Source organism: Curtobacterium sp. MCBD17_021 (genome assembly GCF_003234525.1).
Classification (GTDB): Bacteria; Actinomycetota; Actinomycetes; order Actinomycetales; family Microbacteriaceae; genus Curtobacterium.
Map to the genome: position 1 here is coordinate 1 of NZ_QKTS01000019.1, position 46225 is coordinate 46225.

45 protein-coding genes and 1 pseudogene are annotated in these 46225 nt (G+C 71.9%); 35 read left to right on the plus strand and 11 right to left on the minus strand.

Going from position 1 to position 46225, the window contains the following annotated elements; all coding sequences use genetic code 11:
* Nucleotides 1–56 precede the first annotated feature (56 nt).
* Entirely contained in the window at nt 57–2093 is a 2037-nt protein-coding gene (locus DEI83_RS14195) for an Ig-like domain-containing protein (RefSeq protein ID WP_146243356.1), read from the minus strand.
* A 175-nt stretch (nt 2094–2268) separates the two neighbouring features.
* On the opposite strand from DEI83_RS14195, the gene DEI83_RS15760 reads away from it, so the two are divergent.
* The 6 genes from DEI83_RS15760 (at nt 2269) to DEI83_RS14225 (ending at nt 8823) form a co-directional block, all read left to right on the plus strand.
* Nucleotides 2269–2787 (plus strand): hypothetical protein, encoded by a 519-nt coding sequence (locus DEI83_RS15760; protein ID WP_146243357.1) that lies wholly within the window; start codon nt 2269–2271, stop codon nt 2785–2787.
* 243 nt (nt 2788–3030) lie between these two features.
* Nucleotides 3031–4905, plus strand: coding sequence for a molecular chaperone DnaK (dnaK, locus tag DEI83_RS14205; protein WP_111082599.1), 1875 nt, complete (start codon nt 3031–3033; stop codon nt 4903–4905).
* A gap of 5 nt (nt 4906–4910) precedes the next feature.
* Complete coding sequence (locus DEI83_RS14210; protein ID WP_111082600.1) at nt 4911–5702, plus strand: nucleotide exchange factor GrpE; 792 nt, start codon at nt 4911–4913, stop codon at nt 5700–5702.
* Between the two features lie 30 nt (nt 5703–5732).
* Nucleotides 5733–6734: a DnaJ C-terminal domain-containing protein gene (locus tag DEI83_RS14215; protein ID WP_111082601.1), complete on the plus strand. Its 1002-nt coding sequence runs from the start codon at nt 5733–5735 to the stop codon at nt 6732–6734.
* A 96-nt stretch (nt 6735–6830) separates the two neighbouring features.
* Nucleotides 6831–7241 (plus strand): heat shock protein transcriptional repressor HspR, encoded by a 411-nt coding sequence (locus DEI83_RS14220; protein WP_111082632.1) that lies wholly within the window; start codon nt 6831–6833, stop codon nt 7239–7241.
* A gap of 85 nt (nt 7242–7326) precedes the next feature.
* Entirely contained in the window at nt 7327–8823 is a 1497-nt protein-coding gene (locus tag DEI83_RS14225; protein ID WP_111082602.1) for a hypothetical protein, read from the plus strand.
* 93 nt (nt 8824–8916) lie between these two features.
* Here the strand turns inward: DEI83_RS14225 and DEI83_RS16055 are convergent, their stop codons facing one another.
* Nucleotides 8917–9069, minus strand: a complete 153-nt coding sequence (locus tag DEI83_RS16055) for a hypothetical protein (protein WP_181431245.1) — start codon at nt 9067–9069, stop codon at nt 8917–8919.
* Between the two features lies 1 nt (nt 9070).
* The gene (locus DEI83_RS15765) at nt 9071–9724 is read right to left on the minus strand and encodes a GntR family transcriptional regulator (protein ID WP_220036809.1); all 654 of its coding nucleotides are present in this window, start codon (nt 9722–9724) and stop codon (nt 9071–9073) included.
* 142 nt (nt 9725–9866) lie between these two features.
* On the opposite strand from DEI83_RS15765, the gene DEI83_RS14235 reads away from it, so the two are divergent.
* The gene (locus tag DEI83_RS14235) at nt 9867–11018 is read left to right on the plus strand and encodes a class I SAM-dependent methyltransferase (RefSeq protein ID WP_258371235.1); all 1152 of its coding nucleotides are present in this window, start codon (nt 9867–9869) and stop codon (nt 11016–11018) included.
* Between the two features lie 77 nt (nt 11019–11095).
* Here the strand turns inward: DEI83_RS14235 and DEI83_RS14240 are convergent, their stop codons facing one another.
* Nucleotides 11096–11926: an aldo/keto reductase gene (locus DEI83_RS14240; RefSeq protein WP_111082604.1), complete on the minus strand. Its 831-nt coding sequence runs from the start codon at nt 11924–11926 to the stop codon at nt 11096–11098.
* A 59-nt stretch (nt 11927–11985) separates the two neighbouring features.
* On the minus strand, nt 11986–12408 hold the full coding sequence (locus DEI83_RS14245) for a pilus assembly protein CpaE (RefSeq protein ID WP_111082633.1): 423 nt from the start codon (nt 12406–12408) through the stop codon (nt 11986–11988).
* A 297-nt stretch (nt 12409–12705) separates the two neighbouring features.
* Between DEI83_RS14245 and DEI83_RS14250 the strand changes: the two genes are divergently transcribed.
* The 17 genes from DEI83_RS14250 to DEI83_RS14335 all read left to right on the plus strand — a co-directional run bounded on the left by DEI83_RS14250 (nt 12706) and on the right by DEI83_RS14335 (nt 33148).
* The gene (locus DEI83_RS14250) at nt 12706–15333 is read left to right on the plus strand and encodes a glycoside hydrolase family 2 protein (protein ID WP_111082605.1); all 2628 of its coding nucleotides are present in this window, start codon (nt 12706–12708) and stop codon (nt 15331–15333) included.
* Nucleotides 15334–15557: 224 nt separating this feature from the next.
* Entirely contained in the window at nt 15558–16973 is a 1416-nt protein-coding gene (locus DEI83_RS14260) for a sugar transferase (protein WP_111082606.1), read from the plus strand.
* A 158-nt stretch (nt 16974–17131) separates the two neighbouring features.
* Nucleotides 17132–17413 carry a twin-arginine translocase TatA/TatE family subunit gene (gene tatA / locus DEI83_RS14265; protein WP_111082607.1) on the plus strand — a complete coding sequence of 94 codons (282 nt, stop codon included), beginning with the start codon at nt 17132–17134 and terminating at the stop codon, nt 17411–17413.
* Nucleotides 17414–17555: 142 nt separating this feature from the next.
* Nucleotides 17556–18992, plus strand: a complete 1437-nt coding sequence (locus DEI83_RS14270) for an MFS transporter (RefSeq protein ID WP_111082608.1) — start codon at nt 17556–17558, stop codon at nt 18990–18992.
* Nucleotides 18993–19067: 75 nt separating this feature from the next.
* On the plus strand, nt 19068–21236 hold the full coding sequence (locus DEI83_RS14275; RefSeq protein ID WP_111082609.1) for an ATP-dependent Clp protease ATP-binding subunit: 2169 nt from the start codon (nt 19068–19070) through the stop codon (nt 21234–21236).
* 264 nt (nt 21237–21500) lie between these two features.
* The gene (locus tag DEI83_RS14280) at nt 21501–22061 is read left to right on the plus strand and encodes a DUF2231 domain-containing protein (protein WP_111082610.1); all 561 of its coding nucleotides are present in this window, start codon (nt 21501–21503) and stop codon (nt 22059–22061) included.
* A 134-nt stretch (nt 22062–22195) separates the two neighbouring features.
* Nucleotides 22196–22849 carry a response regulator transcription factor gene (locus tag DEI83_RS14285; protein ID WP_220036810.1) on the plus strand — a complete coding sequence of 218 codons (654 nt, stop codon included), beginning with the start codon at nt 22196–22198 and terminating at the stop codon, nt 22847–22849.
* Nucleotides 22846–24027, plus strand: a complete 1182-nt coding sequence (locus DEI83_RS14290) for a HAMP domain-containing sensor histidine kinase (protein WP_111082612.1) — start codon at nt 22846–22848, stop codon at nt 24025–24027. Before DEI83_RS14285 ends, DEI83_RS14290 begins: the two co-directional genes overlap by 4 nt.
* 97 nt (nt 24028–24124) lie before the next feature.
* The gene (locus DEI83_RS14295) at nt 24125–24646 is read left to right on the plus strand and encodes a hypothetical protein (protein ID WP_146243359.1); all 522 of its coding nucleotides are present in this window, start codon (nt 24125–24127) and stop codon (nt 24644–24646) included.
* Nucleotides 24647–24720: 74 nt separating this feature from the next.
* Nucleotides 24721–25266 (plus strand): hypothetical protein, encoded by a 546-nt coding sequence (locus tag DEI83_RS14300; RefSeq protein WP_111082614.1) that lies wholly within the window; start codon nt 24721–24723, stop codon nt 25264–25266.
* Complete coding sequence (locus tag DEI83_RS14305; RefSeq protein WP_111082615.1) at nt 25263–26297, plus strand: efflux RND transporter periplasmic adaptor subunit; 1035 nt, start codon at nt 25263–25265, stop codon at nt 26295–26297. The genes DEI83_RS14300 and DEI83_RS14305 overlap by 4 nt, the downstream gene beginning before the upstream one ends.
* Nucleotides 26294–27010 carry an ABC transporter ATP-binding protein gene (locus tag DEI83_RS14310; RefSeq protein WP_220036811.1) on the plus strand — a complete coding sequence of 239 codons (717 nt, stop codon included), beginning with the start codon at nt 26294–26296 and terminating at the stop codon, nt 27008–27010. Before DEI83_RS14305 ends, DEI83_RS14310 begins: the two co-directional genes overlap by 4 nt.
* Nucleotides 27007–28182, plus strand: a complete 1176-nt coding sequence (locus DEI83_RS14315) for an ABC transporter permease (protein ID WP_220036812.1) — start codon at nt 27007–27009, stop codon at nt 28180–28182. Before DEI83_RS14310 ends, DEI83_RS14315 begins: the two co-directional genes overlap by 4 nt.
* A 150-nt stretch (nt 28183–28332) precedes the next feature.
* On the plus strand, nt 28333–29121 hold the full coding sequence (locus DEI83_RS14320) for a DeoR/GlpR family DNA-binding transcription regulator (RefSeq protein ID WP_111082616.1): 789 nt from the start codon (nt 28333–28335) through the stop codon (nt 29119–29121).
* Entirely contained in the window at nt 29118–30137 is a 1020-nt protein-coding gene (locus DEI83_RS14325; RefSeq protein WP_111082617.1) for a 1-phosphofructokinase family hexose kinase, read from the plus strand. Before DEI83_RS14320 ends, DEI83_RS14325 begins: the two co-directional genes overlap by 4 nt.
* Before the next feature lie 62 nt (nt 30138–30199).
* Nucleotides 30200–32356: a fructose-specific PTS transporter subunit EIIC gene (locus tag DEI83_RS14330; protein ID WP_111082618.1), complete on the plus strand. Its 2157-nt coding sequence runs from the start codon at nt 30200–30202 to the stop codon at nt 32354–32356.
* A 90-nt stretch (nt 32357–32446) separates the two neighbouring features.
* On the plus strand, nt 32447–33148 hold the full coding sequence (locus DEI83_RS14335) for a DedA family protein (RefSeq protein WP_111082619.1): 702 nt from the start codon (nt 32447–32449) through the stop codon (nt 33146–33148).
* A 77-nt stretch (nt 33149–33225) separates the two neighbouring features.
* Here the strand turns inward: DEI83_RS14335 and DEI83_RS14340 are convergent, their stop codons facing one another.
* Nucleotides 33226–33423 (minus strand): DUF2945 domain-containing protein, encoded by a 198-nt coding sequence (locus DEI83_RS14340; RefSeq protein ID WP_110891495.1) that lies wholly within the window; start codon nt 33421–33423, stop codon nt 33226–33228.
* A gap of 214 nt (nt 33424–33637) precedes the next feature.
* On the opposite strand from DEI83_RS14340, the gene DEI83_RS14345 reads away from it, so the two are divergent.
* Both DEI83_RS14345 and DEI83_RS14350 read left to right on the plus strand, forming a co-directional pair.
* A complete protein-coding gene (locus DEI83_RS14345; protein ID WP_111209406.1) occupies nt 33638–34693 on the plus strand; it encodes a serine/threonine-protein kinase in 1056 nt (351 codons plus the stop codon).
* A gap of 86 nt (nt 34694–34779) precedes the next feature.
* Nucleotides 34780–35403: a phosphoribosylanthranilate isomerase gene (locus tag DEI83_RS14350; RefSeq protein ID WP_111082621.1), complete on the plus strand. Its 624-nt coding sequence runs from the start codon at nt 34780–34782 to the stop codon at nt 35401–35403.
* 58 nt (nt 35404–35461) lie between these two features.
* On the opposite strand, the gene DEI83_RS14355 is transcribed toward DEI83_RS14350, so the two are convergent.
* Nucleotides 35462–36226 carry an HAD-IIB family hydrolase gene (locus DEI83_RS14355; protein ID WP_111082636.1) on the minus strand — a complete coding sequence of 255 codons (765 nt, stop codon included), beginning with the start codon at nt 36224–36226 and terminating at the stop codon, nt 35462–35464.
* Nucleotides 36227–36303: 77 nt separating this feature from the next.
* Nucleotides 36304–36891 (minus strand): nitroreductase family protein, encoded by a 588-nt coding sequence (locus tag DEI83_RS14360; protein WP_111082622.1) that lies wholly within the window; start codon nt 36889–36891, stop codon nt 36304–36306.
* A gap of 61 nt (nt 36892–36952) precedes the next feature.
* On the opposite strand from DEI83_RS14360, the gene DEI83_RS14365 reads away from it, so the two are divergent.
* Entirely contained in the window at nt 36953–37876 is a 924-nt protein-coding gene (locus tag DEI83_RS14365) for an AEC family transporter (protein ID WP_111082623.1), read from the plus strand.
* Between the two features lie 67 nt (nt 37877–37943).
* Here the strand turns inward: DEI83_RS14365 and DEI83_RS14370 are convergent, their stop codons facing one another.
* The gene (locus DEI83_RS14370) at nt 37944–38780 is read right to left on the minus strand and encodes an exodeoxyribonuclease III (protein WP_111082624.1); all 837 of its coding nucleotides are present in this window, start codon (nt 38778–38780) and stop codon (nt 37944–37946) included.
* 153 nt (nt 38781–38933) lie between these two features.
* Here DEI83_RS14370 and DEI83_RS14375 point away from each other — a divergent pair, with 153 nt between their 5' ends.
* From DEI83_RS14375 to DEI83_RS14400, 6 genes are read left to right on the plus strand one after another with little or no spacing between them, the layout of a single operon-like run.
* Nucleotides 38934–39380: an Asp23/Gls24 family envelope stress response protein gene (locus DEI83_RS14375; protein WP_111082625.1), complete on the plus strand. Its 447-nt coding sequence runs from the start codon at nt 38934–38936 to the stop codon at nt 39378–39380.
* A complete protein-coding gene (locus DEI83_RS14380; protein WP_111082626.1) occupies nt 39377–39568 on the plus strand; it encodes a DUF2273 domain-containing protein in 192 nt (63 codons plus the stop codon). The genes DEI83_RS14375 and DEI83_RS14380 overlap by 4 nt, the downstream gene beginning before the upstream one ends.
* Nucleotides 39565–39906 (plus strand): hypothetical protein, encoded by a 342-nt coding sequence (locus tag DEI83_RS14385; protein ID WP_146243360.1) that lies wholly within the window; start codon nt 39565–39567, stop codon nt 39904–39906. Before DEI83_RS14380 ends, DEI83_RS14385 begins: the two co-directional genes overlap by 4 nt.
* A complete protein-coding gene (locus tag DEI83_RS14390) occupies nt 39903–40517 on the plus strand; it encodes a hypothetical protein (RefSeq protein ID WP_111082628.1) in 615 nt (204 codons plus the stop codon). Before DEI83_RS14385 ends, DEI83_RS14390 begins: the two co-directional genes overlap by 4 nt.
* Nucleotides 40514–41104, plus strand: a complete 591-nt coding sequence (locus DEI83_RS14395; RefSeq protein ID WP_111082629.1) for a hypothetical protein — start codon at nt 40514–40516, stop codon at nt 41102–41104. Before DEI83_RS14390 ends, DEI83_RS14395 begins: the two co-directional genes overlap by 4 nt.
* Nucleotides 41105–41107: 3 nt before the next feature.
* A complete protein-coding gene (locus DEI83_RS14400) occupies nt 41108–41950 on the plus strand; it encodes an aminoglycoside 3'-phosphotransferase (RefSeq protein WP_258371236.1) in 843 nt (280 codons plus the stop codon).
* A gap of 45 nt (nt 41951–41995) precedes the next feature.
* On the opposite strand, the gene DEI83_RS14405 is transcribed toward DEI83_RS14400, so the two are convergent.
* The gene (locus DEI83_RS14405; RefSeq protein WP_111082630.1) at nt 41996–43351 is read right to left on the minus strand and encodes a M23 family metallopeptidase; all 1356 of its coding nucleotides are present in this window, start codon (nt 43349–43351) and stop codon (nt 41996–41998) included.
* Between the two features lie 101 nt (nt 43352–43452).
* Nucleotides 43453–45138 (minus strand): hypothetical protein, encoded by a 1686-nt coding sequence (locus tag DEI83_RS14410; protein WP_111082631.1) that lies wholly within the window; start codon nt 45136–45138, stop codon nt 43453–43455.
* Between the two features lie 89 nt (nt 45139–45227).
* Here DEI83_RS14410 and pyrE point away from each other — a divergent pair, with 89 nt between their 5' ends.
* Nucleotides 45228–45779 (plus strand): orotate phosphoribosyltransferase, encoded by a 552-nt coding sequence (gene pyrE, locus DEI83_RS14415; RefSeq protein WP_111082638.1) that lies wholly within the window; start codon nt 45228–45230, stop codon nt 45777–45779.
* A pseudogene (locus DEI83_RS14420) lies at nt 45776–46225 on the plus strand (hypothetical protein); the annotation flags it as partial. The gene pyrE and the pseudogene DEI83_RS14420, both read left to right, overlap by 4 nt.

The following is a 46225-nucleotide window of genomic DNA, read 5'->3' on the forward strand; positions in this document are numbered from 1 at the left end:
GCGGGGAAGCGTGGGCGGGGCCGGTCGGACAGGGCGTCCGCCGGCCCCGCGGGGTGTCACTGCTCGGCGGTGAGGGGCAGGTAGACGGTGTCGACCTTGGCGCCCGCGTTCTCCTGGACGATCTTGATGTTGTAGTTCGTCGGAGGGGTGTTGAGGATGCGGTGGATGGTCCACTTGCCGCGTGCGTCGGCGATGCCCGTCGCCGGGTTGATGGGGTTGTCGCCCCAGGCGTAGAGGGTGACCGTCGTGCCGGGTGTCGCGGTCCCGGTGAACGTCTGGTTCCCGGGGGTGAAGGCGCCGCCCGCGTGGCTGGTGACCGTCAGGTCGGCCGGGGCGCCGACCCAGCCGTAGGGTGCGACGCGGATGTCGTCGATCTGGTTGACCTTGCCCTCGGCGGCGGGCTCCTGACGGATGCCGATCCGGTCGTAGTTGGTGTTCGCCAGACCGCGGCGGATGGTCCAGTCACCGGTCTTGCTGTCCGCCTTGGTCGTGATGTCGTACTGCTCGACGGCGGGGTTGTCGAGGCCGAACGGGTTGAACACGATCGTCGCGCCCGGAGTCGCCTTGCCCGCGAAGGTCTGGTCACCGGGGTTGAAGAAATCGCCGTCCTTGAAGTTGGTCAGCTGCAGGTCGCCCGGTGCACCGATGCCGTCGTAAGGGCGGAGGTTCCAGTTCAGGAGCTCGTTGGTGACACCGGCCTGTGGGGTCTGCTTCACCGAGAACAGTGGGTAGGTGGTGTTCGCCAGGCCCCGCTTGATGCTCCACTCACCGAACTGGTCGACCGTGGTCGTCAGGTCCTGCGCAGCGGTCGCGGGGGAGAAGCCGTGGACGTTCAACGTGACCGTCGCGCCGACGGTGCCACGGCCGGTGAAGAGCTGCTCGCCGGGCATGAACGTGCCGTTCTTGACATGCGAGCTGATCTGGATCGACTCCGCTGTGATCGGCGCGGTCGAGCTGGCTGTGGTGGTGGTCGTCAGGGCGCCCTTCGACTTCGCGGTCGCCTGCAGCTCGATCTTGCCCGCACCGAGGCCGGTGAGGTCCCGGGAGAAGGAACCGTCGGCATTCGTCACCGTGAACGAGTCGACCTGCTTGCCGCCGGTCGTGATCGTGACCTGCGCACCCTTCGAGGACTTCCCGGTGACGGTCGTCTTCCCGCCGGTGAACGTGGTCGGAGCGTCCAGCGACACCGCGGCACCGTAGTCGATCTCGGTCGTGGTGGTCTGTGCGCCCTCGATGCCGGTCTGCTCGACCGTCAGCTCGTGCTTGCCCGGACCGATCGGGTCGATGGCGAGCGACCAGTTGCCCTCGTCGTCGACAGTGGTGTCACCGAGGCGCTTGCCGTCCTCGTCCTCGACCTCGATCGTCGCGTCGGCGACACCCGTACCCGAGACGACGGCCTTCTTCGTGATGTCATCCGGGAACTCCACCGACGCGGTCGGGTTCGCGACCGAGGACTTGCCCGGGTTCACCGTGACCGCAGCCGACGTGATGTTCGCTCCCTTGGTCATGCCGCTGACGAGGAGCTTGTACTCCCGGTCTTCGAGATCGTCGATCCAGAGGCGGAACCTGTCGTCTGTGCCGGCACGAACCGACCCGAGGACGTTCTGGGGAGAACTCGTCTCGTATGCCTTGATCTGGGTTCCGGAGGGAGCGGTGCCGGTGACGAGCAACGACTCTCCTGCCGCGACCTCGGGCTCCGAGTCGGACGTGACGGTGACGCCGTCCCCGTAGTCGACCGGGAGTTCGAGTTCTCCGTTGTGGCGATCGCTCCGGATCGTCTGGCTCACCGTGATGTCCCAGACCCCGGCTCGGTTCGGCGGGTTCAGCGGAGTCTGCCAGTCACCGTTCTCGTCGGACTCGGCGGTGAAGGGCAGTTTCTGCTGACCGAACCAGAAGTTGACAGTGGTGTTCGGCTGGGCCTTGCCCGCCAGCTGTGCCACGGTCGCCACGTCCGAGTCGAAGCTGGCGGACGCGCTGACCCTCCGGACCTCGAGTGCCACTTCCACCTCGAGTTCCGCGACGGACTCGCCGCCGTCGAAGGCCTCGATCGAGACCTTCGTGCTCCCGATGGGCAGGCCTGTGAGCTGTGCCATGAAGGAGGGAGATGCGAGAGCCTTGCGGACGTGTTTGTTGCTCCCCTCTTCATCGACCCAAGAGATGTCCACCTCCGTGGTCCGTTCGGGGAGGTACCCGCTGAGGACTGCGGTTCCTGCATTGACATCGATGTCCGACACTTCGGCATCGATCAGCTTCAGGTTCGAGTAAACGGTGGTGTTGGCGCCCTCACGGTTCTCGCCGGAGACCTTCCAGGTCGAACCCATCTTCCAGGTGCTGAGGTACTTGGTCGAGCCCTTGGCGCGTAGGCCGTCACCCTTTCCCGCGTACGGATTCTCGACGGTCGTCCACTCGAACTGCTGCGAATCGGATCCGTCGCAAGGTCTTGCAAGCCAGGCGGCGCGGAGGTCCCCGGCGGTGACGCAGAGATCCGTACCGAAGGGCTTGACCGGTCCTGTCGTCCCCTTCGCAGGGAACGTCCAGATGGTCGCCCTCTCGAGGGCGCCTGCCTCGCTTCCCGACGGTGTCGCGCTGATCTCGCTTCCTGAGGAGGGCTTCTCCCAGGAGAACCACTGGTTCGACAGGTTCCTCTGCACGAGCGGGCCGGTCAGGCGGTCGACCGCTGTCGCTGCTGTCGCCGCTGCCGTCGCGGGGCCGGACGAGAGTCCGGCTGCGAGAGTGGCTGCGGCGACGCCGGTCGCGGCCGCAGCTCGAAGGAATGACTTCATGTGAAGAGGTGTCTTTCGGGGTAGGGCCGCACAGGAGCGCGGCGAATTGCTGGAGTAAGAAATGTCACATGCGATCGCTGTGGGGATGCCGAGTGCAATGTGTACCGCGCAACCTTGCGTCCACCTGGCGCAACTTCTCCCCCCTGGACTTGACGCGCCATTCGTCGCGAGTAAACTTGAGCCCAGCGGACGCAAGTCCGCGTAGACTTCAGCAAGACCACGCACCCGATCGAAGGAGCACCAACACATGGGACGTGCAGTAGGCATCGACCTCGGAACCACCAACTCCGTCGTCTCTGTTCTCGAGGGCGGCGAGCCCACCGTCATCGCCAACGCCGAGGGGCTCCGCACGACGCCCTCGATCGTGGCGTTCACGAAGGACGGCGAGGTCCTGGTCGGCGAGACCGCCAAGCGCCAGGCCGTCACGAACGTCGACCGCACCATCGCGAGCGTCAAGCGCCACATCGGTACCGACTGGAAGGTCGACATCGACGGCAAGAGCTACACGCCGCAGGAGATCTCGGCCCGTACGCTCGGCAAGCTCAAGCGCGACGCCGAGCAGTACCTCGGCGAGGACGTCACCGACGCGGTCATCACCGTCCCGGCGTACTTCAACGACGCCGAGCGTCAGGCCACCAAGGACGCCGGTGAGATCGCCGGCCTCAACGTCCTCCGCATCATCAACGAGCCGACCGCTGCGGCACTCGCGTACGGCCTCGACAAGGGCAAGGAAGACGAGCTCATCCTGGTCTTCGACCTCGGTGGCGGCACGTTCGACGTCTCCCTGCTCGAGGTGGGCAAGGACGAGGACTTCTCCACGATCCAGGTCCGCGCGACCTCCGGCGACAACCGCCTCGGCGGCGACGACTGGGACCAGCGCATCGTCGACCACCTCGTCAAGAAGTTCAAGGACGAGCACGGTGTCGACCTGTCGACCGACAAGATCGCGAAGCAGCGCCTCAAGGAAGCTGCTGAGCAGGCGAAGAAGGAGCTGTCGAGCCAGCTCAGCGCGAGCATCCAGCTCCCGTACCTGACCCTGACGGCCGAGGGCCCGCTCAACCTCGACGAGACCATCTCGCGCGCCCAGTTCGAGCAGATGACCTCCGACCTGCTCGACCGCACGAAGAAGCCGTTCAACGACGTCATCAAGGAGGCGGGTGTCAGCGTCAACGACATCGCGCACGTCGTCCTCGTCGGCGGATCGACCCGCATGCCCGCCGTGGCCGAGGTCGTCAAGTCGCTGACCGGTGGCAAGTCGCCGAACCAGGGTGTCAACCCGGACGAGGTCGTCGCCGTCGGCGCCGCGCTGCAGGCCGGTGTCCTCAAGGGCGAGCGCAAGGACGTCCTCCTCATCGACGTCACGCCGCTCTCGCTCGGCATCGAGACCAAGGGCGGCCTGATGACGAAGCTCATCGACCGCAACACCGCGATCCCGACCAAGCGCAGCGAGACCTTCACGACCGCAGACTCGAACCAGCCGTCGGTCGCGATCCAGGTCTTCCAGGGCGAGCGCGAGTTCACCCGTGACAACAAGCCGCTCGGCACCTTCGAGCTCACCGGCATCGCGCCGGCACCCGCGGGCATCCCGCAGATCGAGGTCACGTTCGACATCGACGCCAACGGCATCGTGCACGTGTCCGCGAAGGACAAGGGCACCGGCAAGGAGCAGTCGATGGTCATCTCCGGCGGCTCGTCGCTGCCGAAGGAGGACATCGAGCGCATGGTCCGCGAGGCCGAGGAGCACGCGGCCGAGGACAAGGCCCGCCGCGAGGCGAGCGAGCGTCGCAACCAGGCCGAGCAGCTCGTCTACTCGATCGAGAAGCTCATCAAGGAGAACGACGACAAGCTCCCCGCGGACGTCAAGTCCGAGGTCCAGGGTGACGTCGACGGCCTCAAGTCCGCACTCGCGGGCGACGACGACGAGGCCGTGAAGACCGCGTTCGACAAGCTCAACGAGTCGCAGGGCAAGCTCGGACAGGCGATCTACGCGCAGAGCCAGGCAGCTGACGCCGCCGGCGATGCGGGTGCGGGCACCGGTGCCGAGGGTCAGACCACCGGTGACGACGAGGACATCGTCGACGCCGAGGTCGTGGACGACGACAACGACAACGACAAGAAGTAGGACACATGACCACCAGCAACGAGAACCCGCAGGACCCGCAGCACGACGGCGCCGACCTGCCCGGAGGCTCGGCTGACGGTGGGCAGACCGGTTCGGGCCCGGCGGACGCTTCCGCCGGGCCCGCCGGGTCCGCTCCCCAGGGTGGGCAGGCACAGGGCGGCCAGGCACAGGGCGGCCAGGCGCCGGGCAACCCGGTCGAGGGCTCCGAGGACGGTGCGACGGCTGACGTCGACGGCACCGAGGACCTCATCGAGGCCGAGGGTCCGGACGTCGAGGTGTCGACGGACGCCCCGCCGGCGAACGACCTCAGCCCCGAGGACGAGGCGCTCCTGGCGGACGCAGCGACCGGCATCGCCGAGGACCGGCTCTCGCCGTCCGACCGCGACCTCGTCGGTGAGATGCGGACGGACATGCTCCGCGCCCAGGCCGAGCTCGTGAACTTCCGGAAGCGCGTCGAGCGTGACCGGGACGCCAACCGCGAGGCCGTCATCGCCGAGGTGGTGCGTGCACTGCTCCCCGCCCTCGACGACCTGAACCGGGCCGAGTCGCACGGCGACCTCGCCGAGGGGCCGATGCAGGTCATCGCCCAGAAGCTCCGCAGCGGGTTCGACAGGTTCAAGCTCGTGCAGATCGGCGAGAAGGGCGAGACCTTCGACCCGAACGTGCACGAGGCGATCGTCCAGCTGCCCACGCCGGGTGCGACCGGCCAGACCGTGGCGGACGTCGTCGAGCCGGGCTACAAGCTCGGTGACCGCGTGCTCCGTGCGGCCAAGGTCGCCGTGGCGGTGCCGGCCTGAGGGTCGGCGACGGTGGAAGGGAGGTGAGCCGTGGCCAGTCAGGACTGGTTCGACAAGGACTTCTACGCAGTGCTCGGGGTGTCGAAGGACGCCTCCGAGGCTGATCTGAAGAAGACGTACCGCAAGCTCGCGCGGCAGTACCACCCGGACTCCAACCCGGGTGACGCTGCTGCAGAGTCGAAGTTCAAGGAGATCAGCGAGGCGTACTCGGTGCTCTCCGACAAGGAGCAGCGCAAGGAGTACGACCAGGTCCGTGCGATGGGCTCCGGCGCTCGGTTCACCTCGGGTGGGCCGGGCGGCCAGGGCGGCTTCGAGGACGTCTTCGGCGGCATGTTCGGTGGAGGCGGCGGCGGACAGCGCGTGCGCTTCGGCCAGGGCGGCGCCGGCGGTGCCGGCGGGTTCGAGGACATCCTCGGCGGCATGTTCGGCGGGGGCGGCTTCGGCCAGAACTCCGGCGGCTTCCGGGGCTTCGGGGGACCGACGAAGGGGCGCGACGTCACCGCGACGACGACGCTCGACTTCGCCACCGCGATCGCCGGCGACACGGTGAAGCTGGCGCAGGGCAACGGCCGGCCGGTGAACGTCCGCATCCCCGCGGGCGTCGCCGACGGGCAGAAGATCCGGCTGCGAGGTCGGGGTGAACAGAGCCCCGACGGCGGCGAGGCCGGCGACCTGGTGGTCACCGTCTCCGTCCGCAAGCACCCGGTGTTCGAGCGCGACGGGCAGAACCTCCGCGTGGACGTCCCCGTGACGTTCGTCGAGGCGGCGCTCGGTGCCACGATCCAGGTGCCCACGCTCGGTGGTGAACCCGTCAAACTGCGGGTCGCGCCGGGCACGCCCTCGGGCCGGGTCCTCCGCGTCAAGGGCCGGGGCGTCCCGGGCAAAAACGGCACCGGTGACCTGCTCGCCACCGTCCAGGTCGCCGTCCCGTCCCACCTGTCCGACAAGGCACGCGCAGCGCTCGACGCCCTCGCGGACGCCCTGCCGGACGAGGACCCCCGCGAGGACCTCCTCGCCAGGGCGCGCGAGTAGCGCGCACCACACCCAGCTGGGAGGCCCGGTGTGGCTCCGTCAGGGAACCGCACCGGGCCTCCAGTCGATCCGGCAAGGAGCGCTCTGATGGCCGACATGGACGAGAACTCGCCCGTCTTCGCGATCGCGGTCGCGGCCGAGCTCGCCGAGATGCACCCGCAGACCCTGCGGCAGTACGACCGGCTCGGCCTCGTCGTGCCCGGGCGTACCCGTGGCGGCTCGCGCCGGTACTCGATGCGCGACATCACGCAGCTCAGGGAGATCGCGCGGCTCGGGTCCGAGGGCGTGTCCCTCGAGGGGATCCGCCGGGTGCTGGACCTCGAGAACGAGAACGCCCTGCTGCGGACGCGCGTCCGCGAGCTCGAGACCGCGCTCGCCGACCAGCTCATCAACCGGCCGGGCGCACGCGTCTTCGCAGCGACGACCACCGGAGCGGCGGTCTCACTCCGAGCCGGCATGCGACCGCAGCGCAACAACGCCGTGGTGCTCTACCGCCCACCGCGCTGATTCCTTCTCCGGTGACATGTGACATACCCCTTCGGTAGCTTCGAGGTGGCTCGTTCGAGTCACCCATCGACACCGAGGAGGAACCATGCGATCCCGACCACCCGTCATCGCGGCCGTGACGGCAGCGCTCATCGCCATCAGCACACTCGTCAGTCCGGTCTCCGGTGCCACCGCTGCGGAACTCCCGCAGCACGAGTCCGCCGAGCAGCGCGGTGCGCCTGAGGGGCCGTCGACGAGGACGATCCCGCTTGTGCCGATCGGCGTCCGCGTCGAGACGAGCACCGAGGGCTTCACGGTGTACGCGACACCGCAGTGCACCCTCGCGACCTACTGCAAGTCGTGGGTCCGCGTCCTCAGCGCCCAGGTCGACAAGTGGCAGGTGAACACCCGGAACGGGTACTTCGTCCGTTGGCCGTCGAACTGGGCCGAGGGGACGTCGCGCTCCGACGGCGTCGTGCTGAGCGAGGCCTGTGACCTCATCAACTGCTACTACAACCTCGGTCGGAGCGCCTCCGTGGGCACCATCACGCGCCCGTACGCCCCGCGAGCGCTGAACGTGTCGGTGGCGAGCAAGGACGACGTCGCCCGCACCGCTCGCGTCCAAGGGTCCGCCACTCCCGGTGCATCGATCCGCCTGAACGGTGACGAGGTCGCGAAGGCGGACTCGTCCGGCACCTGGTCGCACACCCTGACCGGCCTCAGCGTCGGGACGAACACACGCACGTACCAGCAGTACGTCGACGGCACCTACCGCGACCAGAAGTCCGTGTCGGTCACCATCGCCGACCAGGCGCTCACGGCGACCGCGTCGCACGTCGACCCGGTCGCGCGGACGGCGACGGTCTCCGGGAAGGCACCGAACCGCGCGACGAGCATCGACGTCGTCTGGACCCGGAACGGCGTGGAGGAGAAGCGGATCGTCCGGCCGTCGAACGGCTCGTGGACGCTCGACGTCGACGGGTTGGTGTTCGGGCAGAACGCCGTGCGGGTCGAGGCGTTCGCCGGCGCGCAGTCGATCGGCACAGCCTCGGTCGTGGTCGACGTCCCCGCGCCGGCGTTCAGCGCAACGGCATCCTTCCCCGACGACGTGACGAAGCCGGTGACCGTGGGCGGGAACGGTGCTCCCGGGGCCACGGTCGTCGTGCGCGACGGCGACGATGAGCTCGCGCACGCGACGGTCGACCCCGCGGGGGCGTGGTCGGTGACGCTGGCCGCACCCGACCGCGGTGGCGTGCGGCGGGTCGAGGTCGAACAGTCGGGCGCCGGCGTCCCGGCCGCGCGTGCGTCGGTCGACATCGACTACGGTCCCGGGGTCCGGATCACGTCGCCCGGCAACGGGTTCGTCATCCCGCCGGCGTTCCCCGAGGTCCGCATCGTCGGCACCGCGGCCCCGCATGCCGTCGTCCGGCTCAGCGAGCAGGGCGTGGCGGGGAGCGACCTCGGCACCGTGACCGCGAACGACGCCGGTCGTTGGGCGATCACGACACCGGCGCTCGAGGTGCGGAACCAGGCGCTCCTCGCGACGGCGAAGTCCCGCGGTGCCAACACGACGACGGACACCGTGTCCTTGCGCGTCCAGTGATGCCCGGGCTCGGGCCTGCAAGCTCGGCGTGCAGGCCCGGGCCCGCTCTCGTCCTCGCGTGCGTGATCACCTCCGATGCCGGCGATCGTCCCGTCACGGCAGCGGGTCGTCGAAGAGCGCGTCGAAGTCCGCGTCCGCGGACGCACAGCGCCGGTTCGCCTCCTGGAGGGTTCCCGGGTCGAGCGGCGCACCGGGCCGGGCGGACCGCACGTGTGCGATGACGGCGCGGATGCACGACGAGCACATGTCAGCGGTCCGCCGCGTCCGGGTCGGGCAGCAGGTGCGCCGCCCACGTCGCCCGCTCTGCCAGTCGGCCGTCGCGGCAGTCCACGGCCACGCGGAGGGCGACGACGCTGTTCCGGATGTCCGGCCACGGCAGCACGGCGTCGAGCTCCTCGTGCCGTAGCCGGAACGTCAGGCCGTCGAGTGACCCGTGCAGCGTCGCCGTGAGCATCGGGTTCCGGCACTCCTGGATGAAGGTCCGGTAGATCGGGGTCGCGGCGTCCGCCGACGAGCGCCACGACGGTGTCTCCAGGCAGTCGAGCAGAACGCCGAGGCGCCGGAAGAGCACGGCTCGGCTCCGGTCGCCGAGTCGTGGCACCGCGATACGGACGACGCCGCCGAAGAGCAGACCGAGCGCTTGGAGCGCCGGCACGACGTCCTCACGCGCGGGCACGGCGACCCGTGTGTACCGGTTCGCCCGCAGCTCGACCAGGCCGAGGTGCGCCAAGTCGGCCAGGGCCTCGCGCACCGGCGTCCGGGAGCATCCGAGTCGGACCGCGAGGTCCTCGTCGTCGAGGCGGTCGCCGGGGCACAGGGACCCGCGCATGATCTCGACCCGGAGGCGCTCCCGGGCGAGGTCACGCAGCAACGGCCTGGTGTCGGATCGCGGTGCGAACATCGGCCCCTCTCGCCCCTCGGCTGAAGCCCGGTCGGTCCGGACGATCCCGAGCGTAGGGTCCCGTCCAGCCTCCGTCACGTGTGATATACCGCGACTGTCCATCCGGCGGTGCTCGACAGCTCGCGACCACTACCCTCGGACCGTGCCGTCCTTCGACTTCGCCGACCACTTCCGGCGCGACTCCCGGGAACACGGCCCGGACCTCATCGCGATCGACGGGACGGACCGCTTCCTGCTCGACGAGGTACCGCACCTCCACGGCGACGCCCTGCGGCACCCCGGCGCGGTCACGGTCGTCGACGACCGGTACGGCGTGCTCACGCTCGGCGTCCTCGCCCTGCACGGCGCCTCCGACGTGCGGGTCGTCCAGGATTCGCTCGTGGGGGAGCGTGCGCTCGAGGCCAGCGCCGGGACGTTCGGCCGGCGCGGGTTCCACCACCCCGAGGGCTTCGAGGAGGCGTTCCGGGACGCTCGGCTCGTGCTCCTGCGGCTGACGAAGGGGCATGACCGCCTCGACGAGGTCGCCCGGGCCGTCGCACGCTGGGCCGCCCCCGACGTCGTGCTCGTGTGCGGCGGCCGGACGAAGTACATGACGCTCTCGCAGAACGACCTGCTGCGGCGCTGGTTCGGCGAGGTCACCGCGAGCCGTGGCCGGGGGAAGTCCCGGTTGCTCATCGCGTCGGACCCTCGGCTGGACGCCGCCGCGGAGGCCGACCGTGCCGACCCGTGGCCGCGCCGGGTCCACCAGGACGACCTCGACGTGACGATCACCGCGCACGGCGGCGTCTTCGCGGGGACGTCGCTCGACCTCGGCACCCGGGTGCTCCTCGAGGCTGCAGAGGCTGCGGTCCCCGCCGCCAGGGACGTCGTCGACCTCGGGTGTGGCAACGGCGTCGTCGCGACCGTCCTCGCTCGCCGCCGCGCGCACGTCCGCGTCGTGGCGACCGATGTGTCGGCGGCGGCGATCGCCTCAGCGCGGTCGACTGCCGACGCCAACGGCGTCGGCGAACGTGTCCGGACGATCCGCAGTGACGCCGGCGACGAGCTCGACGCGGACACCGCCGACCTGGTGCTGTGCAACCCGCCGTTCCACGCCGACACCACGGTGACCACGGACGCGGCCGAGGCGATGTTCCGGAACGCGGCCGCGATCCTCCGACCGGGCGGTGAGCTGTGGACGGTCTGGAACTCGCACCTGCGCTACCGCCCGGTGCTCGAGCGCACGGTCGGACCGACCCGTCAGGTCGCGCGGACGGCCAAGTACACGGTGACCGCCTCGGTCGCTCGGCACTGAAGCCCTTCCGGACAGCGAACGGCCCCGCCCCGTCGTGTGACGGGCGCGGGGCCGGCGCGGTCGGCGAGCCGGGAGGCTCAGGCCGGGACGTAGTCGAACGTGTCCGGGTCCGGGCCGGTGCGGTGACCCTTGTCGAGGGTCGTGATGTCCGTCATGTCCTCGTCGGAGAGTTCGAAGTCGAAGATCGCGAAGTTCTCCTCGACGCGGGAGCGGGTGACCGACTTCGGGAAGACGATGTCGCCACGCTGGATGTGCCAGCGGAGGACGACCTGTGCCGGGGTCTTGCCCGTGGCTCCGGCGATGCGGACGATGGTCTCGTCGTCGAGGACGAGGCCCTGCGCGATCGGGGACCAGGCCTCGGTCGCGATGCCGTGCTCGCGACCGTAGGCGCGGAGCTCGTCCTGCACGAGGTACGGGTGCACCTCGATCTGGTTGACGGCCGGGGTGACCGTCGTCTCGGCAGCGAGGCGGTTGAGGTGGTGCGCCTGGAAGTTGCTGACGCCGATCGAACGCGCCGTACCGGCGTGGTAGAGCTCCTCGAGCGCCTTCCACGTCGGGACGAAGTCACTCACCGTCGGGAGCGGCCAGTGGATGAGGAACAGGTCGGTGTAGCCGCCGAGCAGGTCGGCCGACTTCTTGCCGTTCTCGGCGGCGAGCTGCGGGTCGTGGAAGCCGTTGTTGAGCTTCGACGTGACGAAGATCTCCGAGCGGTCGATGCCGGACTCCGCGATGGCCTCGCCGACCTCCTTCTCGTTGCCGTACATCTCGGCGGTGTCGATGTGGCGGTAGCCGACCTCGAGCGCGGCCAGGGTGGCGGCCTTCGTCTCGGAGGGGTCGATCTGGAAGACGCCGAAGCCGAGCTGGGGGATCGTGCGTCCGTCGTTGAGCGTGATGTTCGGAACGGTCATGTCCCCAGACAACACCCGCGCGGCTCACAGACGTTGCGGGAAGACCCAGGGCCCGGTGGCTACTCGAGCGCCGCGGTGATGTAGGCCACCAGGGCCTCGCCGTACGCGATCGCCGGGTCCGTCGCGGCGAACGTCCGGTCGGCGCCGCCGATCGTCGCCGACACCGTGTGCAGGGCGCCTCCGGCCGGCGTGACGGTCCGGGTCAGTCCGACGAACGCGGGCCCCAGGAGGTCGCGCAGCTGGTCCTCGCGGGGGAGCCAGAGCGACTCGTCCGCCGTCACCGAGTCGAGCGCCCACTCCGTCGTGCCGTTGAAGCCCAGGATCGTACCGGTCGGGTGGTCGTGCCGTTCGACGGTCATCTCGGACACGGTGTAGACGTCCTCGTCGACGCCCGGCTTGTCGATGACGAAGCGGTCGCCGGTGTCCGGGTGCCAGCGGAGGCCGGCGTCACGCAGGGAGCGGGCGAGTTCGACGCTGATCATGCGCTCCACCCTGGCACTCGGGGGTGCGGTCCGGCCGGGAGGCCCGTGGCAGGTGACCGTGGAGGTCGCGGCCGGTGGACCGCACGTTCCGCACCTCGGACCACGATGCCGGGTAGCCGTACTAGCATCACCGAGCATCCTCACGTGCGACCGCCCGCCGGTCCGCGTGCGCGACGCGACGACGCCCGGGCGACCGGTGCCGTGCCTCCCGGCCGTGGCCGACGAGGTGCCGGAGTGTCGGACGACGTCCCGGACCGTGCTCGATGCGGACCGATCCGCCAGCAGAGAAGGACCCGCATGACCCTCGAACGCGAGGAACTCCGCGACGACTGGACCGTGTCCGCGGCGGAGGAGGACGCACGCGCCGACCTCCCGCAGGCGGTGCGCGGCCGGGCCCTCCCGGCGACGGTGCCCGGCCAGGTGCACATCGACCTCGAGCGTGAGGGGCTGCTGCCGGACCCCGCGTTCGACCGCAACGAGTCGTCGACCGCGTGGGTCGGACAGACCGACTGGGTCTACCGACGGACCGTCGACGTGGACCCGCGCGGGTTCGAACGCGTCGACCTGGTCTGTGACGGTCTCGACACCGTCGCCACCCTGACGCTCGACGGCGTGCAGGTGGGGACCACCCGGAACATGCACCGTCGCTACCGCTTCGACCTGCTCGACCTGACCGACGGGACGAACGCGAGCACCGACCGCGAGCTCGAGGTCCTGTTCGAGTCACCGTACCGCGAGGCCGAGCGGGTCGCCGCCCGCGCGGGAACGATGCCCGGCCCGTACGACGAGCCGTTCCCGTACGTGCGGAAGCAGGCGTCGAACTTCGGCTGGGACTGGGGTCTGACGGCGGTGACGAGCGGCCCGTGGCGTCCGGTCGCCATCGAGCGCTGGTCCACCGCACGACTGCGCGACGTCCGGCCGCTGGTCGACGTCGAAGCGGGGGAAGGTGTCCTCGACGCCCACATCGCGTTCGAGCGCTCCGGCATGAACGACCTGGACCAGGACGGGGAGGACGACGACCTGGTGCTCGTCGTCACGGTGTCCGGTCACGGCACGAAGCAGCGCTCGCGGGTGAACGTGACGCCGAAGGAGGACGAGGCCGTCGTGACGGTCCGGATCCCCGAGGCCGAACTCTGGTGGCCGCGCGGGTACGGCCCCCAGCCGCTCTACGACGTCGAGGTGCACCTGCAGACCGTGGACGGGGACGTCCTCGACCGCTCGTCCTTCCGGACGGGCTTCCGCTCGGTGCACGTGGACACGGCCGAGGACTCGGTCGGCCGTCCCTTCGCGATCCGGGTGAACAGCACCCTGATCGACGTCCGTGGCGTGAACTGGATCCCGGACGACGTGATCGTCTCCCGGGTGACGAAGGAGCGGTACGCCGAGCGGCTCGACGCGGCCGTGATGCTCAACGCGAACCTGGTGCGGGTGTGGGGCGGCGGCGTCTACGAGTCGCACGACTTCTACGAGCGCTGCGACGAACTCGGGCTGCTGGTGTGGCAGGACTTCCTGTTCGCCTGCGCCTCGTACCCCGAGATCGAACCGATCCGCAGCGAGGTCATCGCGGAGGCGCGGGACAACGTCGGCCGCCTGGCCCGGCACCCGTCCCTCGTGGTCTGGAACGGCAACAACGAGAACATCTGGTTGCACGACGCCGACGGGTGGGGCGAGGAGCTCGGCGACCGCGGCTGGGGGCTCGACTACTACCTCGACCTGCTGCCGACGATCGTCGACGCCGTGGACCCGTCGCGGTTCTACACGGTGGCGTCGCCCTGGTCCGGTGACGAGGCGTTGGCTCCGAACGACGTGGACCACGAGACGCACCACTCGTGGGACGTCTGGAACCGGGTGTCGGACGAGCACTACCGCGACTCGGTGCCGCGCTTCGTGTCCGAGTTCGGTTGGCAGGCGCCGCCCGCGTGGCGGACCCTCCGCGAGGCCGTCACGGACGACCCGATGACCCCGACCTCTCCCGGGGTCGTGCACCACCAGAAGGCCGACGACGGCATGGGCAAGCTCGCCCGCGGCCTGGAGCCCCGGTTCGGCGGAGGTCGGGACACCGACTTCGACCGCTGGCACTGGCTCACCCAGCTGCAGCAGGCACGCGCGATCGCGACCGGTGTCGAGCACTGGCGGACGCACTGGCCGCGAACCACCGGCGTCGTCGTCTGGCAGCTCAACGACCTGTGGCCGGTGTCGTCGTGGTCGGCGATCGACTCGGCGGGGCGCCGCAAGCCGCTCGCGCACGAGCTGCGTCGCCTGTACGACGACGTCCTGCTGACGATCCGTCCGGTCTCGACCGTGGTCACCACGATCACGCCGCTCGCGCCGGGCTCGGAGCGCGAGGACCGGACGGGAGGCGCGCACCCGCCGACCGCGCAGCTGCCGGTTCCCGACGCCGACGGCTCCCCGGTCGAGGTCGCCGTCCGGTCCGCGCGGAACGGCATCGACTCGGTGGTCCGCGTGCGGCGCATCGACCTGGCCGGGCAGATCCTGGCCGAGGAGTACCTGCCGGTGCTCCTGAACGGCCCCGGAGTCGCCGTGGTGCGGCTGCCGGCCTCGGTCGGCGTCGTGGCGGACCCGCGCGGTGAGTTGATCGTGGCGGACATGGACTGGCGTCGAGCGGTGTGGACGCCGGCGCCCGACCAGGACATGCGCTGGCAGCCGGCCCACTACCGGGTGACCATGGCGGACGAGCCGGACCGCTCCGGCGTCCGGATGGTCGTCGAGGCGGAGTCGCTCGTGCGGGACCTGCTCGTGCAGCCGGACCGGGTGTCCCCGACCGGCACCGTGGACCGGGGGTTCATGACGCTGTTGCCCGGCGAACGGGTGGAGTACCGCGTCGCGGGCGTCACGGAGGCGGACGCTGCGGCCCTGACCGCGGCGCCGGTGCTCTGGACACTCGACCGCGTGCTCGCAGACTGACCGTCTGCCTGCATGTGATATTCAAAGGCCGTATACTGGTCGTCTGAGCGTCGGTCGGTCCGTCGCCGACGGCGGCTGCAGTTGCGGGTCGCCCGAGATCAGGAGGCCCGTTGTCCCAGACCCTTCCCCGGTCGACCCGGTCGACCCGGTCGACCCGGTCGACCCGGTCGACCCGACCGACCCCATCGTCCCGGTCGACCCCTGAGACCTGCTCCCGGGCGCAGGTGTCCACATCGAAGCGTCTCGTCTCCGTCCCGTTCGTCATGGCCGTGACGGACGTGGCGGCACTGCTCATCGCGTTCGCCGCTGCGCACATCGTCAGGTTCCCGGACGGTTCGCTCGTGCGTCCCCCCGTCAGCGTCGACTGGCTCGCGGGTCTGGTGACCATCGGGTTCTGGGCAGTCCTGCTCGCGACGATGCGGACTCGTGACCCGCGCGTCGTCGGGGTCGGCGGCGACGAGTACCGGCGGTTGCTCTTCGCGTCGCTCACGACCGGCGGCACCCTCGCCGTGACCGCGTTCCTGCTCGACCTGCAGATCAGCCGCGGGTACGTCGCCGTCGCGCTCCCGCTCGCGTTCGTGTTGCTCGCCATCGGCAGGAAGACCTGGCGGACGGCGCTCGTCCGCCGTCGGGCCCGGGGTCTCCACCTGGTCGACGTCCTCCTCGTGGGTGATCTGGACGACGTCGAGTACGTCGGGAACCGGATCGAGGCGTCACCGGCAGCGGGGTACCGGGTGCGCGGTGTCCTCACCGAGGGTCGCCCGAGTGGGCACGTGGCCTTGGACGGGACGACCCGCGTCCCGGTGCTCGGCCACGTCGACGACGTCCTCGCCGTCGCCCGCAGTGCCGGCGTCCGTGCGGTCGTCTTCGCCGGCGCGGTCCCCGGCGGTCATGAGCGTCTGCGGCGGTTGGGGTGGGAGATGGAGCGTCACGGCATCGAGCTCGTCGTCTCCTCTCCGCTCGTGGACGTCGCAGCCGCGCGCGTGCACCACCGAGCCGTCGACGGTCTCCCGCTGATGCACGTCGAGACGCCGGCCTACACGCGACGTCCGAGCAAGCGGGCCTTCGACGTCGTCGGGGCACTGTGTGGCCTCGTGCTGCTGGCTCCGGTCGCCGCGGCGATCGCGGTGGCGATCCGCCTGGACGACGGCGGACCGGTGTTGTTCCGTCAGCAGCGCGTCGGGCGCGGCGGTTCGGAGTTCTCCATCGTCAAGTTCCGGACCATGTGCGTCGACGCCGAGGACCGGAAGGCCGAGTTGCTCGCGGCGAACGAGGGTGCCGGCCCGCTCTTCAAGCTCCAGGCCGATCCGCGGGTCACCCGCGTCGGCGCGTTCCTCCGTCGGACGTCACTCGACGAGCTCCCGCAGCTGTGGAACGTCCTGACCGGTTCGATGAGCATGGTCGGTCCACGCCCGGCGCTCCCCGGCGAAGTCGCTGTCTACGCGGACTACGCGGAGCGCCGGTTGCTCGTGACCCCGGGCATCACCGGGCTCTGGCAGGTGAGTGGACGGTCCGACCTGGACTGGGCCGAAGGGGTCCGGCTCGACCTGCACTACGTCGAGAACTGGTCCTTCCTGCACGATCTCGTCATCCTGGCCCGCACGGTGCCGTCGGTCCTCCGGTCGCGCGGCGCGTACTGAGGCGTCGCGTCGGGCCACCCTGGACGATCGGTGTCCGTTGCACTGCCCGCCTGGGTTTCTCGGCCCCCGCGAGTTAGCATGGTCGGACAGCGGGACGCCGCCGCGCCGGTCGACGATGACCGGACCACGCGATCAGTCCCAGTACCGAAGGAGACATCATGTTCCAAGGCCTCACCGGACTCCACCTGGTGATCATCCTCGGCATCGTGCTGCTGTTGTTCGGTGCGACGAAGTTGCCGGCACTCGCGAAGGGCCTCGGTCAGTCGATCAACATCTTCAAGAAGGAGATGGACACCGACGACCGCAAGAAGCCGACGACGCCGGACGTGACCGACGCAGCGGGCTACGGCGCGACGGCGCAGCAGGCCGCCCCGGTGCAGCAGCCGGTCGTCAACCCCGGCCCCTCGGTGCAGCCGAACAGCGACTCGCGCTCCCAGTAGCGCCTCCGGACCGCCGACCCATCGGCATCCCGGCCCCGGGACCGACAGCCTCCGTGCACCTGCTCCTCCGCAGGTCGCCCGGAGGCTGTCGTCGTCCTGCGCTCCGCCACCACGCGGTCGTCCGGCGGCGCATGATGGCACCATGACGTCTGCCCGCCCCGCCGCCGACCGGTCGGGAGGCACGGCACCCCTCCACGACGACCGCCGACTCGTGCTCGTGGTCGCGATCCTGTCCTCGTTCGTCGTCGGCCTGGACTCCAGCGTCGTCAACGTGGCCCTGCCCGCGATCCGCACCGAGCTCGGCGGCGGACTGGTCGTGCAGCAGTGGACCGTCGACGCCTACCTGGTGACGCTCGGTTCGCTGATCCTCGTCGCCGGCTCGCTCTCGGACCTGTTCGGCCGGGTGCGCGTCATCACGTGGGGGCTCGTCGTGTTCGGCATCGCCTCGGTGGTGTGCGCGATCGCCCCGACCGGTGAGGTCCTCGTCGTCGCCCGGGCGTTCCAGGGCGTCGGCGGAGCGCTCGTCACGCCGAGTGCACTGGCACTCATCGTGGCGGCGTTCCGCGGGGCCGTGCAAGCGAAGGCGATCGGCACGTGGACGGCCTGGTCGAGCGCGGCGTCGATCCTCGGCCCGGTCGTGGGCGGGCTCATCGTGGACGGCATCGGTTGGCGGTGGATCTTCGTCGTCACGGCGGTGCCGATCGCGGTGACGATCCCGCTGGTCCGGCGGATCTCGGGCGACGTCGTCGCGGGGGACCGCCCCCGGGTGGACGTGGTCGGCGCAGTCCTGGCCGTCGTCGGGGTGGGTGGGGTGGTGCTCGGGCTCATCGAGCAGGAGCGCCTGGGGTGGGGTGCACCGGTCGTCGTCGCGGCGCTGGTCGTCGGCGCACTGGCGCTCCTCGCCTTCGTGCCGTGGGAACTCCGGGTGACGCGGACCTCCGGGTCGCCGCTCGTGCCGCTCGCACTCTTCCGGGCCCGGAACTTCGCGGTCGGCAACCTCGCCACGCTGTCGATCTACGGGGCGCTCGGCATGGTCTTCTTCGTCGTCACGCTGTTCCTGCAGGAGGTCTGGTCTTTCCCTGCATGGGTGGCGGGGCTCGCGACCCTGCCGCCGACCGTGGTGCTCCTGCTGCTCTCGACCACGGTCGGTGGTCTGGCCGGACGGTTCGGCCCGCGGTGGTTCATGGCCGCGGGCCCTGCGGTGGCCGCCGCCGGTGCGCTCCTCATGGTCACGGTCGGCGAGGACCCGAGCGGCTACTGGACCGCGGTGCTGCCCGGGCTGGTGCTCGTCGGGTTCGGGATCACCCTGATGGTCTCGCCGCTGACGAGCGCGGTGCTCGGCTCGGTGCCGCAGCACGAGGCCGGGGTCGGGTCGGCGATCAACAACGCGGTCGCCCGGATCGCCGGCCTGGTCACGGTCGCGCTCGCGGGTGTCGTGCTCGGTGGTGAGGTGAGTGTCGCCGGCGTCCACCGGGCGATGGTGGTGATGGCGGTCCTGCTCCTGGCCGGTGCCGTGGTGAGTGCGATCGGCATCGTGGACGTACGATCACCGGAAGCGGAAGAAACCAGCCCGTTGTAAAGTTGAGCCAGGTGGACTCAATGTGAGTCCGATGACTCCGTGACCACACGACCGACGCAACGGAAAGGACAACGCATGGCGAACCTCCAGGGCGCCCCTGACTCGCAGGAGAAGCAGAAGACCGCCCTCGAGCAGTACGGCGTCGACCTCACCGCGGTCGCCCGCAGTGGCAAGCTCGACCCGGTGATCGGCCGCGACGCCGAGATCCGACGGGTGTCGCAGGTGCTCACCCGCCGTACCAAGAACAACCCCGTGCTCATCGGCGAGCCCGGTGTCGGCAAGACCGCCGTCGTCGAGGGGCTCGCGCAGCGCATCGTCGCCGGTGACGTGGCGGACTCCCTCAAGGACAAGCGGCTCGTGTCGCTCGACATGTCCGCCCTCATCGCCGGCGCGAAGTACCGCGGTGAGTTCGAGGAGCGGCTCAAGGCCGTCCTCAAGGAGATCGACGACTCCGACGGCCAGGTCATCACGTTCATCGACGAGCTGCACACGCTGATGGGCGCCGGTGGCGGCGAAGGGTCGGTCGCGGCGTCGAACATGCTCAAGCCGATGCTCGCCCGCGGCGAGCTCCGGCTGATCGGTGCGACGACGCTCGACGAGTACCGCGAGTACATCGAGAAGGACGCCGCCCTCGAACGACGCTTCCAGCAGGTCTACGTCGGGGAGCCGAGCGTCGAGGACACCGTGGCGATCCTCCGCGGCCTCAAGGAGCGCTACGAGGCGCACCACAAGGTGACGATCAACGACTCCGCACTGGTCGCCGCCTCGGCACTGTCCGACCGCTACATCTCCGGCCGACAGCTGCCCGACAAGGCCATCGACCTGATCGACGAGGCCGCCAGCCGACTGCGGATGGAGATCGACTCCAGCCCGGTCGAGATCGACGAGCTCAAGCGCACCGTCGACCGGCTCCGCGTCGAGGAGTTCGCGTTGAAGCAGGAGAAGGACGACGCCTCGAAGGCCCGGCTCGAGACCCTGCGGAACGAACTCCGCACCCGTGGTGAACTCCTCGACGGCCTGGAGGCGCGGTGGCAGGCCGAGCGCGCGACCCTGAACCGGATCGGTGAGCTCAAGCAGCAGCTCGACGACCTCAACATGCGGTCGCAGCGCGCCCAGCGCGAGGCCGACTACGAGACCGTGTCGCGGCTGGAGTACGGCGAGAAGCCCCGCATCGAGGCCGAACTCGCCGCCGCCGAGCAGGCCGGGTCCGCCGATCGCATGGTGAACGACAGCGTCACCGACGAGGACATCGCCGCCGTCATCGCGCAGTGGACCGGCATCCCGGTCGGCCGACTGCTGCAGGGCGAGACCGAGAAACTCCTGCACCTCGAGAGCGAGCTCGGCCGTCGCATCATCGGGCAGCGCACCGCCGTCAGTGCCGTCTCGGAAGCGGTCCGTCGCACTCGCGCCGGCATCTCCGACCCGGACCGGCCCACCGGTTCGTTCCTGTTCCTCGGCCCCACCGGCGTCGGCAAGACCGAGCTGGCGAAGGCGCTCGCCGAGTTCCTGTTCGACGACGAGAAGGCCCTCGTCCGCATCGACATGAGCGAGTACGGCGAGAAGCACTCCGTCGCGCGGCTGATCGGTGCTCCTCCGGGGTACGTCGGGTACGAGGCCGGCGGTCAGCTCACCGAGGCCGTCCGACGTCGGCCGTACTCGGTGATCCTCCTCGACGAGATCGAGAAGGCCCACCCCGAGGTGTTCGACGTCCTGCTGCAGGTACTCGACGACGGTCGCCTGACCGACGGGCAGGGCCGGACGGTCGACTTCCGGAACACGATCCTCGTGCTCACGTCGAACCTCGGGTCGCAGTTCCTCACCGACCCTGCCCTCACCGCCGAACAGCGTGAGGGCGCCGTCCGCGAGCTCGTGCAGCAGGCGTTCCGGCCGGAGTTCCTCAACCGCCTCGACGACATGGTGGTGTTCCAGGCGCTCACCCCGGACGACCTCAGTCAGATCGTCTCGCTCTACGTCGACCGGCTGGCGCGTCGGCTCTCCGGTCGTCGCCTCGAGCTCGCCGTGACGCCGGACGCCCGCGCCTGGCTGGCCGAGCGCGGGTACGACCCGGCCTACGGTGCCCGTCCACTCCGGCGCCTCATGCAGCGCCAGATCGACGACCAGCTCGCGCGGGCGATCCTCGCCGGCGACGTGCGGGACGGCGACACGGTCCGCGTCGACGTGGCAGCGGACGGCGAACAGCTCGTCGTCGAACCGTTCGAGGTCGCGGAGCTCGTCGAGGAGTGACCGGACCGGCCCACGCCGCCGGTACCTGATCGCCGCGTCAGCGGCGGTCAGGCCGTGCCGGCGGGGGAAGCAGTGTCGGTGGGAGAGGCCCGGTGTCGGTCCGCAGGAACGGCACCGGGCCTCCCGTCCGCCGGGGGCGCCAGCGGCGGGTGGCGGACGCCCGGGGCGTCCGGCACGGCGGACGACCGGACGAGGGGGTCCGCGGAGCGCACTGCCGTCCGCCGATGTGGGCCGCCACAGCGCCACCGGCCTACGGTTGGTTCCATGCCCGAGTTCCGCGCCATCCGTCGCATCACCGAGTCCATCGAGCGCGCCAGCATCCTCGACAAAGCCGTCGACGTCGACCGTGCGCTCGTCCGCGCCGTCGCTCGACCCCGTGCCGTCCGGCAGCTCCTGCACGGTGTGCCCTTCGGGCACCCGATCCACCCGCTCATGGTGCAGGTGCCCCTGGGTGCCTGGATCTCCGCAGCGGTCCTCGACCTGGTCGGCGGCACGGGCAACGCGAAGGCCGCGAAGACGCTCGTCGGCGTCGGCGTCGCGTCCGCTGGCACCGCGAGCGTCGCCGGGTACGTCGACTGGTCGGAGCTGAACCGTGAGCAGCTCCGCACCGGATGGGTGCACCAGGCCGTGAACTGGGTCGGGATCTCGCTGTACGGCCTGTCCTGGTTGCAGCGGAAGCGCGGCAACCACGGCGCCGGCAGGCTCCTCGGATTCGCCGGGCTGACCGTCGTGAGCGTCGGCGGCTACCTCGGTGGGCACCTGTCCTACCGGCAGCGAGCCGGCGTGAGCGAGCACGGCGAAGTGCCGTACGACGCCGAGGCCTGAGCCCCGCGGGGACCGGTGCCCGCCGAGGTCCGCTCGGGCCGGCGCACCCGTCTCCGGCGTGCTCGTCGACGACCGGCACGGCACCGTCTCCCTCCCCCCAGCTGATCCACAGCGCACCGGCATACGGTATGTCAGTGCGCGTACTGGTGGTGGACGACGAGATCCCGCTGGCCGACCTGATCGCCCGTGGGCTGCAACGGCAGGACATGGCCGTGGACGTCGCGTACCGCGGGGACCACGCCGACGAGTTGCTGTCCGTGCACGACTACGACGTCGTCGTGCTCGACCGCGACCTGCCCGGCATGCACGGCGACGAGGTCGCCAAGCGCCTCGCAGCCCGGGGACGCCTCACCCGCGTGCTCATGCTCACCGCGGCGACGACCCTGACCGACCGGGTGCACGGACTCGAACTCGGCGCGGACGACTACCTGGCGAAGCCGTTCGAGTACCCCGAGCTCGTCGCGCGGGTCCGAGCCCTCGGCCGACGCGCGGTCGTGCCGATCGCGCCCGTCCTCGAACGCGACGGCATCGTCGTCGACTCGAACCGGCGCATGGCGACCCGCGACGGCCGCCCCCTGGACCTGACCAGCAAGGAGTTCGGCGTGCTCGAGGTGCTCCTGCAGGCCGATGGCCGCATCGTCCCCGCCGAGGAGCTGCTCGAGAAGGTCTGGGACATGAACGTCGACCCGTTCACCGCGGCGGTCAGGGTCACCATGTCGAAGCTCCGGCGGAAGCTCGGCCCGCCCGACCGGATCCGGACGGTCCCCGGGCAGGGCTACGCCCTGTGAGGCGTGCCTGGAGCATCCGGGCCCGCACGGCGCTCGCGTTCGCGCTCACGTCGATGGCGCTCACCGCCGCGGCGATCGTCGTCCTGAACCTCGGATCGCAGCACTCGATCGCCGAGGTGACGGAGCTCTCCGAGACCCTGCCCGAGCCGAGGCTGCACCGGGCACCCGTGGTCCGCCCCGATCCGTCGTCACCACCGCCCACCGAGCGGATCGCCATCGTGTCGCGCGTGGCGACGTCGCAGTGGCAGTGGTCGGTACTCGGCATCGGTGCCGCGGGGGTGCTCTCCGGCGGCACGGGTTGGCTGCTCAGCCGGCGGATGCTCGCGCCGATCGATCGCATCACGGCGACCGCGACACGCATCTCGGCGTCGACGTTGCACGAACGGATCGCCCTCGAGGGCCCGGACGACGAGCTCCGGCGGGTGTCACGGACCATCGACGGCCTGCTCGACCGGCTCGAGCAGGCGTTCGAGAGCCAGCGTCGGTTCGTCGCGCAGGCCTCGCACGAACTCAGGACGCCCCTGGCCGTGCAGCGCGCCGCCATCCAGATCGGCCTGCACGACGGTGCCCGTCCCACGGAGATCGCCTGCGCTCGGGAGGACCTGCTCGAGCAGAACCGGCGGACGGAGCACCTGGTCGAGTCGCTCCTCGTGCTGGCGGAGGCCGAGCGTGGGTTGGACGGCCGGACGGTCGCCGTCGATCTCGGTGCCCTCGCTGACGAGGTCGTGGCGGAGCTGTCGGACACGGCCACGGCGGCGGGCGTGACGGTGACGTGCCGACGTGCGTCCGGGCCTCCCGGCGGTACGCCGACCACCGTGGACTGCGAACCGGTGCTGACCCGGCAACTCGTGCACAACCTCGTCGACAACGCGATCGAGTACAACCACGACGGCGGTGACGTCCACGTCACCGTCGACGGAACGGGCCTCCGCGTCGAGAACACCGGCGATCCCCTGCCCGCCGAAGTCGTCGCGACGCTCACCGAACCGTTCCGCCGGGCGGACGGCGTCACCCGTGCCGACACCGGCCGCGGTGTCGGCGTTCCGGTCGCGCGTCGACACAGCGGCCTCGGACTGTCGATCGTCGACGCCGTGGCGCAGGCCCACGGGTGGTGCGTCGAGGTCGCGCCGCGCGGCGGCGGCGGACTCGTCGTGTCGGTCGGCACCACGGCGCGCTGATCGTCCCGATGCCGGTGGTGCGCCCGCCCGCAGGTGTTTCGTCGGTGCAACCCCGACCGGTCCGCTGCCGAAACACCCGGTCGGCTGTGCTGTGAGCATGACGATCACCGCACACATCAGGACACGGCTGCTCCTGACGGCCGCAGTCGCCCTCGGGCTCATCGGCGGCCTCGCCGGCTGCAGCGGCTCGGGCGACGACCGCCCGGACGCCCACTCGAGTTCCACCGCCAGCACCGGCATCGGCGCGGACTGGGGCACCTGCATGCGCTCCGCCGGCTTCGACGTCGAGGACCCGAGTGACGACCTGGTCCGGTCGGGCACGGTGCTCGCGCCCCAGGGCGTGGACCAGGAGCGGTACGCCGCGGCCGCCGACCGCTGCTCGTCCGCCGTCGGCGTCGAGCGGAAGGACTCCGCGGCGCAGGACTCGTGGGCGCGCCAGTACGAGCGCGTCGCGTCCTGCATCCGGGACGAGTACCCGGACTACCCGGAGCAGCCGGAGGGGACGCTCGGCCTCTCCCCGGAGGACTACCCGCGGGCCACGGAGTCCGGGTTCCAGGAGAAGGCCGACGCCTGCCTCGAGGAGTTCTCCCCGGGCACGAAGACGCAGCAGGCCGGATGACGCCCGCCGGGCCGCGCACGTCCCGACAGTGCTCCCGACACGACGACGACCACGACGAAAGAAGCACCACGACCATGACACGCACCACGACCACGAAGACCACCGCGACCCTCGGCGCCCTCGCCGTGCTGCTGCTCACACCAGGCCTGCTCGCCGGCTGCAGCGGCAACCGTGACGACGGACCCGGACCCGGCACCGGGACGAGCAGGAGCGCCGCCCACGCGGGGGCAGGGGAGCTGGGCGACTGCCTGCGGAAGAAGGGCTACGACGTCTCCGACGACGAGCTCGGTGTCGGCGGTGGGACGTCAGCCGAGCTCTCGCTCCCCGGAGGGGTCGACGAGCAGCAGTGGCTCGAGGACACCGCCGCCTGCTCGGGGACCAGCACATCTGCGGGGCAGGTGTCGGAGGCGAAGTCACCTCCGGGGTACGAGGAGGCCGACCGGAAGGCGTCGGAGTGCATCCGCGAGCAGGGGTTCGCCGACTACCCGGACGACGACGACGACCGATCCGCGTACCACCCGGCGGACGAGAGCGCCTTCGAGCGCGTCGCGGAGCAGTGCGAGGACGAGGCGTTCGCCGGCCTCGGCGACGAGGCCTCCTCGAGCGGCGGCGACCGATGAACCGCCGTCGCACCACCGTCCTCGTCACGGCTGGCTGCCTGGTCGTCGCTCTCGGCGCGGGAGCAGCCGCATGGGCGACCGTCGCCGCACCGAGCACCGCGACCGCCGACACGACGACGCACCGCAGCACCACCGTCGTCACGAAGGGCGACCTCGTCGAGTCGCGGACCTTCGCGGGCGTGCTCGGCTACGGCGAGACGGCCGCGCTGTCCGCTTCCGCCTCCGGCACGATCACCTGGCTGCCGGAGCCTGGACAGGTCATCCACCGCGACGAACCGCTCTACGCGGTGGACGAGCGCCCGGTCCGTGCCTTCATGGGCACGACCCCGCTCTGGCGCGACCTCGTCCCCGGCACGGCGGGCGCGGACGTCCGGCAGCTCAACGAGAACCTCGCCGCCCTCGGCTACGACGTCGTGCAGGACGACGTCTTCGGACGGAGCACCGCCGCCGCGGTCCGGACGTGGCAGGAGGACCACGGGCTCACGGTCACCGGCACCGTCACGGCCGACCAGATCGCCTTCGTCGACGGGGACGTCCGGGTCGCCTCGGTGCCGGCGGGCCTCGGGCAGCCGGCGGGCGGTGAGGTCCTGCAGGTGACGAGCACCCGGCGCGTGGTCCAGGCCACCGTGCCGGACCGGGACGCCGGGCAACTCGCCGTCGGGACGGCGGTCGAGGTCCTCGTGAACGGCACGGGTGACGCCATGCCCGGTGAGGTGACCGATGCCGAGCCGACGGAGAGCGACGACGGCGGACAGTCCGTCGCGGTCACGGTCTCGTTCGACGCCGGTCGCCGTCGTCTGGCGGAGGCCGCGTCCGCCCAGGTCATCGCCCGGGGTCGGACCGAACGCGACGTCCTGTCCGTGCCGGTGTCGGCCCTCAGGGCGTCCGACGGCTCGGGCTACGCGGTCGACGTGGTGCGCGCGGGCGAGCCGACGGAGTCGGTGCGGGTCGAGGTCGGCCTCGTCGCGGACGGACGAGCCGCGGTCACCGGGGACCTGCACGAGGGCGACCGCGTGGTGGTGCCCTCGTGAGCGGCGAGGTGGTGCTCGAGCTGCGGGACGTGACGCGCACGTACGGCGAGGTGCACGCGCTGCGTGGCGTCTCGATCCGGGTCCGGCGTGGAGAACTCGTCGCCGTGGTCGGGCCGTCCGGTTCCGGGAAGTCGACGATGCTCAACGTGGTCGGCACCCTCGACCGGCCGACGTCCGGATCCGTGTCGATCGCCGGCACCGACGTCGGAGCCGTGCCGGACGACGCGCTGTCCGCCCTGCGGGCCGAGCACATCGGCTTCGTGTTCCAGCACTTCCACCTGCAGGCCGGCGCGACCGCCGCCGAGAACGTGGCGGACGGGCTGCTCTACACGGGCACGGACCGTCGGCAGCGGTCGGAGCGCGCGGTCGCGGCGCTCGAGCGCGTCGGACTCGGGCACCGGGTCGACCACCGGCCGGGACAACTCTCCGGTGGCGAGAAGCAACGGGTGGCGATCGCCCGGGCGGTGGTCGGGGAGCCGACGGTGCTCCTCGCCGACGAGCCGACCGGCGCGCTCGACACCGCCTCGGGTGCGACGGTCCTCGCCCTGCTCCGGGAGCTCAACGCCGCCGGGACCACCGTGCTCGTGATCACGCACGACCTCGACCTCGCCGCTTCGTTGCCGCGCCAGGTGCGGATGCGGGACGGCACCGTCGAGGACGACTCAGCGAGCGACGCGCCCTCCCTCGCGGCGGCGATCGGGGTCGGGCGGTGAGCGCCCGGCGCACCCTCGGCACCGGCGACCTGCTGCGGCTCGGGGTGTTCGGCCTCCGCACGCGCCCCACGCGGGTGGTGCTCTCCGCACTCGGCATCGCGGCGATGATCGCGGTCGTCGGCATCTCCGCGTCGAGCAAGGCCGCACTCGACCGTGTGCTGGACGCACTCGGCACGAACGTGCTCACCGTCACGAAGGCAGAGGGGTTCGGGGAACCGGTGCCGCTGCCCGAGACCGCGGTCGACTCCGTACGGCGACAGGACGACGTGCTCACGGCCGCCGGGGTCGGCAAGGTCGACGGCGGCAAGGTGTACCGGAACCCGTTCGTGCCGGCCGCCGAGACGAAGGGCATCGGGGTGTTCGGCTCGTGGGGCGACGTGCCCGAGGTGCTCGGCGGCTCGGTCGCCTCGGGGCGCTGGCTCGACACGGCGGCCGACGCTCCACCGCAGATGGTCCTCGGCGCGGATGCCGCCCTGGCGCTCGGCATCGACCGGGTCACCCCCGACGCGCGGATCTGGACGGCTGGCCGGTGGGTGCAGGTCGTGGGGGTCCTCGGGCCGATGCAGCTCGCACCGGACCTCGACAATCAGGCGTTCGTCCCGCGAGGGCTCGCTGGCGATCTCGGGTTCGACGGGCATCCCACGGCCGTGTACACCCGGGTGGACCCGGAGCGGGTGTCCGAGGCGCGTGCCGTCCTCGCCCGCACGGTCAACCCGTCGTCGCCCCAGGACGTGGGGGTCACCCGGCCGTCCGATGCCCTCGCCGCGAAGAACGCGACGGACGACTCGTTCACCGGGCTGCTCGTCGGCATCGGCGGGGTCGCGCTGCTCGTCGGCGGCATCGGCGTCGCGAACACGATGGTCATCACGGTGCTCGAACGGCGTGCCGAGGTGGGGGTGCGACGCGCGCTCGGTGCCCGGCGGCGGGACATCCGCGACCAGTTCCTCGTGGAGTCGTTGCTGCTGTCGTTCCTCGGTGGGGTCGCCGGCGTGGTGATCGGTCTCGGCGTGACCATCGCGTTCGCCCTCGGGCAGGGCTGGCCGATCGCGGTACCGCTGTGGGCCGTCGCCGGCGGACTCGGGGCCACGGTCCTCATCGGCGGGGTGTCCGGGCTCTACCCGGCGGCGCGCGCAGCGCGGATCCCGCCGACCAGCGCGCTGGCGGCCGTCTGAGGCGGGCGGCCAGGAGGCCCGGAACCGGTCCGCCGGACCGGCCCGGGCCTTGCGTCTGTGGTCCTGTTGGTTTCCGACGCTGAATGGTTGCGTTCCTGTTGCTTCCGCGCGTACAGTGCTCGGAAGCAACAGGAACGAAGGAGTCCGGGCATGTACGCAACGGAGCGGCACGAGGCCATCACCGCCGCCCTGCAGTCCGCGGGGCGGGTCTCGGTGGCCGGGCTCGCCGAGCACCTCGACGTCACGACCGAGACGGTGCGCCGCGACCTCGACGCCCTCGAGACCCTCGGGGTCCTGCGCCGGGTGCACGGGGGAGCGGTGCCGGTGGACCGGTCGAGCCTCGTCGAGCTCAGCGTCGCCGAGCGCGAGGGACAGCACGGCCCGGAGAAGACCGCGATCGCACGAGCCGCGATGCGCCTGGTCCCACCGACCTTCACCGGCTCGATCGCCCTCGACGCGGGCACCACGAGCGGCGCGGTCGCGATGGAACTCGCGCGCTGGACCCCGGCGGACGCAGGCACCACGATCACGGTCATCACGAACTCCGTCCCGATCGCCAGCACGCTGCAGCACAGTGCGCACGTCGAGCTGCACCTGCTCGGCGGTCGGGTGCGTGGCGTGACGAGTGCCGCGGTCGGCACCGCCACCGTCGACCAGATCGGTGCCCTCCGCCCCGACGTCGCCTTCGTCGGCACGAACGGTCTGTCCGCCGGATTCGGGCTCAGCACCCCGGACGAACACGAGGCCGCAGTGAAGGGCGCCTACGTCCGTGCCGCCCGGCGCAGCGTCGTCCTCGCCGACGCGGCCAAGCACGGTGTCGAGGCCCTGATGCGCTTCGCACGCCTCGACGAGGTCGACACGCTCGTCACCGACCAGGCGCCCCCGGCCGACCTCGCCGGCGCGCTCGCCGACGCCGACGTCGAGGTGGTCGTCGCATGAGCACCTCCACACGGATCGTCACGGTCACCCCGAACCCATCGCTCGACCGCACGATCGAACTCTCCGGGGAACTGCAGCGCGGTGCCGTGCAGCGGGCCACCCGGTCGACGGCCGAGCCCGGTGGCAAGGGCGTCAACGTCTCCCGCGTCGTCGTCGCGAGCGGTGGGGACACCACGGCGGTGCTGCCCGGTGACGACGCCGACCCCGTGCTCCTCGGCCTCGCGACCCGGGGCATCCCGACGGCCGCGCTGCCCATCGGTGCCGCCCTCCGCTCGAACGTCACCGTGACCGAGCCGACCGGCACCACCACGAAGCTCAACGAGCCGGGCCCCTCGCTCGCCGGACGCCTCGACGACCTCGCCGACCTCGTCGCGAGCACGGCCGGCGCCACGGCCACCGGGCCGGCCGCGCGTTGGGTCGTCCTCGCCGGGTCGCTGCCGCCGGGGCTGCCCGACGACGCCCTCGCCGTCCTCGTCCGCGCGGTCCGCGCCCGACACGGCGCCGACGTGCGGATCGCGGTCGACTCGTCGGGCGTGCCGTTCACCGCGCTGCTGCAGTCCGGCGAACGGATCGACCTGGCGAAGCCGAACGCCGAGGAGCTCGCCGAGGTCGTCGGCGGTGACCCGGAAGCCTACGAGCAGGACCCGGCCCTCGCCGCCGAGGCCGCCGGACGGCTCCGGAGCCGCGGAGTCGACACCGTCCTGCTCACCCTGGGCAGCGCCGGAGCCGTGCTCGTCACCCCGGACGGTTCCTGGACCGCTGCCGCGCCCCGCATCACCGCACGCTCGACGGTCGGTGCGGGGGACTCCGCGCTCGCCGGGTACCTGCTCGCCGAGGTCGCCGGTGTCGACCCCGCCGCCCGGCTCGCCCAGGCCGTCGCCACCGGAGCCGCCGCGGCCGCCCTGCCGGGCAGCGACGTGCCCGCCCTCGACGCCACCGACCCGGACGCCGTCACCGTCCACGCCCTCGGGCTGGCCCCCACCAGGACCACCGGCCCCGTCCCCACCGTCGCCTAGGCGACACGCCCTCCCCGACACCAGCACGCCCGGCGCCCGTCGCCACTGCAAAGGAGCACACCATGTCCGCTGCGCACAGCGCGGGACGCGACCAGCGTCTCATCAGCCCCGATCTCGTCGGGCTCGACGAGGACCTCGGCGCCACGTCGTCCGACGTCATCCGCGTGCTCGCCGACCGCATCGCCGCGACCGGCCGCGCCGACTCCGGCGAGACCCTGGCCGCCGACGCCATCGCGCGCGAAGCCTCCGTCGGCACCGGCGTCCCCGGGGGCATCGCCATCCCGCACGCTCGGTCGACCTCGGTGACGAGTCCGACCCTCGCCTTCGCCCGCTTGGCCCGGACCGTGCCGTTCGGTGCCCCGGACGGCGACGCCGACGTCGTCTTCATGATCGCGGTGCCCGACGGGGCGGACAAGGACCACCTCACCGTGCTCTCCACCCTCGCCCGGGCGCTCATCCGCGAGGACTTCACGGCTGCGCTGCGCGCCGCCACCACCGCGCAGGAGATCGTCGACCTGGTCGACCGCGAGGTGAGCGGCGAGGTCGCCGCAGCCGGTGTCGGAACCGCTGGCGGAGCCTCCACGGAGACCGGACAGGAGGCCCGTCCCGACCGCGCCGCGGAGACGCACGTCGTCGACAGCGACTCCTCCGGCACCACCGGTCGCCGGAAGGTCATCGTCGGCGTCACCGCCTGCCCGACCGGCATCGCGCACACCTACATGGCCGCCGACGCCCTCGTCGCCGCCGCCCAGCGGGCCGGCGCCGAGATGCACGTCGAGACGCAGGGGTCCTCGCAGGTGGAGCCCCTCGACCCGGCCCTCATCGCCCGCGCCGACGCCGTCGTCTTCGCGGTCGACGTGGACGTCCGGGACCGCGCGCGGTTCGCCGGCAAGCCGCTCGTCTCCGGCCCGGTCAAGCGCGGCGTCGACGAGCCGGACGCGATGATCGCCGAGGCGCTCCGCGCGGCCGACGACCCCGCGGCCGCCCGGGTCTCCGGCTCCGCGGCCGAGGCGGGCACGAGCACCGCGAAGGACGAGCACTTCGGGCAGGCGCTCAAGCGCTGGCTGCTCACGGGTGTGTCGTACATGATCCCGTTCGTCGCGGGCGGCGGGCTGCTCATCGCGCTCGGGTTCCTGCTGTCGGGCTACGGCATCGCGCTCGACCACGGTGACTCGGGGCAGAACAACGCCGTCTGGACGCTGACGAACCACACGCTGCTGGACCTGCCGCCGGAGGGGCTCGGGTACTACCTCGGTGCCGCGGCGTTCCAGATCGGCGGCGTGTCCCTCGGGTTCCTCGTCGCGGCACTCGCCGGGTACATCGCGTACGCCATGGCCGACCGGCCGGGCATCGCCCCGGGCTTCGTCGCGGGGTCGATCGCCGTGTTCATGAACGCCGGGTTCCTCGGTGGTCTCGTCGGTGGCCTCATCGCCGGTGCCGCCGCGTACTGGATCGGGCGCATCCCGACGTGGCGCTGGCTGCGCGGGCTCATGCCGGTCGTGATCATCCCGCTGTTCGCGTCGATCATCGCCTCGGGCCTCATGCTCCTCGTGCTCGGCGGCCCGATCGCCTGGCTGATGACCCAGCTCACCGGGTTCCTCAACTCGCTCACCGGTGCCTCGGCGGTCCTGCTCGGCATCATCCTCGGGCTCATGATGGCGTTCGACCTCGGCGGCCCGGTCAACAAGGTGGCGTACGCGTTCGCCGTCGCCGGGCTCGGTGCGGGCAGCGCGTCGAACGTCGTGCCGTTCGAGATCATGGCCGCGGTGATGGCCGCCGGCATGGTCCCGCCGCTGGCACTGGCCCTCGCGTCGACCCTCCTCTACCGCAAGGGCTTCACGAAGCCCGAGCGGGAGAACGGCAAGGCCGCGTGGTTGCTCGGTGCCTCGTTCATCTCCGAGGGCGCGATCCCGTTCGCCGCGGCCGACCCGCTGCGGGTGATCCCGGCGTCGATGGTCGGTGCGGCCGTCACGGGTGCGATCTCGATGGCGGCGGACGTCACCTCGCGGGCACCGCACGGCGGGATCTTCGTGTTCTTCGCCATCGGCAACGTGCTCATGTTCATCGTCGCGGTCCTCGCCGGCACGGTCGTCTCCGCGCTCGTGCTCGTCGCGCTGAAGAAGTGGGTGCGTCGGGCTCCGGCGGCGACGGACGTCGCGGCCGGTGAGGCAGCCTCGGCAGGCGACACGGTCGGGCAGCGCGCGCCGGTCGCCGCCTGACGCAGCCCCGTCCGGACGGGAGGCTCCCCACCGGAGGCAGGGCGGCGCCGCACACCGGACTCTGTCAGCCCGCTCAGGCAGGGTGGCGGGATGACGACCGCCGTCCCCTCGACCGTCGCCCACGTCGGCACCGCCTCCGGCGACCCCGGATCAGGCGGAGGCCCGGACCCGGACATCGGCGGGCTCACCGGCCTCGTCCTGCAGGTCATCGACACGATGGGGGAGTGGGGCGTCGCCCTGATGCTCTTCATCGAGACGGTGTTCCCGCCGATCCCGTCCGAGGTGATCCTGCCGCTCGCCGGGTTCCTCGGGGGTGCCGGCCGGATGAACCTGACACTGGTGCTCGTCCTCGCCACGGTCGGTTCGTACGTCGGGGCACTCGTGCTCTACTGGCTCGGCGCGGTGATCGGCTTCGAACGCACCGTGCGGTGGTTCGGCAAGCTCCCGCTCGTCGACGAGGACGACTTCCGCAAGGCGGCGTCCTGGTTCCACCGGCACGGCAAGAGCGCGGTCTTCTTCGGTCGCCTCGTGCCCGTCGTCCGGAGCCTCATCTCGCTGCCCGCCGGCGCGGACCGGATGCACCTCGCCACGTTCTCGCTCTTCACGATCCTGGGCAGCGGGCTGTGGAACTCGGTCCTCGTGCTCGGCGGAGCCGCACTCGGCACCCAGTACGACCGCGTCGAGGCGTACACCGAGTGGATCGACCGGGCCGTGTACCTGGCCGTCGTGGTGGTCGTCGTGGCGTTCGTCGTCCGGCGCATCCGCCGGGGTCGTGCCGCAGCGCGCGACTGACCCCGGCGGCCCCGCCAGTCCGACGACCACCGAGGGCGCCAGCCCCCGGTCGCGCCGGGGCACCCGACCCGCACCCGCTACTTCGCGGTGAGCGCCGATTCCTTGTGCGCGGCCTGCTTGCCCGACTTCTCCGACTCGATGATCCAGTACGGGTCGTCGTCGGTCGGCTTGAAGGTCTGGCCGTCGAACTCGAAGTCCTCCGTCTTCTTCTCGACGAGCTTCCCCGTCGTCTTCCCCTGCGAGGTGTTCCACTGGACCTCGTCGCCCTTGCGCATGTCGGCCTCCCGCCGTCCTCCGGAGGACCATCCGTCCGGGACCCGGACGGTACGCGCGGACGCTGCATCATCCCTGGTGCGCAGTTCCGGCCCCGTCGGCCATCACGATCGGGTGACGGCGGCTCGGATCGGCGGGGCCGCGGGTACCGTTGCCGAGGAGTCACACCGCGAACACCCGACGCGGATCCGGACTCCCGAGGGATCGACGTGCACCATGAGCCTGGCCACCGACAGCGCGAGGGCCGAGACCGTCCTGGCCGGACGGTACCGTCTCGTCAAACTGATCGGGACCGGCGGCATGGGGTCCGTGTACGAGGCCCGGGACGAGCACACGTACCGCGCCGTCGCGGTCAAGATGTTCGCCACCCCGGAGCGGATGACCACCGCGGACCGGGTGCGCCAGGAGCGTGAGATCCGCCTGCTCAGCATGCTCTCGCACCCGGGCCTCATCCCGCTCTACGACGCCGGCACGCACGACTTCGAGGACGGCCCGCACCGCTACATCGTGATGGAGCTCATCGCCGACGCGACCCTGCTCCGCCGCCTGGCCGAGGGACCGTTGCACAACTACGAGGTCGCGGACCTCGGCGCGCAGCTCGCCGACGCCCTGGCCTACGTGCACTCCCGCGGCATCGTGCACCGGGACGTGAAGCCGGCGAACATCCTGCTGAGCGACGAGGGTGCCTCCGGGTTCGTCCGTACCGTCAAGCTCACCGACTTCGGGGTCGCGCACTTCGTCGACGGTTCCCGGCTCACCAACGACGGCACGATCATCGGCACAGCGGCGTACCTGTCGCCGGAGCAGGTCGCCGGGGAGCCGATCAGCTACGCCACCGACGTCTACTCACTCGGACTCGTGCTGCTCGAGGCCCTGACCGGCACGCAGGAGTACTCCGGCACGGTGATCGAGGCGGCACTCGCCCGGCTCCGACGTGACCCGAAGGTGCCGGACTCGGTGGCGTCGGAGTGGCGGGACCTGCTCACCCGGATGACCGCGCGTGACCCGGCGAAGCGACCGACGGCGGTCGCGGTCGCACGCGCACTCCGCGGCGGATCGACCCAGGTCACCGGACCGGTGCCGCTCGGGCCGGGCCGGGAGGTCCACCGACGGGAACACCGCATGCACCGCGCCGCGCACCGCCACGCCCGCCGCGGGACGTTCGACGTGGTGCGACGGTGGCGTCGGCGGAACGTGATCGCGGCGTCGGTCACCGCCCTCGCGGTCGCCGCGGCCTGCGTCGGGTCGTACGTGGTCGGCGCGCTGCACTGACCGACCTCCCCGGTCCCGGCCCCCGTTCGCTCAGCGCACGATGGGCGGACCGTTCCCGCCCGGGAGCGATCAGGCAGGATGGGAGCATGAGCGACCAGCGCTGGATCAAGATCTGTGGCCTCTCCACGGCGGAGACCGTGGACGCCGCCGTCGACGCCGGTGCGGACGCGGTCGGGTTCGTCTTCGCCGCCGGCAGCCCCCGCACGGTGACCGCCGACGCCGCGAAGGAACTCGTCGAGCGCCTGCCCGACGGCATCGACGCCGTCGGCGTGTTCCGCGACCAGGCGATCGACGAGGTCGTCGGCATCGCCTCCGAGGTCGGGCTCACCACCCTCCAGCTGCACGGCCGCGAATCCGCGTCGGACTTCGCACGCGCCCGCGACGCCGGGTTCTTCACGATCCGTGCCGTCGCCGCCGCGGACTACCTCGGCGAGACGCCCGAGCAGCGCGGATCGTACGACCACGACCTGCTCCTGCTCGACGCGGCGGTCCCCGGCAGCGGGCACCTCGTCGACCCGGCCACCCTGACCGGCACGGTGGACGAGGCGTGGATCCTCGCCGGCGGGCTCACCCCGGCGAACGTCGCCGACCTGGTACAGCGGCTCGACCCGGACGGTGTCGACGTCTCCAGCGGCGTGGAGTCCGAGCGCGGGGTCAAGGACCCGGCCAGGATCCGCGCGTTCGTCGAGGCCGTCCGCAGCATCCCCTGAACCACGCGAGGCCCGCTACCGACCGGCGCCGTGTCTCGCGTCCGTCGCGTGGTCGCCGTCAGGCGGACCGGAGCGTGGGGACGAGGTCGCGGAGGAACGCGTCGGTGTCCTCCCATCCCTCGACCGCGTGCGACGGGACGCCGAGCGCCTTGACCGGGTAGTCGTTGCCCTCCGGGTCGAGCCGGTCCCCGACGAAGAGCATGTCGTCGAGCGCGATGCCGGTCAGTTCGGCCAGCCGCTGCATGCCGTAGGCCTTGTCGATGCCCTTGCGGGTGATGTCGATGCTCGTGGAGCCGCCGGAGCGGACCTCGAGGTCCGGGAGCTCGGCCTGCACGCGGCGACGGAGGTCGTCCTTCTTCGCGCCGGTGGGGTCCCACTGCTTCTTGACGTCCACCGGAGCCGTCTGCCCCAGCGCGGAGAACGTGATCTGCGACCCGCGGTCCTCGAGGATGTCGCCCCAGGGCTCCGCCTCCCAGTAGCCGGCGGCCTTCGCCTGCGCCTCGACCGCCGCGAGGGCACGGGCCTTCTCGTCCTCGGTGAGGTCCTCGGCGTACTGCAGTGCCCAGTCGCCCGCATCCCAGCGGTAGTACCGCGTGCCGCACGTCGGCATGAGGTGCAGGTCGTCGAGGCGCAGCCCCTCGCGCTTCCGGAGCGGGGTGACGAGCTGCTGCTCGAACTGCTGGAAGTTGCCGCCGCTGATGACGGCCACGGGGACCACCTCGAGCAGGGACGCGAAGGTCTCGAGCATGCGGGCGTCGAGCGGGGACTTCGACGGGGCGAGCGTGTCGTCGAGGTCGAAGGCGACGAGGCGAGGTGCGGACATGCCCTCGATCATGCCAGGGCCGGGTGCGCCCACCGGTCCGGGACGGCCCCGGCTCGGTGCCGGCCCCGACCGCCGCGTCACTCCTTGACGAGCACGACCTCGTCGAGGGGGAGGCGCGTGCGCGGTGCGGTCTCGCGCGCGGCGGCCTTCTCGTCCAGCTGCGAGGCGTCGGCGACGTGGCCGATCGCGGTGACGGTCACCGGCACGAGGTGCTCCGGGAGGTCGAAAGCGGCACGGAGCGCGTCGACCTCGAAGCCGCCCATCTGGTGCACGTGCAGCCCCTCTGCGTGGGCCTGCACGGCGAGCGCGGCGACCGACTGCCCGAGGTCGTACTCCGCCCAGCGGCGCTGCTCGCCGTCGGCCGTGACCGGCTCGGCGATCGCGACGAGGAGTGCTCCGGCGCGGTGGGCCCAGGCGCCGTTGAAGCCCATCAGCGTGGCGTGGATGCGGTCGAAGGTCGGGGTGCCGCGACGGCCGACGATGAAGCGACGGGGCTGCGTGTTCGCGGCGGAGGGAGCCCAGCGCGCGGCCTCGAGGACGGCGTCGAGCTGCTCGTCCGAGATCGTCGCGGTCTCGTCGTACGAACGGGGGCTCCAACGCTCCTCGAGCAGGGGCACGAGGGGCTGGCTGGAGTCGGTCGAGCGCGAGAGCGTGTTCGTCGTCATGGTCGACCGAACATCCGTGGGATCACCGGTATTTCCGCGATCGCCTGCGAGGATGGGCAGGATGAGTGGTGTCCTGGTCGGCTTCGCGATCATCGGCGTCGTCATCGCGACCGGCTACGGTGTCGGCCGAGCCGGGCTGCTCGGGCCGCACGCGCAGTTCGTGATGAGTCGACTGGCGTTCTTCGTCCTCATGCCGTGCCTGCTCTTCCACACGATCGCCACGGCCGACGTCGCGACGTTGTTCTCCCCGATGCTCGCCGTCTCGGCCCTCACCGCGCTGTCGGTCGCCGTCGTGACCGCGGTCGTCTTCGCGCTCGTGCTCCGGCGCCCGCTTCCCACGACCACCGTCGGGGCCCTGGCGGCGTCGTACTCGAACGCGAACAACATCGGCCTGCCCGTCGCGGTCTACGTCCTCGGGCAGGCGACCGCGGTCGTGCCGGTGATCATGCTGCAGCTGGTCGTGATGGCGCCGATCGCGCTGACCGTCCTCGACGCGGCCACGGCCTCCGGGGGCGGGTGGCGGCGGCGGGTGCTCGGGCCGGTGTCGAACCCGCTCATCATCGCGTCGCTGCTCGGACTCGTGTGCTCGGTCACGCAGCTCACGCTGCCGGAACCGGTGCTCGAACCGTTCGCGCTCGTCGGCGGGGCCGCGGTCCCGCTCGTGCTGCTCTCGTTCGGGATGAGCCTGCACGGGTCGGCACCGCTGCGGGACCCTGCCATCCGCCTCGACGTGCTGCTCGCGACCGTCGGGAAGCTCCTGGTGATGCCGGTGGTCGCGTTCCTCCTGGCCCGGTACGCGTTCGGGCTCGACGCCGAGCACGTCTTCATGTCGACGGTGCTCGCCGGGTTGCCGGCGGCGCAGAACGTCTTCAACTACGCCCAGCGGTACGACGCGGCGGTCCCGGTCGCGCGGGACGTGGTGCTGCTGACGACCGTCGGTTCCGTGCCGGTCCTCGTCGCCATCGCGGCGCTGCTGCACCCGTAGGTGGGGCGCGGCGGACGGGAGGCGCGGTGCGGATCCGGCGCGCGCCTCCTGTCCGAGAGGGGCGAGGTCAGAAGATCATCGGGCGGTCGTCGTCGAGGACCGTGTCGAGGTCCAGGTCGACCGACACCGGCACGTGGTCGCTCGGGGCGTCGCCCTTGCGCTCGTCGCGGTGGATGGTCGCGGCGACCGTGACGTCGGCGAAGGCCTGCGAGCCCATCACGAAGTCGATGCGCATGCCCTCGTTGCGGGGGAACCGGAGCTGCTTGTAGTCCCAGTACGTGTACCCGGTCGGGACGATCGGGCGGACCACGTCCTGCAGGCCGCGCTCCTCGAACGTGCGGAACGCCGCGCGCTCGGGCTCGCTGACGTGGGTCGAACCCTCGAAGACCCGCATGTCCCAGACGTCCTGGTCGAGGGGCGCCACGTTCCAGTCGCCCATCAGCGCGAGGGGCAGGTCGGGCTCGGCCTGCAGCCACTCGGTGGTGCGGTCGGCCAGCTGGGCGAGCCAGTCGAGCTTGTACGTGTAGTGCGGGTCACCGAGCTCCCGGCCGTTCGGGACGTAGAGGCTCCACAGTCGGACGCCCTCGACGGTGACGCCGATGGCACGGGCCTCCACCGGCAGGTCCGGGCCCTCCTGGCCCTTGAGGAAGCCGGGTTGTCCGGGGAAGTCCCGGGTCACGTCCTCCATCGGCAGACGACTGGCGAAGGCCACGCCGTTCCACTGGTTGAGGCCGTGTGCCTCGACCGTGTACCCGGCGGCCTCGAAGGCCTCGACCGGGAACTGCTCCGGCTTGCACTTGATCTCCTGCATGCCGAGGACGTCGACGTCCTCCCGGACCAACCAGTCGACGACCCGGCCCACTCGGGTACGGACGGAGTTGACGTTCCAGGTCGCGACGCGCATGGGATCGAACCTACCGGGAGCGACCGGCCGGCCGCCGGAGCCGTCGGCGGTCGTCAGTTGCCGCAGCTGGACGGGACCCCGTGGACCCGGACGAGCTCCGGTGCCAGGGTGTTGCCTGGGGGCACATCCAGACCAGGACCGCAGGAGGCACTCATGGCAACGACGGCGAACTCCGACCGTGTGGACGGCACGACCACCGGCAGCACCACCACCCAGGTCACCTCGGCCGGCCGCACGATCATCGACGACGCAGTGGTCGCGAAGGTCGCCGGCATCGCCGCCCGCGACGTCGCCGGGGTCGCCGCCCTCGGCGGGAACACGGCCAGGGCCTTCGGGGCCATCCGTGACGCCATCGGCTCGAGCGACCTCGGGCAGGGCGTCCGCGTCGAGGTCGGCGAGACCCAGGCCGCCGTCGACCTGACGATCGTCGTCGAGTACCCCACGCCGATGCAGCAGGTCGCCGCAGCGGTCCGGCAAGCCGTCACCGACGCGATCACCGACCTCGTCGGCCTGCAGGTCACCGAGGTGAACATCGCGATCGTCGACGTCGACATCCCGGCGCTCGACGCACCGGTCGTCCCCGAGACGCGCGTCCGGTGAACGCCACCGTCGTCGGCATGGCGGTCGGCGCGGTCCTCGCGATCGTCGCCCTCACGCTCGGCTTCTGGGCGTTCGTCGTGGTCGCCGTCGCGATCGCGATCGGTGGCCTGGTCGGCCGGATCGTCAGCGGTGACGTCGACCTGCGCCGTCTGCTCGACGTGCTCCGCGGCCGCCGGAGCTCGTCGTGACCCCAGGACCGGTGCCGGGGACCGACCGCATCGCGTCCCCTGCCCTCGTGCACACCGCGCAGGCGGTGGCCGCCGAGGCACTCCGCGCACCGCTCCGGGAGGTCCGTGCCCGGGTCGTCGACGACGGTCGCGGTGCGTTGGCGGTCGAGGTCACGAGTCCGCTCACCCTGCCGGTCCTGGGCTCGCACGTCCTCCCCGGCGAACCCGTCCTCGCGACCGCACACCGTGCCCGGGCCACCATCGCCGAGCGCCTCCGGGCGATCACGGGGCGGAAGGTCGAGCGCGTCTCACTGACGTTCTCGTCGGCCGTCCTCGCCGCGCCGCGGAGGGTCCGGTGAGCGGGGGCCCCGCCGCGACGACCCTCTCGGCGGACGACGACCGCTTCGTGCGCCGACTCGTCCGTCGGGAGACGACCGTGTCACGGTCGGCGTCCGTCGTCGTCGCGATGACGGTCCTGCTCCTCGTCGCGGTGGCGGTGGCGACCGCAGCGGTCGTCGTCCTGCTGGACCAGCGCATCGCGGGCATCGATCCGCGGACGACGGTCGACGCCGCCGTCCGCGCACCGGCGGGGCTCGTCGACGCGGTGGTCATCGCGACCGGTGCCGCACTCGCGGTGCTCGGGCTGTGGTTCCTGCTGCACGGTGTCCTGCCGGCCCGACGACCGCGGCACGCCGTCCGGTCCACCCGCCTGGGCGTGGTCGTCGACGACGAGGTCCTCGCGTCCGCAGCCGCCCGTGCCGCGCGCTCCGCCACGCGCCTGGGTCCGGACGCCGCCGTCGGCTCCGTGGGTCGCCGCACGCTGGACGTCGTCCTGCTGCCGGCCTCCGGCGTGGACGTCGACGCGGCCGCCGCGACCGCCGCGGTCGAACGGGAACTCGCCGCCGTCGAGGTCGCACCACCCCTGACCACCCGGGTCCGGGTGCGACCCACCGGCAGGATCGACGGATGAACGGCACGAACCGCACCCTCGGCCGGCTGGTCCTCGTCCTGGTCGGTCTCGCGTTCCTCGGCCTGGGGACCGCCGTCGTCCTGGTGCAGACCCTTCCCGAGGCGGCCGACCGCTGGCGCAGTGCCGCCGGTCCCGTGCTCGGCGGCCTCGGGTCCGGGGCGGCACGGGACGTCGCCGTGCCCGCCTGGTCGTGGGTGCTCGGCGGCGCCGTCGTGCTCGGCATCCTCGCGCTGCTCGTCCTCTCGTCGCTCGGGGGTGGCCGGACCAGCACCGTCGTGGACGACGACGGTCCGGTGGACGGTCTGCCCGGGCGGGTCCGGATCGAGGCCGCGGCGATCGAGCACGCGCTGTCGTCCGCGATCGCCCCGCTGCCGCAGGTGGCGTCCCTCGCGGTCGACGTCCGGCGCGTCCGCCGACGCACCGCGGTCCGGATCGTCGTCCGCACCCGTCGCGGTGCGCCCCCGCGCGAACTCGTCGAGCGCGTCGAGGACGTCGTCCGCGACCTCGATGCGCTGCTCGGAGAGCAGCTGCCGGTGCTGCTGCGGATCGTCCGCGGTGGCTCGTCACGGCCCGACCGGGTGCGCTGAACCGTGAGGGACGTCGGTGCCCTGCCGGACGACCCGCTCGCATCCGGAGCGGAGCCCGACGACCTCGCCGGTCGTGGCGGGGCACCGGACGGGCACGTCGAACTCCCGGCCGCCGTCGTCGGACTCGCCGCTGGTCGCGCCGTCGAGCCGGTGTGGGTGAACTCCGCCGGTGGGAAGACCTTCCGGATCGGACCGTCCCCGGCCCGTGCTGCGGGCTACGTGAAGTGGGTGCCGCCGCGGTACGCGCCCTGGATCGTCGCCGAGGTCGAGCGGCTCCGCTGGGCCGGCCGGTGGCTACCGGTGCCCCAGGTGGTCGACCACGGCGCGGACGAGTCCGGCGCGTGGATGACGACCCGACCGGTGCCGGGCTGGAGCGGGGTCGAACCCCGCTGGGCGGACGACCCGCGTGCGGTCGTGGTCGCCGTCGGGGAGGGGCTCCGCGCGATGCACGACACGCTGCCGGTGGCACCGTGCCCGTTCACGTGGTCGACGGACGAGCGGCTCGACCGTGCCCGGGCGGCCGGCGCGGACGTCGACGCGATCGGCCCGCGACCCGCGGTGGACCAGCTCGTGGTCTGTCACGGGGACGCCTGCACGCCGAACACCCTTCTCGGCGCGGACGGCCGGTGGCTCGGACACGTGGACCTCGGAGCGCTGGGCGTCGCGGACCGGTGGGCCGACCTGGCGGTGGCGTCGATGAGCCTCGGCTGGAACCACGGCCCGGGCTGGGACCGACTGTTCCACGAGGCCTACGGGCTGCCACAGGACCCGGAGCGGACCGCCTGGTACCGGGCACTGTGGGAGCACGACGTGGACGACGTGGACGATCCGCGTCGCACGGCCTGAGCCGCGAGGTGGTCCGGTCGCGCGACCCCGGACGCTGCCGGTGGGCTAGAAGCCGACGCCGCGGGCGCCCATGAACGACACCGGGTCCACGGTGCCGCCGCCGACGTGCGTCTCGAAGTGCAGGTGGCACCCGGTCGAGTTGCCCGTCGAGCCGACGAGGGCGATGAGCGTCCCCGCGCTGACCTGCTGACCGGGGGAGACCCGGAAGCCACCGTTGACGATGTGCCCGTACGCGGTCTTCACGCCGCCGCCGTGGTCGATCCGCACGTAGTTGCCGTACCCGCCGTAGGGCCCGACGTAGTCGACCGTGCCGGAGGACGCCGCGACGATGGCGGTCGAGCAGCCACTGCCGAGGTCGATGCCGTCGTGCATGCGGACCACACCGGAGACCGGGTTCACGCGGACGCCGTACCCGCTGGTGATCCAACCACCGGCCGGTCGGACCCACCCGGAACCCGAGCCGCTGCCGGGGGCGGCTCCACCACCGGAGCTGACCGGGGCGCCGCCGCCACCGCCACCTCCCTGGTTCGCGGCGGCTGCGGCCGCTGCGGCCTGCTCGCGCTGCTGACGTGCCAGCTCGGCTTCGAGGGCCTTGCGTCGACGCTCCTCCTCCGCCTTGCGGATCCGCTCGCCCTTCTCGTACTGGGCCTCGGTGGTGGCGCGACCCGACGTCAGGGACGCGAGCTGCGCCTCCAGGCGGGACTTGTTCGCCTCTTGTTCGTCGTAGGCGGCCTGGGCGCGGTCGGACGCTGCCTGCGCCTCGCTCATCCGGTCCTGTGCGGCCTGGGCGAGGTCCTCGAGCGCGAGGGCCGCGCGGTCGGCCTGGTCGGTCAGCGAGCGGGCGACGGAGGCGTCGTTCGTGGCCGCGGTCTCGACGCGCTCGGCCTGCTCGGAGAGCTTGCTCAGCGCGCCGAGGTCGTAGAGCAGATCGCGGGCGTCCTCGCCACCGGTGAGCACGCTCGTGGTGACGTCAGCGCCACCGGAACGGGCCATCTGCGCGGCGAAGCGACCGGCCTGCGCGGCACTGGCCTCGGCGACCTCGGCGTGGTCCTCGGCGTCTTCCCGCAGGGACTGTTCCTTCTCCGCAGCACGCAGGGCCTTCCGCTGAGCGGCTTCGAACGCGGCGCCGAGACGCTCGGCTTCGGCACGCGCGGAGTCGACCTCTTCCGACAGGCCGGAGATGATGCCGCGGATCTCGACGATCTGGGACTGCTTGGCGGACTCCTTGCCGCGGGCCGCGACCACGTCGTCCCACGAGGGGTAGGTGGCGGCCTGCGCGGCGGGCGCGTCGAGGACCAGCGTGCCGATGAGGCCGGCGATCGCCAACCCGGTGGCGAGCAGGCGCCGTCGGCCCGTCGGCGCGGAGCGGGGACGGGGAGCGGTGACCACGGAGCGAGACATCGGAACGGAGCCTATACATCTCCACAGGCGCTTCGCTGCGGCGACGCTCCGCTGTGGACGGATCCGTGGCGAGATCGAGGCTGTGGAGGACGGGATGACCGTCAGAAGCCGCGCTCGCGGAGGATCTGCTCCGCCGACCCGACCACGCGCGAGCGCAGCAGCTCGGCACCCCGGGTGCCCGCGTAGTCGTACACGTCGTACCCGGTGCAGTGCGTGATCGTCGCCGGGCGTCCGAGCGAGTCCTCGACCGGTGTGGTCCAGACGTCGCCGGAGCCGATCACGACGTAGTCCGGCCGGGCGTCGCGGTAGGACCCGAGGTCGACGAGCCACGGGTAGGTGTCGAAGGTGTCACGGACCTGGAGCAGCCGGACGTCCTGTTCCGCGTAGGCGGCGAGCGGCCGGATCGTCCAGAACTGCCCGACACCGACGGGGTCGCGACCCGCGGTGCGGTTCGCGTCGACCCAGCGGTCGAGGCACGAGACCGGCGTGTACCGGGCATCGGCCACGGTCCGGACCGTGCCGGGCGTCACGGCGACCCCCACGACCAGGACCAGCGCGGCCCCGACCGTCAGCACCGTCCGCAGGGCACGGACGGGGCGGTGCAGCCGGGTCTGCCGGACGGCGGTCCGAGTCAGCTCGCACACCGCGACGAGCGCCAGGAGCGGCATCGTCACGACCGGCTCGAGGTAGCGCGGCGTCTCCGACCCCGCGACGACGACCCCGACCGAGACCGCGACGATCGTCACGAGCGGCAGCGCGGTCGCCACGAGCACCGTCCGGGACGACCGTGCCCGCAACGCCCAGACCGTCCCGCCCGCGCTGAGCAGCACGCCGAGCAGCATGAGGACGAGCCCGGCGTCCCCCGAGGCCGAGGCGGCCCGGTCGTCCGTGAGCGCGGCGAAGAACGCGGCCGTCTCGCCCGCCTGCTCCGGGTGCACGTAGGTCGACGGGTCGAGTGAGACGAACGGTCGGAGCGGGATCCGGACGAGGTACCCGGCCACCGCTCCCAGGGTGAGCGTCGCGGCCACGGACACCGACGGTCGCCACGGCAGCCGTCGGGCCACGACGAGCAGCGCGAGCGTCACGACGACCGGTCCGGCCGACCACGGGACGTACAGCGGGTTGGAGGCGGTGGTCACCGCCGCCACGAGGCCGAGGGTGACGAGGACCGCCACGGACGCCCGGCCGGTCCGGACCGTCCGGAGCACGAGCACCGCGGTGCCGAGCATCGCGAGCACCGCCCCGTAGTAGTAGGTCGTCGTGAGCAGCAGGGACGCCAGCTCGAGGGAGGTCGCGGTCGCCGAGGACTCGGTCAGGACGAGCATCGTCACCAGGACGGCGGCGAGGACGGACACCGCGACCCGGGCCGGACGGGCAGCAGCCGGCATGAGCTCGGTCGCCGCTGCCCGCACGATCGCGTACACGGCGAGCAGCACGAGGACGCCGTTCAGCGCCAGGGCCTGCTGCGGCGTCGCGGTGACGGCGGAGACGGCGAGGTAGACCGGCAGCTCCGGGAAGAAGAACAGCGCCGGCGACATCGCCCACTCGAACGGCTGCCCGAGTGCGATCGACCGCGCCACGAGCGGCAGCAGCACGGAGTCGCCGTCGTACCAGAGGAGGGCCACCCGTTCCGTGGCGAGCACGTGCCGGAGTGCGACGACCGCCAGGGCCACGGACAGGAGGGCGCCGACGACCTCGTGCGCGACCGCCCACACGACGGCGGAACGGGCAGGACGGTCGCCGGCCTCGAGCGGCCGGACTCCGTCCTGCGGTCGGACGAGGGGCATGACCGGAGCGTACCTGCGACGGCGTCCCGGAAGCCGGACAGAGCGCCCCGGGGAGCGCGGACCGGCCGTGCCCGCTAATCTTGGGCACCGTGACCCACGCGCGCGAGCAGTTGATCGAGCACATCAAGGCCGATGCGGTCTTCCACGGCGACTTCACGCTGACCAGCGGGAAGCAGGCGTCGTACTACATCGACCTCCGCAAGGTGAGCCTCGACCACCGCGTCGCCCCCCTCATCGGCCAGGTCATGACCGACCTCATCGGGGACGTGGCCGACGTCGACGCCGTCGGCGGTCTCACCATGGGCGCCGACCCGATCGCGAGCGCCGTGCTGCACCAGGCAGCCGCCCGTGGCCTCGCGTACGACGCCTTCGTCGTGCGCAAGGAGCCGAAGGACCACGGCCGTGGCCGGCAGGTCGAGGGGCCCGACGTGCGCGGCAAGCGGGTCGTCGTGCTCGAGGACACCTCCACCACCGGCGGATCGCCGCTCAAGGCAGCCGAGGCGCTCGAGCGCGAGGGCGCCGTCATCGCCGCCGTCGCCGTCGTCGTCGACCGGGACACCGGCGCGAAGGAACGGATCGAGGCGGCGGGGTACCCGTACCTCGCGGCGATCGGACTGGCCGACCTGGGGCTGTCCGCGTGACCGAGGAGCGTCCGGAGGGGCGCGACGAGTCCGACCGGTCCGTCACCCCCGACACCGGGGACGACGGACGGGAGGCTCGACGCGGCTCCGACACGGGCGCTCCGTTCCAGGGGCTCCGCAGTGCCGCCGACATCTTCGGCGCGCCGCTGACGGAGGACGAGTGGCCCTCCCGCCGCGAGCGCCGGGAGGCCGAGCGCGCCGCCCGGCAGGCGGGTCGACCGGAGCCGGAGCCCTTCACCGCCCCCGCGTCCGTGCCGGCCGCCCCGGCGTCGGCACCGGCTCCCGCGTCGTCGTCCGCTCCCGCGTCCGTGCCGGACCCCGGGGCCACGCAGGCGATCTCGATGCCCGAGGAACTCGCACTGCCCGGCGGCGTCGCCGGCCGGGTCCCGCCGCCCGCTGCCGTGCCCCCGGTCCCGAACGCCCCCGACCCCCGCGCGATCGAGGAC

Excerpts from the sequence above, each read along its gene's own strand:
- tatA (WP_111082607.1), top strand. The coding sequence starts at position 17,132 with ATGTTCCAAGGCCTCACCGGACTCCACCTGGTGATCATCCTCGGCATC.
- DEI83_RS14375 (WP_111082625.1), top strand. The coding sequence starts at position 38,934 with ATGGCAACGACGGCGAACTCCGACCGTGTGGACGGCACGACCACCGGC.
- DEI83_RS14345 (WP_111209406.1), top strand. The coding sequence starts at position 33,638 with ATGAGCCTGGCCACCGACAGCGCGAGGGCCGAGACCGTCCTGGCCGGA.
- DEI83_RS16055 (WP_181431245.1), bottom strand. The coding sequence starts at position 9,069 with ATGTGCTCGTCGTGCATCCGCGCCGTCATCGCACACGTGCGGTCCGCC.
- DEI83_RS14355 (WP_111082636.1), bottom strand. The coding sequence starts at position 36,226 with ATGTCCGCACCTCGCCTCGTCGCCTTCGACCTCGACGACACGCTCGCC.
- DEI83_RS14405 (WP_111082630.1), bottom strand. The coding sequence starts at position 43,351 with ATGTCTCGCTCCGTGGTCACCGCTCCCCGTCCCCGCTCCGCGCCGACG.
- DEI83_RS14300 (WP_111082614.1), top strand. The coding sequence starts at position 24,721 with ATGACACGCACCACGACCACGAAGACCACCGCGACCCTCGGCGCCCTC.
- dnaK (WP_111082599.1), top strand. The coding sequence starts at position 3,031 with ATGGGACGTGCAGTAGGCATCGACCTCGGAACCACCAACTCCGTCGTC.
- DEI83_RS14360 (WP_111082622.1), bottom strand. The coding sequence starts at position 36,891 with ATGACGACGAACACGCTCTCGCGCTCGACCGACTCCAGCCAGCCCCTC.
- DEI83_RS14250 (WP_111082605.1), top strand. The coding sequence starts at position 12,706 with ATGACCCTCGAACGCGAGGAACTCCGCGACGACTGGACCGTGTCCGCG.
- DEI83_RS14325 (WP_111082617.1), top strand. The coding sequence starts at position 29,118 with ATGAGCACCTCCACACGGATCGTCACGGTCACCCCGAACCCATCGCTC.
- DEI83_RS14350 (WP_111082621.1), top strand. The coding sequence starts at position 34,780 with ATGAGCGACCAGCGCTGGATCAAGATCTGTGGCCTCTCCACGGCGGAG.
- DEI83_RS14210 (WP_111082600.1), top strand. The coding sequence starts at position 4,911 with ATGACCACCAGCAACGAGAACCCGCAGGACCCGCAGCACGACGGCGCC.
- DEI83_RS14335 (WP_111082619.1), top strand. The coding sequence starts at position 32,447 with ATGACGACCGCCGTCCCCTCGACCGTCGCCCACGTCGGCACCGCCTCC.
- DEI83_RS14195 (WP_146243356.1), bottom strand. The coding sequence starts at position 2,093 with ATGGCACAGCTCACAGGCCTGCCCATCGGGAGCACGAAGGTCTCGATC.
- DEI83_RS14370 (WP_111082624.1), bottom strand. The coding sequence starts at position 38,780 with ATGCGCGTCGCGACCTGGAACGTCAACTCCGTCCGTACCCGAGTGGGC.
- DEI83_RS14270 (WP_111082608.1), top strand. The coding sequence starts at position 17,556 with ATGACGTCTGCCCGCCCCGCCGCCGACCGGTCGGGAGGCACGGCACCC.
- DEI83_RS14225 (WP_111082602.1), top strand. The coding sequence starts at position 7,327 with ATGCGATCCCGACCACCCGTCATCGCGGCCGTGACGGCAGCGCTCATC.
- DEI83_RS14280 (WP_111082610.1), top strand. The coding sequence starts at position 21,501 with ATGCCCGAGTTCCGCGCCATCCGTCGCATCACCGAGTCCATCGAGCGC.
- DEI83_RS14365 (WP_111082623.1), top strand. The coding sequence starts at position 36,953 with ATGAGTGGTGTCCTGGTCGGCTTCGCGATCATCGGCGTCGTCATCGCG.
- DEI83_RS14395 (WP_111082629.1), top strand. The coding sequence starts at position 40,514 with ATGAACGGCACGAACCGCACCCTCGGCCGGCTGGTCCTCGTCCTGGTC.
- DEI83_RS14240 (WP_111082604.1), bottom strand. The coding sequence starts at position 11,926 with ATGACCGTTCCGAACATCACGCTCAACGACGGACGCACGATCCCCCAG.
- DEI83_RS14330 (WP_111082618.1), top strand. The coding sequence starts at position 30,200 with ATGTCCGCTGCGCACAGCGCGGGACGCGACCAGCGTCTCATCAGCCCC.
- DEI83_RS14245 (WP_111082633.1), bottom strand. The coding sequence starts at position 12,408 with ATGATCAGCGTCGAACTCGCCCGCTCCCTGCGTGACGCCGGCCTCCGC.
- DEI83_RS14410 (WP_111082631.1), bottom strand. The coding sequence starts at position 45,138 with ATGCCCCTCGTCCGACCGCAGGACGGAGTCCGGCCGCTCGAGGCCGGC.
- DEI83_RS14305 (WP_111082615.1), top strand. The coding sequence starts at position 25,263 with ATGAACCGCCGTCGCACCACCGTCCTCGTCACGGCTGGCTGCCTGGTC.
- DEI83_RS14320 (WP_111082616.1), top strand. The coding sequence starts at position 28,333 with ATGTACGCAACGGAGCGGCACGAGGCCATCACCGCCGCCCTGCAGTCC.
- DEI83_RS14295 (WP_146243359.1), top strand. The coding sequence starts at position 24,125 with ATGACGATCACCGCACACATCAGGACACGGCTGCTCCTGACGGCCGCA.
- DEI83_RS14275 (WP_111082609.1), top strand. The coding sequence starts at position 19,068 with ATGGCGAACCTCCAGGGCGCCCCTGACTCGCAGGAGAAGCAGAAGACC.
- DEI83_RS14220 (WP_111082632.1), top strand. The coding sequence starts at position 6,831 with ATGGACGAGAACTCGCCCGTCTTCGCGATCGCGGTCGCGGCCGAGCTC.
- DEI83_RS14340 (WP_110891495.1), bottom strand. The coding sequence starts at position 33,423 with ATGCGCAAGGGCGACGAGGTCCAGTGGAACACCTCGCAGGGGAAGACG.
- DEI83_RS15765 (WP_220036809.1), bottom strand. The coding sequence starts at position 9,724 with ATGTTCGCACCGCGATCCGACACCAGGCCGTTGCTGCGTGACCTCGCC.